The organism is Cupriavidus sp. 01T418 (genome assembly GCF_056398885.1).
Genome location: NZ_JBFTQG010000023.1, coordinates 57,542 through 100,186, shown reverse-complemented (window position 1 = coordinate 100,186; position 42,645 = coordinate 57,542). Strand labels below are relative to the sequence as shown.

The 42,645-nt window shown below is 65.2% G+C and carries 43 protein-coding genes and 1 rRNA gene (1 of these 44 running past the window's edge); 21 read left to right on the top strand and 23 right to left on the bottom strand.

Features of this window, described 5'->3' with window-relative positions:
* From rrf to AC1DQ3_RS21715, 4 genes are all read left to right on the top strand, one after another.
* Positions 1 to 91, top strand: a 5S ribosomal RNA gene (rrf, locus tag AC1DQ3_RS21730); the annotation flags it as partial.
* Between the two features lie 166 nt (positions 92 to 257).
* Positions 258 to 566, top strand: coding sequence for a GIY-YIG nuclease family protein (locus AC1DQ3_RS21725; protein WP_477122218.1), 309 nt, complete (start codon positions 258 to 260; stop codon positions 564 to 566).
* A gap of 108 nt (positions 567 to 674) precedes the next feature.
* Entirely contained in the window at positions 675 to 2,138 is a 1,464-nt protein-coding gene (locus AC1DQ3_RS21720) for a DegQ family serine endoprotease (protein WP_477122217.1), read from the top strand.
* 275 nt (positions 2,139 to 2,413) lie between these two features.
* On the top strand, positions 2,414 to 2,734 hold the full coding sequence (locus tag AC1DQ3_RS21715; RefSeq protein ID WP_477122216.1) for a hypothetical protein: 321 nt from the start codon (positions 2,414 to 2,416) through the stop codon (positions 2,732 to 2,734).
* Between the two features lie 219 nt (positions 2,735 to 2,953).
* Here the strand turns inward: AC1DQ3_RS21715 and AC1DQ3_RS21710 are convergent, their stop codons facing one another.
* The 5 genes from AC1DQ3_RS21710 to AC1DQ3_RS21690 all read right to left on the bottom strand — a co-directional run bounded on the left by AC1DQ3_RS21710 (position 2,954) and on the right by AC1DQ3_RS21690 (position 9,142).
* Entirely contained in the window at positions 2,954 to 4,528 is a 1,575-nt protein-coding gene (locus AC1DQ3_RS21710) for an MFS transporter (RefSeq protein ID WP_477122215.1), read from the bottom strand.
* On the bottom strand, positions 4,525 to 5,013 hold the full coding sequence (locus AC1DQ3_RS21705; protein WP_477122214.1) for a MarR family winged helix-turn-helix transcriptional regulator: 489 nt from the start codon (positions 5,011 to 5,013) through the stop codon (positions 4,525 to 4,527). Before AC1DQ3_RS21705 ends, AC1DQ3_RS21710 begins: the two co-directional genes overlap by 4 nt.
* A gap of 80 nt (positions 5,014 to 5,093) precedes the next feature.
* Complete coding sequence (locus tag AC1DQ3_RS21700) at positions 5,094 to 7,124, bottom strand: transglutaminase TgpA family protein (protein WP_477122213.1); 2,031 nt, start codon at positions 7,122 to 7,124, stop codon at positions 5,094 to 5,096.
* A complete protein-coding gene (locus AC1DQ3_RS21695; RefSeq protein ID WP_477122212.1) occupies positions 7,121 to 8,215 on the bottom strand; it encodes a DUF58 domain-containing protein in 1,095 nt (364 codons plus the stop codon). The genes AC1DQ3_RS21700 and AC1DQ3_RS21695 overlap by 4 nt, the downstream gene beginning before the upstream one ends.
* Before the next feature lie 6 nt (positions 8,216 to 8,221).
* Entirely contained in the window at positions 8,222 to 9,142 is a 921-nt protein-coding gene (locus tag AC1DQ3_RS21690; protein WP_477122211.1) for an AAA family ATPase, read from the bottom strand.
* 219 nt (positions 9,143 to 9,361) lie between these two features.
* Here AC1DQ3_RS21690 and AC1DQ3_RS21685 point away from each other — a divergent pair, with 219 nt between their 5' ends.
* Positions 9,362 to 10,177, top strand: coding sequence for a phytanoyl-CoA dioxygenase family protein (locus AC1DQ3_RS21685; protein WP_477122223.1), 816 nt, complete (start codon positions 9,362 to 9,364; stop codon positions 10,175 to 10,177).
* 77 nt (positions 10,178 to 10,254) lie between these two features.
* Here AC1DQ3_RS21685 and AC1DQ3_RS21680 read toward each other — a convergent pair whose 3' ends face one another.
* On the bottom strand, positions 10,255 to 11,100 hold the full coding sequence (locus tag AC1DQ3_RS21680) for an IclR family transcriptional regulator (protein ID WP_477122210.1): 846 nt from the start codon (positions 11,098 to 11,100) through the stop codon (positions 10,255 to 10,257).
* A gap of 162 nt (positions 11,101 to 11,262) precedes the next feature.
* On the opposite strand from AC1DQ3_RS21680, the gene AC1DQ3_RS21675 reads away from it, so the two are divergent.
* Entirely contained in the window at positions 11,263 to 12,192 is a 930-nt protein-coding gene (locus AC1DQ3_RS21675; RefSeq protein ID WP_477122209.1) for a LysR family transcriptional regulator, read from the top strand.
* A 137-nt stretch (positions 12,193 to 12,329) separates the two neighbouring features.
* Here AC1DQ3_RS21675 and AC1DQ3_RS21670 read toward each other — a convergent pair whose 3' ends face one another.
* Both AC1DQ3_RS21670 and AC1DQ3_RS21665 read right to left on the bottom strand, forming a co-directional pair.
* Positions 12,330 to 12,608 (bottom strand): hypothetical protein, encoded by a 279-nt coding sequence (locus AC1DQ3_RS21670; protein WP_477122208.1) that lies wholly within the window; start codon positions 12,606 to 12,608, stop codon positions 12,330 to 12,332.
* A 168-nt stretch (positions 12,609 to 12,776) separates the two neighbouring features.
* Positions 12,777 to 13,346: a YggT family protein gene (locus tag AC1DQ3_RS21665; protein WP_477122207.1), complete on the bottom strand. Its 570-nt coding sequence runs from the start codon at positions 13,344 to 13,346 to the stop codon at positions 12,777 to 12,779.
* A gap of 216 nt (positions 13,347 to 13,562) precedes the next feature.
* Here AC1DQ3_RS21665 and AC1DQ3_RS21660 point away from each other — a divergent pair, with 216 nt between their 5' ends.
* Positions 13,563 to 14,015 carry a MarR family winged helix-turn-helix transcriptional regulator gene (locus AC1DQ3_RS21660; protein ID WP_477122206.1) on the top strand — a complete coding sequence of 151 codons (453 nt, stop codon included), beginning with the start codon at positions 13,563 to 13,565 and terminating at the stop codon, positions 14,013 to 14,015.
* A gap of 151 nt (positions 14,016 to 14,166) precedes the next feature.
* Positions 14,167 to 14,889 carry an outer membrane lipoprotein gene (locus tag AC1DQ3_RS21655; protein ID WP_477122205.1) on the top strand — a complete coding sequence of 241 codons (723 nt, stop codon included), beginning with the start codon at positions 14,167 to 14,169 and terminating at the stop codon, positions 14,887 to 14,889.
* A 47-nt stretch (positions 14,890 to 14,936) separates the two neighbouring features.
* On the opposite strand, the gene AC1DQ3_RS21650 is transcribed toward AC1DQ3_RS21655, so the two are convergent.
* Both AC1DQ3_RS21650 and AC1DQ3_RS21645 read right to left on the bottom strand, forming a co-directional pair.
* Positions 14,937 to 15,644 (bottom strand): dienelactone hydrolase family protein, encoded by a 708-nt coding sequence (locus AC1DQ3_RS21650; RefSeq protein WP_477122204.1) that lies wholly within the window; start codon positions 15,642 to 15,644, stop codon positions 14,937 to 14,939.
* A gap of 201 nt (positions 15,645 to 15,845) precedes the next feature.
* Positions 15,846 to 16,577, bottom strand: coding sequence for a DNA/RNA non-specific endonuclease (locus tag AC1DQ3_RS21645; RefSeq protein WP_477122203.1), 732 nt, complete (start codon positions 16,575 to 16,577; stop codon positions 15,846 to 15,848).
* A gap of 289 nt (positions 16,578 to 16,866) precedes the next feature.
* Between AC1DQ3_RS21645 and AC1DQ3_RS21640 the strand changes: the two genes are divergently transcribed.
* Positions 16,867 to 17,778 (top strand): LysR family transcriptional regulator, encoded by a 912-nt coding sequence (locus AC1DQ3_RS21640; protein WP_477122202.1) that lies wholly within the window; start codon positions 16,867 to 16,869, stop codon positions 17,776 to 17,778.
* Between the two features lie 130 nt (positions 17,779 to 17,908).
* On the opposite strand, the gene AC1DQ3_RS21635 is transcribed toward AC1DQ3_RS21640, so the two are convergent.
* The 5 genes from AC1DQ3_RS21635 to AC1DQ3_RS21615 all read right to left on the bottom strand — a co-directional run bounded on the left by AC1DQ3_RS21635 (position 17,909) and on the right by AC1DQ3_RS21615 (position 22,824).
* Entirely contained in the window at positions 17,909 to 18,388 is a 480-nt protein-coding gene (locus tag AC1DQ3_RS21635; protein WP_477122201.1) for a VOC family protein, read from the bottom strand.
* Between the two features lie 136 nt (positions 18,389 to 18,524).
* Positions 18,525 to 19,499: a tripartite tricarboxylate transporter substrate binding protein gene (locus tag AC1DQ3_RS21630; protein WP_477122200.1), complete on the bottom strand. Its 975-nt coding sequence runs from the start codon at positions 19,497 to 19,499 to the stop codon at positions 18,525 to 18,527.
* A 36-nt stretch (positions 19,500 to 19,535) separates the two neighbouring features.
* Positions 19,536 to 20,723, bottom strand: coding sequence for a fumarylacetoacetate hydrolase family protein (locus AC1DQ3_RS21625; protein ID WP_477122199.1), 1,188 nt, complete (start codon positions 20,721 to 20,723; stop codon positions 19,536 to 19,538).
* Positions 20,724 to 20,733: 10 nt separating this feature from the next.
* Positions 20,734 to 21,534: an enoyl-CoA hydratase/isomerase family protein gene (locus tag AC1DQ3_RS21620; RefSeq protein ID WP_477122198.1), complete on the bottom strand. Its 801-nt coding sequence runs from the start codon at positions 21,532 to 21,534 to the stop codon at positions 20,734 to 20,736.
* A gap of 30 nt (positions 21,535 to 21,564) precedes the next feature.
* Positions 21,565 to 22,824, bottom strand: a complete 1,260-nt coding sequence (locus tag AC1DQ3_RS21615; RefSeq protein WP_477122197.1) for an alpha/beta fold hydrolase — start codon at positions 22,822 to 22,824, stop codon at positions 21,565 to 21,567.
* Between the two features lie 117 nt (positions 22,825 to 22,941).
* On the opposite strand from AC1DQ3_RS21615, the gene AC1DQ3_RS21610 reads away from it, so the two are divergent.
* Positions 22,942 to 23,532: a CGNR zinc finger domain-containing protein gene (locus AC1DQ3_RS21610; protein WP_477122196.1), complete on the top strand. Its 591-nt coding sequence runs from the start codon at positions 22,942 to 22,944 to the stop codon at positions 23,530 to 23,532.
* Positions 23,533 to 23,687: 155 nt separating this feature from the next.
* On the opposite strand, the gene AC1DQ3_RS21605 is transcribed toward AC1DQ3_RS21610, so the two are convergent.
* From AC1DQ3_RS21605 to AC1DQ3_RS21595, 3 genes are all read right to left on the bottom strand, one after another.
* Positions 23,688 to 24,380 (bottom strand): NnrU family protein, encoded by a 693-nt coding sequence (locus AC1DQ3_RS21605; protein WP_477122195.1) that lies wholly within the window; start codon positions 24,378 to 24,380, stop codon positions 23,688 to 23,690.
* A gap of 366 nt (positions 24,381 to 24,746) precedes the next feature.
* A complete protein-coding gene (locus AC1DQ3_RS21600; protein WP_477122194.1) occupies positions 24,747 to 25,967 on the bottom strand; it encodes an MFS transporter in 1,221 nt (406 codons plus the stop codon).
* 96 nt (positions 25,968 to 26,063) lie between these two features.
* On the bottom strand, positions 26,064 to 26,567 hold the full coding sequence (locus AC1DQ3_RS21595; RefSeq protein ID WP_477122222.1) for a cysteine hydrolase family protein: 504 nt from the start codon (positions 26,565 to 26,567) through the stop codon (positions 26,064 to 26,066).
* A 174-nt stretch (positions 26,568 to 26,741) separates the two neighbouring features.
* Here AC1DQ3_RS21595 and AC1DQ3_RS21590 point away from each other — a divergent pair, with 174 nt between their 5' ends.
* Positions 26,742 to 27,053 (top strand): winged helix-turn-helix transcriptional regulator, encoded by a 312-nt coding sequence (locus AC1DQ3_RS21590; RefSeq protein ID WP_477122193.1) that lies wholly within the window; start codon positions 26,742 to 26,744, stop codon positions 27,051 to 27,053.
* Between the two features lie 391 nt (positions 27,054 to 27,444).
* On the opposite strand, the gene AC1DQ3_RS21585 is transcribed toward AC1DQ3_RS21590, so the two are convergent.
* Entirely contained in the window at positions 27,445 to 27,699 is a 255-nt protein-coding gene (locus tag AC1DQ3_RS21585) for a hypothetical protein (protein WP_477122192.1), read from the bottom strand.
* Positions 27,700 to 27,947: 248 nt separating this feature from the next.
* A complete protein-coding gene (locus AC1DQ3_RS21580) occupies positions 27,948 to 29,075 on the bottom strand; it encodes a tartrate dehydrogenase (RefSeq protein ID WP_477122191.1) in 1,128 nt (375 codons plus the stop codon).
* Between the two features lie 94 nt (positions 29,076 to 29,169).
* On the opposite strand from AC1DQ3_RS21580, the gene AC1DQ3_RS21575 reads away from it, so the two are divergent.
* Complete coding sequence (locus AC1DQ3_RS21575; protein ID WP_477122190.1) at positions 29,170 to 30,111, top strand: LysR substrate-binding domain-containing protein; 942 nt, start codon at positions 29,170 to 29,172, stop codon at positions 30,109 to 30,111.
* Between the two features lie 97 nt (positions 30,112 to 30,208).
* The gene (locus AC1DQ3_RS21570; protein ID WP_477122189.1) at positions 30,209 to 30,418 is read left to right on the top strand and encodes a dodecin; all 210 of its coding nucleotides are present in this window, start codon (positions 30,209 to 30,211) and stop codon (positions 30,416 to 30,418) included.
* A gap of 165 nt (positions 30,419 to 30,583) precedes the next feature.
* On the opposite strand, the gene AC1DQ3_RS21565 is transcribed toward AC1DQ3_RS21570, so the two are convergent.
* Positions 30,584 to 30,718 (bottom strand): hypothetical protein, encoded by a 135-nt coding sequence (locus AC1DQ3_RS21565; protein ID WP_477122188.1) that lies wholly within the window; start codon positions 30,716 to 30,718, stop codon positions 30,584 to 30,586.
* 234 nt (positions 30,719 to 30,952) lie between these two features.
* Here AC1DQ3_RS21565 and AC1DQ3_RS21560 point away from each other — a divergent pair, with 234 nt between their 5' ends.
* The 7 genes from AC1DQ3_RS21560 (at position 30,953) to AC1DQ3_RS21530 (ending at position 40,353) form a co-directional block, all read left to right on the top strand.
* Positions 30,953 to 32,098, top strand: a complete 1,146-nt coding sequence (locus tag AC1DQ3_RS21560) for an exonuclease SbcCD subunit D (RefSeq protein WP_477122221.1) — start codon at positions 30,953 to 30,955, stop codon at positions 32,096 to 32,098.
* Positions 32,095 to 35,172: an AAA family ATPase gene (locus tag AC1DQ3_RS21555; protein ID WP_477122187.1), complete on the top strand. Its 3,078-nt coding sequence runs from the start codon at positions 32,095 to 32,097 to the stop codon at positions 35,170 to 35,172. The genes AC1DQ3_RS21560 and AC1DQ3_RS21555 overlap by 4 nt, the downstream gene beginning before the upstream one ends.
* 430 nt (positions 35,173 to 35,602) lie before the next feature.
* Positions 35,603 to 36,286 (top strand): 3-oxoacid CoA-transferase subunit A, encoded by a 684-nt coding sequence (locus AC1DQ3_RS21550; RefSeq protein WP_477122186.1) that lies wholly within the window; start codon positions 35,603 to 35,605, stop codon positions 36,284 to 36,286.
* Positions 36,287 to 36,306: 20 nt separating this feature from the next.
* Positions 36,307 to 36,954, top strand: a complete 648-nt coding sequence (locus AC1DQ3_RS21545; RefSeq protein ID WP_477122185.1) for a 3-oxoacid CoA-transferase subunit B — start codon at positions 36,307 to 36,309, stop codon at positions 36,952 to 36,954.
* Between the two features lie 102 nt (positions 36,955 to 37,056).
* Complete coding sequence (gene pcaF, locus AC1DQ3_RS21540) at positions 37,057 to 38,259, top strand: 3-oxoadipyl-CoA thiolase (RefSeq protein ID WP_477122184.1); 1,203 nt, start codon at positions 37,057 to 37,059, stop codon at positions 38,257 to 38,259.
* A gap of 214 nt (positions 38,260 to 38,473) precedes the next feature.
* Entirely contained in the window at positions 38,474 to 39,205 is a 732-nt protein-coding gene (locus AC1DQ3_RS21535) for an SDR family NAD(P)-dependent oxidoreductase (RefSeq protein ID WP_477122183.1), read from the top strand.
* A 128-nt stretch (positions 39,206 to 39,333) separates the two neighbouring features.
* Positions 39,334 to 40,353, top strand: coding sequence for a Bug family tripartite tricarboxylate transporter substrate binding protein (locus AC1DQ3_RS21530; RefSeq protein WP_477122182.1), 1,020 nt, complete (start codon positions 39,334 to 39,336; stop codon positions 40,351 to 40,353).
* A gap of 170 nt (positions 40,354 to 40,523) precedes the next feature.
* On the opposite strand, the gene AC1DQ3_RS21525 is transcribed toward AC1DQ3_RS21530, so the two are convergent.
* On the bottom strand, positions 40,524 to 40,745 hold the full coding sequence (locus tag AC1DQ3_RS21525; RefSeq protein ID WP_477122181.1) for a hypothetical protein: 222 nt from the start codon (positions 40,743 to 40,745) through the stop codon (positions 40,524 to 40,526).
* A gap of 398 nt (positions 40,746 to 41,143) precedes the next feature.
* Here AC1DQ3_RS21525 and AC1DQ3_RS21520 point away from each other — a divergent pair, with 398 nt between their 5' ends.
* Positions 41,144 to 41,674, top strand: a complete 531-nt coding sequence (locus AC1DQ3_RS21520) for a PadR family transcriptional regulator (RefSeq protein WP_477122180.1) — start codon at positions 41,144 to 41,146, stop codon at positions 41,672 to 41,674.
* 58 nt (positions 41,675 to 41,732) lie between these two features.
* Here AC1DQ3_RS21520 and AC1DQ3_RS21515 read toward each other — a convergent pair whose 3' ends face one another.
* Positions 41,733 to 42,645, bottom strand: the 3' portion of a protein-coding gene (locus AC1DQ3_RS21515) for an NAD(P)H-dependent flavin oxidoreductase (protein WP_477122179.1). 89 nt of this gene lie beyond the right edge of the window; only the last 913 of its 1,002 coding nucleotides appear in the window; its start codon lies beyond the right edge, outside the window; the stop codon is at positions 41,733 to 41,735.

Below are 42,645 nucleotides of genomic sequence, written 5' to 3'. Positions count from 1 at the left end.
AACCACCCCTTCCCATCCCGAACAGGACCGTGAAACGACTCCACGCCGATGATAGTGCGGATACCCGTGTGAAAGTAGGTAATCGCCAGGCTCTCCCTTGAAACCCCCCAGTACGAAAGTACTGGGGGGTTTTGCTTTTGCGGCGGCGACATGGCAACGATTAGGCCAAGGCCATTTGGCGCTTTGCGCCGGACGGCAGCAGCACGCATAATCGTGACTCCGTCCCCCTGTTGCGCCCCTTTCTCAAATCATTCCGAATGCCTGCCGACGGCGAAGCCTCCTGGTTTCTTTACCTGCTCGAATGCGAGGGCAACACGATCTACACCGGTATCACCACGGATGTCGAACGGCGCTTTGCCCAGCATCTGGCGGGAACGGGCGCTAAATATACGCGATCGCGCAAGCCGATCAGGATCCTGGGCTGGCAGCGATTTGAGAATCGCTCCGAAGCGTCGAAGGCCGAGGCGGCGGCAAAACGCATGACTTCCGCGCAGAAGCGTATGTTTTGCATGCAGTTGATGATAGCGATGACGCAAGCCACCGGCGCCGATCCTGATCCTGCTTGAGCGCTACCGGCCGTTTCCTTAAGGCTGGTTTAAGGATTGCCCTTTAGCATGGTCCTGTCGCGTCCAATTAGCCCGGACGTCTGAGGTAACCAATCAAGGAAAAATGCCATGATCCGCCAGACGCTTGTACGCTCAGCCATCGGTATAGCTGCCCTGGCGGCCCTTGCCGGGGGGTACACCTATCTGCAGAAGGAAGTCATCACGCCGGGATATGCTGCACAGGCGCCCGTAACGGCCCAGGCACAACCCCTGGCTGTGGCCGCGCCCACCGATTTCTCCAGCATCGTCGACCAATACGGCCCGGCCGTGGTCAATATCAGCGTGACGGCACGCGCCCAGCGCACCTCGGCACAAGTGCCGCAGGGCATGGACCCGGATGATCCCCTGTTCCAGTTCTTCAAGCGCTTCGGCCCCCAATTCCAGGGCCCGCAGAATGGGCAGCAGCAACTAGTGCGCGGCCTCGGCTCGGGCTTTATCGTCAGCCCCGACGGCCTGATCCTGACCAATGCGCACGTGGTGGATGGCGCCCAGGAAGTGACGGTCAAACTGACTGACCGCCGCGAATTCAAGGCCAGGGTCCTGGGCGCGGACACGCAAACCGATGTGGCGGTAATCAAGATCGACGCCAAGGATCTGCCGACCGTGCGCCTGGGCGACCCCGCGCGCGTGCGCGTGGGTGAACCGGTGCTGGCCATCGGTTCGCCCTATGGCTTCGAGAATACCGTGACCGCCGGCATCGTCAGCGCGAAGTCGCGCTCCTTGCCCGACGACACCTACGTGCCGTTCATCCAGACCGACGTCGCCGTCAATCCCGGCAACTCGGGCGGCCCGCTGTTCAACCAGCGGGGCGAAGTGATCGGCATCAACTCGCAGATCTATAGCCAGACCGGCGGTTACCAGGGCCTGTCGTTCTCGATCCCGATCGACGTGGCGACCAAGGTGCAGGGGCAACTCGTGGCGCACGGCAAGGTCACGCGCGGCCGCCTCGGCATCGGCGTGCAGGAGGTCAACCAGGCCCTGGCGCAATCGTTCGGGCTGCCAAAGCCTAGCGGTGCGCTGGTCAACTCGGTGGAGCCGGACAGCCCGGCGGCCAAGGCAGGCCTCAAGCCGGGCGACGTGATCGTGCAGCTAGGCAACGACGTCATCGACCACTCTGGCGACTTGCCGGAGCACGTTGCCGACATGGCTCCGGGCACGCAGACTTCGCTGAAGGTGATCCGCAAGGGCGAGCCCCTGACGCTGACGGTGAAGGTCGGCACGGCCAAGGATTCGGTAGTCGCCGGCAAGAGTCCCGCCAATGACGCCGGCGGCAAGCTCGGCCTCGCGGTTCGTCCGCTGAGCCCGGCGGAGAAGCGCGACAGTGGCATCGACGGCGGACTGGTGGTCGAGGATGTCGCGGGCCCGGCGGCAAAGGTGGGTATCCAGCCGGGCGACGTCATCCTGTCGATCAACGGCACGCCGATCAGTTCGGCGGACCAGTTGAGGGCGCTGGTGGCGAAGTCGGGCAAGCAGGTTGCACTGCTGGTGCAGCGCGACGATAGCCGGATCTTTATCCCTCTCGACCTGGGTTGAGAATGGAGTTAACAGCAGAGTTAACAGACGAGTTAACAGCAGAGTTAACCACAGGGTTAATCGCGGTGTTAACATCGGCATGAAGTATGGGCGGGTCGGCGCGAAGGTATACGTGTCGACCCGCCAAGCCTTGGTGGGCGCCGAATTCCGGTGCAGATAGGGCTGTCAGAACGCTCGGTAACAGGTATTATCTCGACTGCGACGCAAGACACGCCGCGATGGCCCCGGCCCTTGATGCGAAATCGTCTTGCTGACTCGATGACACAAGGAAGTCTATGCAGTTGGATTTCACCCGGACGTCCGCGACCACGGGTACCGAAAGAGTGCGGCGCCTGCCGCAAGTCACGCCCGCCCCGCGCCGGCGCAAGAAGGCTGAAGCTGTCCCTCACTGGGAGCGTGGCTACCGTTCGCACTTCTACCGCAACGAGCGCGGCGAGAAGCTGGGCGAAGTCCGCCTGTCCGATCGCGGCGATATGCCGGTGGTCTATCACTGGGCAGCCGGCAATTATTCCGGCGCGGAAGGCTCACTCGCCCATGCCCGCATGCGCGTGGAAGAAACCATCGGCTTTGGCATGCGCCAGTTGCCGCTGTTCTGACCGGCACGCCGGCCGAACGTTTTTGCAGAAGGCAGTACCCGGCAATACACGGTAATACAGGACAGTACCCGCGCGCGCCCGGCGCCGCGTTTTACCGGAGCGAGCCGCTCCGGTACGGCCAGCCAGCCCCTCGCGTTGCTATGGCGCGGCCAGCACGGCAGACAGACCTGCCACTCCCCCGGCGCCAGACTCCCAGCTTTCGGCAAGCGCAGTTCAGGTTCAATCGAGACGGCGTTGCGCCAGCATGAAGACAGCTCCCGTTACGGCAAGCACCGCAATCAGCCGGTAGAGATCCTCGCACGCGATCAGCCTGGCCTGTGTATCCACCAGGCCAGCCAGTTGCGCGAGCGCGGCCTGGTGGGCGTGGCCCGCATCCAGTCCGCGCGCACCCCATGCCGCCTGCGTTGCCTCCAGCCACTGCTGCGCCTGCGCCGTATGCTGGCCGAGCGCGCTGGACAGGCTGGTATGCACGGCAAACTGCCGGTTCTGCAGTAGTACCGCGCCTAGCGCGGACGCAAAGGAGGCCGCGATCTGGCGCAACAGGTTCTTGCTGCGATAGCCGTGGGCGAAATCGCCCCCGGCCAGTGAGCGAAACGTCAGGCCCGCAACCGGGATGATGACCATCGCGCCAAACAGACCCTTGCCGACCAGCCCCCAGGCCAGCACCGCCGGTCCGAGGTCGGGCGGCATCGCGGAAAACCACCACGCCGCGCCACCCATCAGCAGGAGACCGCTCGCCATCAGCGGCTTCTTGTGCGGCAGCCGCGGCGCCAGGCGCAGGTAGATGACGATGCCCGCCAGGCTCACCGTGGCCGCGAAGGTGTTGAGCCAGCCGGTGGTCTCCAGCGGCATGCGGAGCGCCTGCTCGGCGTAGATCGGGAACAGGTATCCGTTCAGGTTGCTGATCAGGTAATAGACAAAGTACATGGCCAGCCCGGTCAGGTAGACCGGATTGCGCAGCGCGCGCAGATGGAGCACGGGCGTGCTGTGGTGCCATTGCTGCCAGAGGAACCACATCAGCAGGCCGATACCAACCGCGCAGATCAGGGCCAGCCGCAGCGGGTGCGAGAAGATATCGAAGCGGGCTTGCGCCATGGCGGCCTGCAAGCTCACCATGGCGGCGCCAAAGAGCAGCAGCGGGCCCAGCGCGGGGCCCGTGTCATTCTCGTTCGGCTCGGCATCGGGCAGCAGCAGCCAGGCGCCCAGCGCGGCCAGCGCGGCGAAGGGCAACGCACCATAGAACACGTCTTGCCACACGCCGTGCTCGATCAGCTCCGCCGCCATGGCGGGCGCAAGCGCAGATGCCGAAAAAATGCCGAGTACGAAAATACGCATTGCGCGCGGCCGGTCCGCCGGCGCAAACAATACATTGACCAGGATACGGCAACTGGTAAACAGCGCACCGCCGCCCACGCCTTGCACAAAGCGTGCACCCGCGAGCTGCGGCAGCGAATGGCTGGTGGCCGCCGCCAGCGTGCCCGCCATGAAGATCAGCAGTGCGCCGGTCAGGTAATAGCGATAGCCAAAGCGCTGTGCCAGCCATTGCTGCTTGAGGATCATCAGCATGCTGCCCACGGCATAGGCGGCCTGGACCAGGGCGAAGCTGCGCGGGTCGGCATTGATGCCGCCGACGATGTGGCTCGACGCGAACACGAACATGATGTTCTCGAGGAATTCCACCGCCGTGGCCAGCGCCAGCAGCAGCATGACCAGCGTCTGGCGCTGCCGGTGGCTGAGCAGGCGCAGCCACCGAAATCCCAAACGCAGCGGATGCAATGCAGGCGCTGTCTTCATGGCTCCAGCACGAGCAGGTTCTGGTGCATGCGGTCCAGGGCGCGCGTGGCCGTGGCCAGGCCGTTTTCGCCCAGCGGGCCCCAGGCCTCTGCGTAGGCAGCGTGCACAGCCGGCGCGGCGCGCTCGAGCAGGCGCAGCCCCGCAGCGCTCAGTACCAGTTCGGTGCTGCGGCGGTCCTGCTCCGAGGCGTGCCGGCGCACAAGGCCACGCGCCACCAGGCCGTCCATCAGCCGGGTCATCTGGGTGCGCGTGGTGTCGAGCGTGATGCCAAGTTCGGACGGCAGGCTGGGCTGGGACTTGTCGGTGGCAAGCATGCTGATGGCCAGGTATTGCTGCAGGTCCAACTCGAACGGCGCCAGCGCCCGCTCGATATGGCGGCGCAGCAGGCGCGCGGTGCGCATCAGGAGCCGGGAGGCCAGGATAAGGTCGCGCGGTGCTTCCGGATGGCTGGCGCAGAAGCGGTCGATGCGGTCTTCGAATGACATGGCGGGGAATCAGGTGACGCTGGCGCAAGAAATCGCATCAGCCATTTAATTACAGGCGTAATTATATCACTTGAAACAAACTAGGGCTGGGATATTCCCCGGCTTGCAAGGCGCCGGGACAGCCGCCGCAATGCTTGCCGCAGGCCCGCGAGTTCATCGGCATGCAGCGCCGGGCTCAGGCGGCCATAGCGTAGCCGGGTGTAGCGCTCGCTGACGTCCTGCACCGCCTGCGCGGCAGTTGGGAGTCGGCGCGCGGCCCGGGCGGCAAAATCCCGCGGCCCTTCCGACGGTCCGCGCACGCACCCGTGGCGCGCCAGGTCGCGGCAGAAACGGGCATACATGGCTTGCACGGGATCAGCCTGGCGGCGCCTGAGCACGAGGGGCACAAGCGCCAGCAAGCTCAGCGCGGCAAGTCCGCCCAGCAGCGCCTGCGGCAAACCGTCATCGATGCCGAGCTGTCGCATCAGCCGGGACTGCTGGCCGCGATCGTATTGCAGCACCCAACGCTGCCAGGTGTAGACCATGCCGTCCATGCCCCAGCGAAGGTTTCGCAGCCATCCCGGCCCCCGCAGCGCGCGCAGCGCCGCGATTTCTCTGGCCTCCAGCGCGGCGTCGACGCCTTGTTCGATTCGGCTGGGCGCCACCGCGCTGGTGGGGTCGACGCGTACCCAGCCGCGCCCCTCCAGCCAGATCTCTGCCCAGGCATGGGCATCGGCCTGCCGCACGATGTAGTTGCCGCCGATCGGGTTGTACTCGCCGCCCTGGTAGCCGGTGACCACCCGGGCCGGCACGCCAGCGGCGCGCATCAGGAAGACAAAACTGCTGGCGTAGTGCTCGCAGAATCCGCGCCGGGTGTCGAACAGGAAGCTGTCGACCTGCTCGCGGCCAAGCGGCGCGGGCGATAGCGTATAGCTGAATGGCGCCGCGGCGAACAGCCGCAGGGCAGCCCGCGCCCGCTGCTCGGGATACGGGTATTGTTCCGCCCATTCGGCGGCCAGCGCCCGGCTGCGCGGATTGCCGGGCGGCAGCGCCAAAGCCAGTTGCCGTGTCGGGAGATCGAGCGCCTCCGCTGCAGCCGGGGCCGAACGCGCGCGATAGCGCAGGCGCTGGTCGATGGGCCCGCTGGTGAAAAACTCGCCGTCCACGTTGACCACGGTGGCGGTACCGGGGGCGATTGCTTGGCCACGGTCGAGCAGGAACAGCCACTGGTGCTGATTGGGTTCGAGCGTGATGCTGTAGACGACGATGCCGCTCGCGGATGCCTTGCCTGCGGAGTACGCCGGTGCCTGATCGGCGTCCGGCAATCCCGGTGCCGGCTGCGCGCGCCGCTGGCGCAAGGGCGCCGGCCGCCAGGTCTGGCCGTCGAATTGCCACAGCACCAGGGCGCGCCAGTACAGCGCGCTGGCGGGCAGCGGCCCCCCTTCCACGTCGGCGCGCAGCGCGACTTCGGTCGACTGCGTCAACTGGCTCACGCTGCCGGGGCTCATGGTGTCGCTGATGCCGGTGGTGGCCACGGTCTCGGCCTGCGGCAGCTGCCACAGCGGGCGATCCAGGCGCGGGAACAAGACGAACAGCAGCAGTGCCCAGGGCAGGCCGATCAGTGTCAGGCGGCCGAGCAGCGGCCATACCGCGAGATAGCCGCGCGCTTCGGGGTGGCCAAGGAACAGCCAGTTGCGCAGCAGCCAGGCAGCAATGGCAAGGCTATACAAAGCCAGCCAGAAAGGCTGGTCGAACAGGTACAGGCTCAGCAGCAGGTAAAAGCAAAGCTGGGTCACCAGCGTGGCGTCCGCCACCACCCGGCATTCCAGCAGCTTGAGCACGACGAAGGCGCCCAGCAGTGCGACCGAGAGGTCGCGGCCCAGATTGCCGCCGGCTTGCCAGACCAGCGAGGCCGCCACCAGCAGCACCAGCCCGGCGACCAGCCCGAGCATCAGGCGCGAGGGCAACGGTGCGCGCTGGCGCCACAGCATCCAGCGCCAGCCCATCAGCAAGACCAGCAAGACGCTGATGGTCACCGGCAGCGCGCGTGCCTGCGGCGCGAGCACCAGTGCCAGCTGGCCCAGCAGCAAGCCATGCTCATCATGTGCGAGGGGGCGCGCAGGCAGCTTCACCTCGCGTCTTCCTGCGCCACTTTCGGCGTCATTCCCTGCGCCATCCCCGGGGCGCTTTGTCCGGCCCTGCCAGGCCACAGGGCCAGGGCTTCGAGGCAGGCACGGCGGTGTGCGCCGCCACGGCCTGGCGGGATTTCCACGCCGGGCAGGCGCAGCCCGATCTCCGTGTTGTCGCCAGCGGCCAGCACCCAGGCGCACAGGCGGGAAAGCCGCGCCTCGGTGGGCAGGGCCGGCGGCAGCGCGTGCCAGTCCAGCCAGCAAGCTGGCTGGCTGCCGGCCTGCCCGGTGCGGCTCAGCCAGCGGCCGGTGCGCGCACTGTGTTTCCAGGYGATGCGGTGCAGCGGGTCGCCACTGCGGTAGCGCCGCAACTGGTCGATGCCATCGTCCGACGGCAAGGGTGCCGCGCCTTCGTCGTCGGGCTGCGCGGCGAACGGCGGCGGCGGCGCGTCTGCTTCGGGTTGCGGGTAGACCAGCGCGACCAGCGGCAGGTCGGCATGACTCCATACCCGGAACAGGCCTAAAGGAAAACGGCTCGACAGCGTGACGCGAGGCAGAGCCAGCCAGCCGCGCTGGCTGGTGGCCAGGTGCAGCGTGAGCAGACCGCTGGCATCCCGGGCCAGGCTCAGGCTGGCTGGCTGCGCCCCGGCCTGGGCCGGCAGGCTCGCCTCGACGCCGATGCGCGCCGGCGAGCCGGTGCCGGCAATGCCGGCGATGCGCACGCTGAAGGCAGCGGGCTCGCCGGCAAAGGCCGGCGCCGCGCTGGCGCCGGCGACGGTCATGTCGAGCAGGTTGCGGTAGGCGTGCCACATGCAGGCCATGCCGATGCCGCCGAGCAGGAAGGTGAGGGCGAAGCCCAGGCTGATATTGTAGTTCAGCGAGGTCAGCAGCATGGCTAGCAGCAACACCGCGAAGCCCAGGCCGCTACGGCTGGGCAGGATATACAAGTGGCGGCGATCGAGCGTCACCACGCCCTGCCGGGGCGCGCGCTGACGCTGCAGCCAGGGTGGCGAGGCCCATGCCCAGCGCCCATGTGTGGCCGGGGCGGCCGGGGTGGCCGTGCGCGGCGACGAAAACGGCCGGCTGCGCGACATCCGGGCTCAGGGAATGGCGACGTCGGCGAGCAGGCGGGTCAGCGCCTGCTGGCCATCGCCGGTGCCGCCGGACGGCAGCAGCCGGTGGCCGGCAACCGGCACGAAGACCGCCTGTATGTCCTCGGGCAGCACCATATCGCGCTGGTGCAGCAGCGCCCAGGCGCGGGCACAGCCCAGCAATGCCAGGCCCGCCCGCGGCGACAGCCCGGCCGCATAGGCCGCGCTGGCGCGCGTGGCCTGCACCAGGGCCAGGGCGTAGTCCACCAGGGCGGGGCTGGCATAGACCTGGGCCGCGGCCTGCTGCAGCGCGTCCACCTGCGCGGCATCCATCACCGGCGTGCCAGCCGCGGGCGCTGCCCCGCCAAGGTAGAGCACGCGCTCGAAGGCCGGATCGGGATAGCCAAGCGACAGGCGCATGGTAAAGCGGTCGAGCTGCGATTCGGGCAGGGCGTGCGTACCGATCTGGTCCAGCGGGTTTTGCGTGGCGATGACAAAGAACGGGGACGGCAAGGCATGGGTGACGCCGTCGTGCGTGACCTGGCCCTCCGCCATTGCTTCCAGCAAGGCGCTCTGCGTCTTGGGGGTGGCGCGGTTGATCTCGTCGGCCAGCACCACCTGCGCGAACACCGGGCCGCGATGGAAGCGGAATTCGGCGCTGTCGCGCACGAAGACGGAAACGCCGATCAGGTCTGCCGGCAGCAGGTCGCTGGTGAACTGCACACGCTGGAACTGCAGGCCGAGCGTGCGCGCCAGCGCATGCGCCAGCGTAGTCTTGCCCACGCCGGGCAGGTCCTCCAGCAGCAGATGGCCCCGCGCCAGCATGCAGGCCAGCGCCAGCCGGATTTCCCTGGGCTTGCCCAGTACGATCCGGCCAAGCTGGGCTTCCGCCTCGGAGAGCGATGCGACGATGCGTGGGCGAGCTGTCACTTGAGGCCTTGCGGGTCGTGGGAAGGACCCGGCCATTGTAGCGGCGCACGCGTATCGGGGAACAGTCTGTTTGCGCACGCTCAACATGCCGGGCGCGCCGGATGGCCCGGCTTCTGGCATTATCGGGTTGTCGGCCCTGCCAACCCTACATCCCCTGCAATGAACTCCCCGCTTGCTGCATCGCCGGACGCCGCTTCCAACGCGGTTTCCACGCCTTCCATGCTTTCCACGGCTCCCGCCGCTTCGGCCATCGCCCCTGCCGCCACGGAACTCGACGAACTCAACCGTGCCTTTCACGCCGATGGCTATATCGTGCTGCGCGGCTTTGCCCCGCCGCAGCTCTGCGACCGGATCGAGCAGGTAACGCGCGAGCAACTGGCGGCGGCGGTGCCGCCTGTGGAATATGAAGCCGAGCTGGGTTATCCCGGTGCGCCCGCCAGCCGCGATGCAGCGGGCGGAGGCACGGTGCGGCGCCTGCGGCAGGCCTACGGGCGCGACGCGGTGTTTCGCCAATGGGCAGCCGACCCCGCGTTGACAAAGGTCGTGGCGACCCTGCTCGGCGAGCCGCCGGTCCTGACGCTGGCACATCACAATTGCGTGATGACCAAGCATCCGCATTTTGGCAGCCAGACCGGCTGGCATCGCGATACCCGTTACTGGTCGTTTGCCCGCCCTGAGCTGGTGACGGTGTGGCTGGCGCTGGGCCGCGAGGACGAGAGCAACGGCGTGCTGCGCGTGATCCCCGGTTCGCACACGGTGGCGCTCGAACCGGGCCAGCTCGATGCGGCGGAATTCCTGATCGAATCGCATCCGGCCAGCCAGGCCCTGCTGCACGGCGTGCAGCCCCTGGCCCTGGAGCGCGGGGACGTCTTGTTCTTCGATAGCCGGCTGTTCCACAGCGCGGGCCAGAACGTCTCCGAAGCGGTCAAGATGTCGGCTGCCTTTGCGTACTTCGGTGCGGGYAATCACCCGCTGCCGGGCACGCGTTCGGCCGAATTCGGCAGCGTCGCGCTGCCCGTGCCCGCGGCAGGCTAGCCAGCATCCACCGATCCCGGCTGATCGCAGGCTGGCGCCATGGCCGGCCTGCGGGGGATGCCGTCATGCCGCGCGCATCAGGTGCGCAGGCCGACCAGGTTGGAGATTTTCTCGGAGGCGGCCAGCAGCGGCGGCAGGAAGTTGCCGGCCATTTCGTTGGCGCTGGTGCGGTTGGCCTGGCCGCTAATATTGATAGCGGCGATGACCTGACCGGTGCGGTTGCGGATCGGCGCCGCCAGCGACACCAGCCCTTCCTCCAGTTCCTGGTCGTTCAGCGCCCAGCCGCGCTCGCGGATGCCGGCGATGATGGCCTTGAGCGCGTCGATATCGGTGACGGTGCGGCTGGTCCGCGCGCGCAGGTCGCTGGCCCGCAGCACGCGGTCGAGTTCCTTGTCCGGCAGGCCCGCCAGCAGCACGCGGCCCATCGACGAGCAATAGGCCGGCAGCCGGCTGCCGATGGACAGGTTGATGGTCATGATCTTGCGCGCAGGCACCCGCAGCACATAAACGATCTCGCTCCCATCCAGCACGGAGATCGAGCAGCTTTCATGCACTTCCTGCGACAGCGCTTCCATGATCGGCTCGGCCAGGTTCCAGAAGGGCATCGAGGTCAGGTAGGCAAAACCAAGGTCGAGGATTTTCGGCGTCAGGCGGAACAGCCGGCCGTCGGCGCGCACATAGCCCAGGCCGACCAGCGTCAGCAGGATGCGGCGCGCGCCGGCGCGGGTCAGGCCACTGGCCTGCGCGATCTCGCTAAGGGTCTGGGCCGGGTGCTGCGCGTCGAAGGCGCGGATGACCGAGAGCCCGCGTGCGAAAGACTGCACATAGGTATCGCTCGGCTTCTCCGCGCCCGCGGCGGCGGGCTCCACGGAAGCGTCCGTGGCTGGGTGATCGGGATTGTCGGAAGCGGCAGGGCTGGCCATCGGTCAGTTCGGCTGGTTGCCGAATACGCACGGAAAGGCCGAAAGGGTAGAGGAAATGCGGGCAGTACGCCAGTGGCACTGATGGGAGCGGGCGCTGGCCCCCAGGCTGCCGCATAATGTCGCGCGTTTGGGAAACATAGCTTGTAAAGGAAACATTGCCCGGTGAACGAGACAATCCAGTGGAATGATTGGGAGGCCTTTTGCTGCGTGGTGGAGCAGGGCACCTTCACGGCCGCGGCGGAGCAGCTCGACTGCCCCAAGTCCCGGGTCTCGGCGGCCGTGGCGCGGCTGGAGTCAGCGATCGGCTCCAAGTTGCTCCAGCGCACCACGCGGCGCATGCGCTTGACCGATGCCGGCAGCGCGGTGTACCGCGACGTGGCCCCGCTGTTCGCGCGGCTGCGCGAGATCCGCCAGGAAACACTGGCGCGGGAGGAGCGCGTGCAAGGCGTGCTGCGCATCGCCGCGCCCTACGAATTCGGCGCGCACCAGCTCGGCGGCGTCATCTGCCGCACGCTGGCGGCCCATCCGGCGCTCGACGTGAAGGTGGAGATCACGCAAGGTATGGTCGATCCCATCCGCGATGGGTTCGATGTGGCTTTTGTCGCCGTGGATGCCGACCTGCCCGACTCCGGGACGGTGGCGCGGCGTATCTATCTCGTCGAGCGCGGACTATTCGCGGCGCCTGCGCTGGCCGCGGGCCTGCACCCGCAGTTGCTGCCGGAAGACCTGGCCAACCTGCCTACCCTGACCACACCCGGCGACGACATGTGGGAGTTCATGCGCGAGGGCGAGCGTGTGGCGGTGCCCATCCGGCCGCGCATGCAGACCGCCAACGCCGAATTGCGGCTGCAGGGCGCGCTGGCCGGCCTGGGCATTGCGCGCCTGTCGCTGATCTATTGTGAAGCGGAAGTGGCCCAGGGGCGGCTGGTGAAGGTGCTGCCGGACTACCCGCCGCCGCCGCTGCGCGTCTTTGCCCTGCTGCCGGACCGCCGGCTGCAGCCGCGCAAGGTGCGCGTGTTCATGGAGGCGGTGGAAGCCATGATGGCCTCCGGACTGCCGGACGGAAACGAGTCAGCCGCGCCCGGCCCGTGAGGGCTGGCGCGGCTGCGGGGTCAATGCGCAAGGGGCGCCTTGCAGGCCGGCCCGTTGCCGCCTGACTATGCTGCGGCTACCTTTTTTGACGGTTTCAGCTGCTGTCTCTTCCATTCCTCGTGAATTCCGGGTTGCACTCAGGCGCCGTCGCTGAAGCTGCTGCGGGGTTCGTTCACGCCGCGGGCACCGTCGGTGTACGGGTCGCGCGGGCCGGTGCGGGCGCCGTCCGTGAACGGATCACGCGGGCCGGTGCGGGCACCGTCGGTGAACGTGTCGAACGTACGGCCGATGCTGCCGTCGAGGCGGGCGAGATCGGAAACCGGCGTGCTGGCGTGCGCGGAGGCGGCAGCCATCGACAGGCCGATGGCGCAGAGGAGACTGACGGCGAGGGTGCGGGATTGTGCGAGGGACTTCATGATGCGGCTTTTCCTTCTGGCAAGACGTGGTGTGTTCCACGTTGACCGTAATGTAGGCGGCCTTCTGCCTAGGAAAAAGCGCCAATCACCAAAACACTGTTCGCCGGCTTGGACAATACCGCCCAGACCCTGTCCCGGGCGGCTGTCCGTGCCCGGTGCCGGCTTGGGTCAGAGGGCGAAACGTGCGCCAAACAGCCCTGCGCCTAGCCGGGCAATGACCATCAGCAGGATCTGTGCGATCACGAAGAGCGCCAGCGGCGAGATATCGAAGCCGCCCAGGCGCGGCAGCACGCGGCGGATCGGGCGCAGCAGCGGCTCCGTCAGGTGATTGATGGCGGGCGTGACCGGTGAATGCGGATTGACCCAGGAGAGGATCGCCATCAGCAGCGTGACCCACATCACCATGCTGATGCCCCATTTCAGCATGTTGAGAACGGCAATCAGCAGCAGCAGCGGCAGATAGGTCAGAAGGTCGCCGCTGGAAAGCAGCAGCACCAGCAGCAGGAACACCAGGGCGGTCAGCCAGGCGCCGATCAGCGTGGCCCAGTCTATGCCGCCAAGGCCGGGGATCACCCTGCGCAAAGGCCGCACCAGCCAGTCGGTGACCTGGAATACGCCTTGCGAGACGGGATTGCGCGTGGGCAGCCGTGTCCATTGCATCCACAGGCGCAGCAGCAGCGCCATGCCGAACAAGGTGAAGACGGTATCGAGCAGGAAAAGGGCGATTTCCGTGAACATCGGTTTCGGTTCCGGTGGCAGTAGTGATGTCGGCAGGCAGGAGTGTCTACGGACGCACAGATTCTGCCATACCCGCATCGGCGGCGGTCGAAACCGCGGCCGCCATTGCGCGCAGGCCCGCGCCGGTGCCGGGGGAAACGCCGGCGGTACCCCCCGAGCCAACCCCTATAATGAGCGTCGAGCCAAGTTCCCCCAGCGTCCAGACGCTGCCACCCCATGACCCGCCAGCCTGCAGCATCCCGTTCCCCGCTCGCCAAGCAGGAGTTCGAAGCGCTTTCCGATTTCCGCTACCAGCTGCGGCGTTTCCTGCGGTTTTCCGAAGACGCCGCGCACAACGAAGGCCTGACCGTGCAGCAGTACCTGCTGATGCTCCATATCCGCGGCTGCACCGGCAAGGACTGGGCTTCGATCGGCGAACTGGCGGAGCGCCTGCAAGCCAAGCAGCATGGCGTGGTGGCGCTGGTGAACCGCTGCGAGGCGGCCGGCCTGGTCAAGCGCAAGTCCAACCCGGACGACCGCCGGATCGTGGAAGTCCATTTGCTGGCAAAGGGCGAGCGTTTCCTGAACCGGCTGGCCATGCTGCACCGGAGCGAGCTGGAATCGCTGCGCGGCACCTTCCGCGTGGCGCGTCTCACGGCCTTCAATGACGATGGCGCGGAGCGCGCCTGAGCCAGGCTGAAGAAGCCCGCCCGGGTTTTTGACCCGGCACGGGCACGCCGTTACAGGTGGTTACCAATCACAAGGCTCAGTGACACCCGAGGCGCTCCCGCGGCACTAGACTCGCGCGCACCACAACTCGCGATATCCGCAGGAGCTCCAGATGCCTTTCCCTTCCTTCCCTCTTCGTACCGGCGCGCTTGCCTTGCTTGCTGCTGGCGCCCTGGCCGGTTGCGTGACCGCGCCTTATGGCGGCGGGTATGGCGGCTACGGGACTTATGGCAACTCTGGCGCGTATGGCAGCAGCATGCAGGCAAGCGACGCCTATCCTGTTGCCTATCCGCAGCAGGGCTCCTCGCAACCGGCATACCCCCAGCCGGATTATCCGCAGGCGGGCTACCCGCAGCAGGCCCCGGTGCAGGAGAGCTATCCGCAGCAGGGCTATCCCCAGCAGGGCTACCCGCAGCAGGGCTACCCGCAGCAGGGCTATCCGCAAGCGGGTTACCAGCAGGCTGCTCCCACCCAGGGCGTGTACGGCGGCGATGCCTATGGCGTTCGATATGGCCAGGTCGAATCCATCGAGATGTTGCCCGGACAGCCGCAAGGCGGCGTCGCCGGCGCCCTGATCGGTGGTGCCGTCGGTGGCTTGCTTGGCCACCAGGTGGGCGGCGGCCGCGGCAATACGATAGCGACCATCGGTGGCGCCGTGGCCGGCGCGCTGGCCGGCAACGAGGTCGAGAAGCGTGCCAATACGGCGCCGCCCGCGTATCGAATCCGTGTGCGCACCACCGATAACGGCTATCTCACGCTGACCCAGTCGACGCCCTACAACCTGCGCAACGGCGACCGGGTCAAGGTGCAGAACGGCGTGGCGATGCCCTACTGACAGTGTGTGGTGGTGGCGGCGCAGCCGGGCGGCTGCGCCGATCCGGCTTACAGCGCGCCGGCGAGGAAGGTCAGCGCGCGGCCATGCGCGAGCGCCGCGGAGGGCTGGTGATAGGAGCCGCGGGCCCAGCAGTTGAAGCCGTGATCGGCCTGGGCATAGACGTGGATTTCCGTTTTCGGGTTGCCGGCCACCGCCGCGCGCACCTGCTCGACCGCCTCGGCGGGGATATGCGCGTCGAGAGCACCATAGTGGAACTGGACCGGCACCTTGATGTTGGCGGCTTCCTGCAGATTGTTCTGGATGCCGCCGCCGTAGTAGGGCACCGCTGCGTCGACCAGGCCGCGCGCGGCGCTCAGATAGGACACCAGGCCGCCGAAGCAGTAGCCTACCGCGGCGATCTTCGCGCCCGCGCCGAGCTGGGCGCGTAGTGCCTTGGCGGTTGCGGCGATATCCTTCATCGTCAGTTCCACATCGGTCTTCTGGCGCAGTTCCACCGCGCGCGCCCAGTCCTCGCCGGCGTAGCCCAGTTCCACGCGCGGCGCCTGGCGCCAGAACACGTCGGGGGCCAGCACCACATAACCGTCGAGCGCGTACTGGTCCGCTACCGCGCGAATATGCGCATTGACGCCAAAGATTTCCTGCACAAGCACGATGCCCGGCGCGTTGGCGGTGTTGCCGGCGGGGGGCAAGGCGAGGTACGCATCGAAGGCGCCGCCCTCGGTTTCGACTCGGATCCATTGGTTCTTGTTCGGCATGCTGGCTTGCTCCATCGGTGGCAACAGCTAGAGGCAAAAATGATTGGACAGGGACAATAAAGACGGTACCAATCTGCATTTGAGGCAATGAAGATTGTACCAATCCTCGCGTGCAAGGCGGCTCACCGCCCTATCATCCCTGCTGCGCCGCAGCACGCTCCAAGGCCACGTGCGCCACGCCACTGCGGCGTTGGCGCAAGGCTAGCTTGCGGGTTGAACGCCGGGCAGGAACTCGATGCCGGTTCGTTTTACCAGTTCCCCATAGGAGATCGGCTTGCCTGGCCGCGCGGTGTCCGTATTCTCGATCCAGTGCGCCCAGGCCCGGTTCGTCGACGGGTCATAGACCAGCTTGTAGAGATAGGTGGGGACCCAGACTCTTCCGCTGCCGATGGTGCGTATGTCTCCGTCGAACACCGGGCCCGTGATGACATAGACGTCGCCTGTAGCGCGCATCGCATACTTGCGCGTCGCCTTCTCGATGGAGGCCCACGCCTTGCGGTTGTTCTGGCTGGATTGCGGCACCACGTTAGCCAGCGTGAAGGACTGTGCCATGGCCTGCGCGGTCGGCTGGTCGGCCGCGGGCGACATGTGACCCCGGTCCAGGCCTTCGTTGCCCCGGTAGTCGTCCAGCTCCGCCCGCTCAGCCCGCGGCAGGCGCGCATCGGAGAAGAAGCGGTTGGTGCGTTCTTCGTCCTTCGCATCGAGCAGTTGCGCGCGCGACAGGCGTTCGGCCACGAAAAGCGGCGTCTTGCTGCGCCCGGAGTGCATGACCGCGAAGGCGTCGTAGCACAGCGCGCGCAGCTTGAGTTCCGGCGAAGCCGGCAGCTTGGGTACCGCGTGCCGGGCGAAGAACTGAGGGCACTCGGAAAAGCCGGAGGCGCTGGCCAGGCCCGAGGTCAGGCACAGCGCCAGCGAGAGGAAAAGCTTCTTCATCGGGGAACGGAATCCTTAAGACAGGGTGAACACCGCAGGCGTGGCGCGGGTGTTCAGGACAGTTGAGCCCGCGCAGGGCGACCGCATGGACGCGAGGCAGGCCGTGCGGCGCCCGGACAATAGTCGGGCCCGGGCCGCGGGCGTCGGGCATTCTGCCAGACTGGGGCGCAATGGGCGAGGGGGGTGGGCCAATGCGTCAATGAGAGGGTTCTCATTCCGCCCGCGGCTGCTTCTATAATCGCGCTCTGCATCATCACCAGGCGCCTGCATTTCCACGGCGCAACCCACCATGCTCAACCGGCTGGAAATGCTGAGGATTTTTTGCGCGGCGGCGGAGTCGGCTTCGTTCAAGGCCGCCGCGACGCGGCTGGGCACGTCGCCGCAAACGGTGACGCGCGCGGTCAAGGACCTCGAGGAGGCCGTGGGCGAGCCGCTGTTCCACCGCAACACGCGGCAGATCCGCATCACCGCCACCGGCGAGCGGCTGGCGGAGCGCGCGCGCTCGGCGCTGCTCGAGGTCGACGGCCTGTTCGCGCATCCGGCCAGCCGCTCCGATTCCGAACCCAAGGGCACTGTGCGGATCACCGCACCAAGCACGCTCGGCCGGCTGCATCTGCTGGCGGCGCTGCGGCAGGTGGCGCTCGCGCATCCGGGCATCACGCTCGATATCCGGCTCTCGGACCAGGTCGCCGATGTGGTCGACGATGAAATCGATATCGGCCTGCGCCTCGGCATGTTCCGCGACCAGCGGCTGGTGGCGCGCATGACGACGCGGGTGGGCTTCCATGTGGTGGGCACGCCGGAGCTGGTGGCGCGCGTGGGCAAGCCGGCCGACCTGGCCGGGCTGGCCGCGCTGCCCACCACCGGCCTGATCGATCGCAGCAGCGGCCGGGCCTGGCCATGGTATTTTGCCCAGGGCGAGCAGTTCAACCCGCGCTCTTCGGCCTTTCTTACCGACGATCCGGAGACCGAGATGGAGGCGATCCTCTCCGGACTCGCCTACGGCCAGTTGCCCGACTACCTCGCGCAACCCCATCTGAGCTCGGGCCGCCTGGTCAGCGTGCTGGACCGCCACGCGCCGGCACCTTGGGGTTTGTATATCTATCGCTCGCGCCGCAGTCCGGTGCCGATGCGCATCCGTCTGGTGTTCGACACGCTGGTGGCGTACTTCATCGGCAAGGGCGTCGCCAGGCCGCCCTGAGCCGGATCGACAGCAGGGTGACCGTGCGCAATCTACTCAGTCACAGGCTTCAAAGCCCCAGCGGATACCAGGCTGCACGGACCGGTCTGGTCGCCTTGACGACGATCAAACATTAACCGCACTGGTCTGGTCAGCCCTGCCGTGCCGCCTCTATCGCGGTGATGTCGATCTTTTTCATGGTCATCATCGCCTCGAATGCGCGCTTGGCCGCCACGCGATCGGGGTCGGATATCGCCGCGGTAAGGGCGCGCGGGGTGATCTGCCATGACAATCCCCACCGGTCCTTGCACCAGCCGCATGCGCTCTCCTGGCCGCCATTGCCGACGATCGCGTTCCACAGGCGGTCGGTTTCGGCCTGGTCGTCCGTCGCGATTTGAAACGAGAAGGCCTCGTTGTGCTTGAAATGCGGGCCGCCGTTCAGCCCGAGGCAGGGGATGCCAGCGACGGTGAACTCAACCGTCAGGACATCGCCCTGCTTGCCGTCGGGGTAGTCGCCCGGCGCGTAGAGGACGGCGCCGACAGCGCTGTCGGGGAATGTTTCGGCATAGAAGTTTGCGGCGTCAAGGGCGTCGCGTTCGTACCACAAACAGATCGTGTTCTTGCTGGTCATTTCGTGTCTCCTGAAGAGTCGAGCACCGGCATCCGCCACCGTCAACATAACACCAGTCTGCAGGGACACCAACACGGCTTCGCGATGGTCCGCCGTGTGGTGCGACATCACCTGGAAGCCGGCCGACAATTCCAGGCTAATCCTTCATCTGAAGCTGAACTCTTTTGAACCGTGCCAGTTCTGCCTGCACGAATTTATCCGTATCTTCCATGGACATTGGGCTCATGGGCGTTGCTCCAGTCGACGTGGCCCAAAGTTGGTAGTCTGGGTCATGGATGGCTGCGGCAAAGACATCATGCAGTTTCTTCTGAACGTCCTGGGGAGTCTTTCGAGACACAAAGATGGCCGGCCAAACTTTGTATCGGAAGTCCTTCACGAGCTTGCTTTCTCCTGCCGCAGGAGAGTTTGGCAAATGCACGCTGCGCTGATCGGAGGCAATGAAGACTACATGAAGCTTCCCCGCTTTTACCAAGTCTATGATCTGACCATTAAGAGGCAGAAATGCCAGGTCAATATTCCCCGCCAAAATATCCTGCAATATCAACGCACCACCTTTATACGGCACGTCGATTCCATTCATTTTTGTTTGTGCACGGAGATCCAGAGCGGCGATATGAGAAAGAGATCCAGGCCCCCAGTTTCCGAAGGAATAAGGATTATTTTCACGTTTCTTGCTCAGTGCAATGAGCTCATCAACCCCCTTGGGAGCTTCCTTCATTGTGGATACCAAAGCCATATCCGAAATCCGCAGCGGATAGATGAGTCTGAATTGATCCACCCCCACGCTTCCGTTCTTCTTTAGCGTCGACAGTCCCATAAGATCGTCCCCGGTAAGGCAAGCGGCAGTGTTGCCATCAGTGGGGGCGCTCAGTGTCGACTGCGCCGCAAGCAGACCTGAGGCACCGCCGAGATTTTCCGGAACGATAGTTCTCCCGGTGATGCGCTTTAACGGAATAGCGATTCGTCTGACAGCAGTGTCCGCTGCTCCGCCGGCTGCGTAACCGGTCTTGATGACCAGCGGCGACGCATTAGTCTCCGCTGCCTGAGTATTGAGTGTAGAGAGGACCAGAGCGAAGCATGTCGCCGTCAGTCGCAGTGCGCGATGGTTCACCGATGTCTCCTGGGAATTCATATATTTATTTGGATATCACGCAACGATGGAGCGTACCTCTCCAAGGCCGACCATCGATCCATTTGACAAAAGTGCGCGTCCAGTGAAAATGGTCTCGTCTCCATCCTCCAGGTAGGCCCTTGATTCCCCGTTACTAAGCGTTATCGGGGCATTGCCATTTTTTGTAATCTCCAGCAAGCAACCTAATTGGTCCTCCTGTGCCCCACTGACGGTGCCGGACGCAAATAGATCGCCCACTCTTGTTCGCGCGCCGTTGACGGTCATATGCGCGAGCATCTGAGCCGGTGACCAGTACATATCGCGAAAATTTGGCTTGGTGATGGAATCACCGTTGAGGGCTGCCTCCAATGCCAGATCCAATCCCCATGGAGCCACCTCTCCCCTGAGGTAGGACGATGGAAGTGGATTTTGGGGGACCAGAGGCCGCCGAGCACCCTCCAATGCAGCAAGCGGCACAACCCAATGCGAGATGGAGGTACAGAATGACTTGCCGGTGAATGGCCCAAGAGGAAAGGTTTCCCACGCTTGCAGATCCCGTGCAGACCAGTCGCACACGAGGTTCACGCCGAAGACGTAATCATCGAACTCGTCGATTGTCACCGGTTGGCCAATGGGCGATGTGCGACCCACGACAAAACCCACTTCCAATTCAAAATCGAGCTTTCCGCTTGGGCCGTATATGGCCTTTCCGCCTTCTGATGCGGACTGGCCCCACGGACGCTTCACTGGCACGCCAGATGGGTACACCGTTCCCGCTCGGCCGTGATATCCGACAGGGAGACTCTTCCAGTTAGCGTGCAAAGGCGGGATCCCGGGGCGAAAGAGTCGCGCAACGTTCACCGCGTGATGCTCACTTGCGAAGAAGTCAACGTAGTCTGCTACTTCGAATGGCATCCCTAGATGAACGTCATTGAGTGAGTGGGCATTCCTGACAACCGAATCGCGGAATCGCGGACGCTCTAGTGACTCAATGATCCGCCCGCGCAGCTCGCTCCACGTACCACGGCCTTGTTCCATGAGCGAGTTAAGTGAAGATGCGCCTAGGTAGGCGTCTCCAAGAATTCCAGAGAGATCAAGAACATGGTCACCGAGACGGGCTCCGATTCGTGCCTTGGAGCCGTCCGATGGATGGAAAATACCGTACGGCAGACACTGAATCCCAAAGAGATCGTCGCCACAGAGTTTGTCCAGGTCGAAGGGCATCTCGCTTGCCTCACTTGCCAGTAAACGTCAGAGCGGGCCGCACGCCGCCTGTAGCCAATGCCTTTGCTGCAGAATCGATCCCTGCTCGTACATCTTCACTATCAAGAACGACAGGGATAAGCTCAATCATTTGGAGATCCGCGTGACCGACCCCACCCGATGCCCAAGCTGCGAGAACCGCCTTGGTGGCCGCGTGCGCTCGGGTAGGACCTTCTGCGAGCTGCTTGGCCATGGCGAATGTTTCGTCGCCGATTCGTTCATGAGGCACGACCTTGGAAACAATATTGAGGTTGTGAGCCTCGCTTGCGGAGAGATTTTCCGAAAGCATGACAATCCTGTTTGCGACGTTCCGCCCCGCCCGCTCCGCAATACGCTGTACACCGCCTGCCAGAGGAAAGACTGCAATTGTCGCTTCGGTAAAGCGGAAGTTTGCCTGTTCGCTAGCGATAACGAAATCCGTGTGCAGGGCAAGCTCGAAGCCGAATCCATTCGCGCGCCCATGCACGGAAGCGATCGTGGGAACGGTCAGGTTTTCGAGAGCGGATAGGATTCCGTTAGAGAATTGCCAGCGTTCCTTGCGCTTCTGATAGGAGTCATAGGTTGGCCATTCTCGAAAATCGCCGCCCATGCAGAAATTTTCCCCTTCCGCATCGACCACAAGAGCACGAACGTCGGATAGCGCCGCTTCGCGCACGGCGCCGCCCAGGTCTGCAACGAGTTGACGGTTGGCGCGATTGTCGGGAGGGCGATGCAGGGTGACATAACCAATGGAACCTTTGCGCGAAAAGGAGACGAATTTTTCGATGCTCATGATCTATTTTCCAACTTGAAAAGAAGTGATTTAGCGAATTGGCCAGACTTGTGCGAGCTCTTCGGCGTCTGTCAGCGTGTTTGCCATTGCGACGACGCGCCAGCCGTTGGCAGTGCGATGCACTTCGAAATGAGTAGCAACTCTTTGGAGTTCCTGATCTTGCGCACCTAGGCGAGACCAGATTGCATCGACACAGGCTGCGGACTGGTTGTATACGGTGACCCTTCGGTCCAGTATTTTTGTTGTCCGGTATCCGCTTGCTTTCAGGGGGGCTTGCGTCGCACGGATCTGTGCCAGTACATCGTTTTCAGTCATGAGCCACTGCGTTCGCACCATGGCTGCGGCATGAAGCGGCGCCCCCCAGAACTGAAGCATGTTCTCAGGTTCTACCGTTCCGTTACCGACGGATATCCAAGCGTCAACGTATTGCTTGAAGAACCATTCCTCGAATTCCTCGGCAGTCTTGTCGAGGTTCGACGCGCTGACAACCTGCGGGGCGGATGGGTTCTGCTTGATTTCAGCAATGAAGGCGGCTACCGCGTCGGCGGTGGCTCGAGGTTGTTCAACGTGCGGCCAGTGCCCCGCCGCAGCAACGTGCTGCGTGCTTACATTTGCAAATCGAGAGCACACTGCTTCTTGTAGAAAGGATGGCGAGAAGAATCTGTCGTCAGAGGTAATGACAAGTGTCGGGGCGTAAACGCGTGAGGGAATTGCCCCCAGTCGATGTCCTTGCACCCAAGCCTCCAATTCGACCAGGGATTCGTCGACAGGCGTGTTCACTGCCGATGCCACAAGAACTCGCATCGCGTCAGGGGCAGCTTCGAATGTCCGTGCCGCGCGTCCTTTCCCAACCACTTGCGGATCCTTCTGCCTTGCAAGTGCCTGGAAGGCTTGCATCTGATCGGCGGTCAGTGGGTAGCCACGGAGTGGCGCGGGGAGGATTAACGCTAGAGCGTCCACCCGGGACATTCCGGCTACTAGTTCGGCAACCTGACCGCCCATGCTATGCCCAACCACCACAACCGGTTGTAGTGGCTCGCGGAGCTGCTCGATCAGTCCGGCGACTCGGCTCGCATAGGCGTCGAGAGCGTTGGTCGTTATACCTTTCGCATAGTCCATGGCAACAACCGTCCAACCGTCCAGGCTGGCGGCCGAGGCGAACCCTTGCCATGTATGGCGATCGTCCAGGAACCCATGAAGGAGGGCTATCAAGCCCCTGGGCCCTTCCCTCCAGACTTTGTATTGCACACCTGATTCTGAAATGGCTCCCGCTGTCTTGTCGTCGCTCATGCTTCTCTCTCGAAACCGGTTGAAGTGGTGTCATTGTATAACCAGTTGAACAGGTGTCAAGACTCATGCGTATTGGTACAATCCCGGTCGAGATGATGAGAAAGCCAAGGAAAGAAAGTGGAAAACACCAGCTACAAAGCACTTGCGTATGTGGGGGGGCGACGGTGTCTCGACTTTGTTGCCACATGTCGTAAGCGGTACTCCAAACGGGTCGAACTCCTTGAGGAACCAGGATCACTATTGGCATGGCTGCAGGAGGCCGGCTTCGAGACAAGGCAAAATGCCGATGTCAGATGCTCGGCCGAAGACCTGCACGAAGCGGTACGCCTGCGGGAGGCGATTTACCGTCTCGTTCGCGCGTCGATGGAGGGGCAAGGTTTTGCGCAAGAGGACGCAGACGTCCTGAATACCTTTGCCAGGCTTCCTAACCTGGCTCCCCAACTGACGGTAGAGGGTATTGGTGATCTGAACATTCCCTGCAAGCTTGGCTGGGCTGCCGACGAGTTTGTACCGGCAGCCCTCTCGACGATTGCTCGCGACGCTGTGACTTTGCTGTCTTCGCCTCTTCTTGCGCGAGTCAAGTCCTGCGCAAATCCGAAATGCTCGATGCTATTTTTGGATGACTCGCAAGGCCTGAGGCGAAAGTGGTGTTCCATGAGCCGTTGTGGCAACCTTTCGAAGCTTGCGACATATCGCTCGAGCCATTAGGGCATAAGCAACTCACTGTTGGCGACCGGGGAGAGCGGCCGTCCGGCTCGCGTGATGCCCGAGCGACGAAGCGCGGCAGGTGCAACTCGTTCACTGCCTGGGGCTATCGGCTGGCGACCCGCTACCGCTCCGTGGCATGACCGCCCGGGCTGCGGCTACAGCCAGTGCCAGATACCCGCGGCCCAACCGGCGAGCGGGATATGAGCCCAAGTCGCTGCGAGCCAGACGACGAGGCCGCCCAACAGCGCGTGCAAGCCGAACCCGCCGAGCCGCGCACGGCCAGCGGCGATCGCCGCGAACGGCAGATAACTCGTCTTCGACTCCCATGCGGGCCAGCGATCGGGCTGGAGCCGCTCCTTTTTCCGGTCCTGCAGCGCGGCGCCGACGAGCGCGAGGATGACCATAGCCGCTGCGACTATGATGTTCTTGGCCACCGGGAACACCGCGACGTGGCACAGCCCCCAAAGTGCGAACGACCACATCATCGGGTGGCGCGTCACCGCGTACACGCCGCGCGCTGCGTCCGGGAACGAGTGGGGCCGACCGGCGGTGGGAAGCGCCGGGTTGCGGATCAGCGAGCCCATCAGGAGGACCGACGCGATCAGCATGACCGCGGTCACAATCGCCCAGAGGCCGTTTCCTACCGGCCATAGTGGTGCCGTCAGGGGCGCCTTTCGGTATGCCAGGATCAGCCAGCCGAGCGTCAAGGCCGCAACCAGCGAATAGACGCCCTGGAACCCCGCTTCGCCAATTGCGCGGACCAAACCCCTGCGCAGCGGATGGGACAAGAGAAAGTGGCTGCCCACGAAGGCGACTGCCGCCGCCGCTACTGCGTTGGTGCTTCCCATCGGCCCAGCTCCTCAAGTCATATCGTTGGCTGACCGCATTGCCCTCCAATTCGCGAAGAGGCGTGGCCGGACTGGTTCGACGCTGCCGGCATAGAGCGTACTTCGGTATGAAGGGGTCTGCATTTGGACATTTCATCATGGCAATTCAAGCCGCCATGGCGTGTCTGGCATTTGCCTTTGTTCCATATCCAGTACTGAAGATTACTACTTGAGTGTCGCAAAAGCCAATTTGACCATCCCACCATTAGCTGCTTCCCACTCCTATTTACGGTTATTGATTTCGCAAATCGACACGCGGGCCGAAGCCTGAATAGGGACGCGGCTGACTGATCTTGGCAAGACGCGCAGCGTTGTATCACCGTGTGGTCATGCCGGTCTGTCTGCGAGAGTCGTATTCGCTTTCGTGTACGCGAAAGCGCCGACCGCGATGGCCGCAAGCGACAGCACTGCCCCCAGGGCCGCAAGGCCGATCCAGCCTTCGCGGTGCGCGCCATAGCCACCGAGCGCAGCGCCTGCCGCGCCACCGAGGAAGTACGACACCATGAAAACCGTGTTCAGGCGGCTGCGGGCTTCAGGACGCAGCGCGTAGATCCGAGCCTGGTTGGCGACGAAGCCGGCACGGTGGCCCAGGTCGAGCAGCACCATGCTGGTGACCAGCCAGAGCAGGTTGCTTGCGCCAACCGCGACCAGTGCGAACGCCACGACAACGAAGACGGCGCCGACAGAAGCCACCGTACGCGCGCCGATTCGATCGACGAGTGCTCCGAGGTGCGGCGACACCGCGAGACCCAGCAACCCGACGAGCCCAAATGCGCCGACGGTGGCGGGACCGAACTCGTAGGGCGGCCGCGCCAGCAACGCCCCGAGCGTGGCCCAGAACGCGCTGAAGGCTGCGAACGTCAGAAAGCCCATCGCGACGGAGATGCGCAGCAGAGGTTCCTCACGGATCAGGACGACCAGCGAACGCATCAGGTCGTGGTAGCGCATCGCGGTCAGCCCGGTCAGCCCGGTTGAGACAGGCAGTTTGCTAACGACGACGAGGGGCGTCAGATCGACCGTCGATGCAATCACGAACATCGTGCGCCAGCCGAAGTGAGCGCCGACCAGACCGCTCAGCGTGCGCGCGAGAAGCACACCCGAGGAGAGACCGCCGAGCAACGTGCCGACGATTCGCCCTCGGATCGCAGGCGTCGCCCTGCCCGACGCGGCGGGAATGACGATCTGCGCGGTAATGGCAGTCACGCCAACGAGAAAGCTGGATGCCGCGAGCAGGGAGAACGTCGGCGCCGCTGCGCAGGCCAGCAGTGCAGCGGCATTGCCGGTGATCGCAAGCGACGCCAGCTTGCGTGGCTGAACACCGTCAGCAAGCGGCACGAAGAGCAGCAGGCCCATTGCATACCCGAGCTGCGTTAGCGTGGCGATGAGGTTTCCATGCGTCGGCGTCACGCCGAACGTCGACGCGATCTGCGGCAGCAGCGGCTGGTGATAGTAGATGGCCGAGACGGCGAGGGCACAACCGAGGGCCATCAGGAAGACGTCACGCCGGGTGAGGTCCGGCGTCATTGCGGTCGGGAATTTATTTGGCATCCGGATTCATTCGCTTATTCGATGCGAGGCAGTGGATGAACGTCAGCCAAGGTCGTGCCGCAAAGGACACGGCTGACGTTCAGCCGGCACGGCTGCTCAGGCCTTTGACAGTGCCTCGACGAGTTCACGTGTATCGACGATGCTGTGCACGTACGTCGGCCCGTTCAGTTCGTGGGCAGCGTGCATCATTTCGCGCTTGAACGCCGCCGTGGCGTCCTTGACGAGCGTCACGTGGTACCCGAGTTCCGTTGCATATCGCGCGGTGGCCTCGATACAGGTGTTGGCCAGCAGACCCACCACTACGACGTGCGTGATGCCATGCTGCTTTAGCTGGAAATCGAGATCCGTATTGGCAAAACCGCTCGAGCCCCAATGTTCGTGCGCGATGATGTCACCGGGTTGGGGCGCGAACTCCGGGTGCCAGTCGCCTCCCCACTCACCGTGGGCAAAGTGATGGCCCTGCATGATCTTGCGCTGGCTCCGACTCGGATGGCACCAGCATTCATAATCGCCCTGCCGCCACCGGCGGTGCGGCACGATGACGACCTGAATACCGGTATCCCGTACAGCCTTGGTGATGGTGCGAAGGTTGTCGAGCAGTCCGACTTCGTCAGCAATATCCTTGATATACGGCCATACCTTGCCTCTGTGAGCGAGCGATCGGGCATTCGGTGTCGTCGACTTCAGACCATGCGGACATAGATTAACCCTCGCTTGTTGACTGGCACGATCGTGGGTGAACGTTGGACGATATTGGTCTTACGAGAACTGTTCATGGGCATGAACCGTTTCGATGACATCCAGGCTCAAACGGGGGCAACGCCGCAGATGCTCGCGGCGCGACTCAAGAAGCTGGAGGAGGCGGGGCTGATCGAGCGCCGGCCTTATAGCACGCGGCCGCTCCGCTACGAATACGTACTGACGGAGATGGGGCTGGATTTCCATCCTGTGATGCTCACGCTGCGAGCATGGGGGGAGAAATGGTGCAAACCTCCAGAGAAAAGAGTCGCCGTCCGATACACACACATTCCGTGCGGGAAGGATCCGGTCTCGGGACGGTTTGCCAGTCATGTGGCGTCGAACTGAAGCGTACCGATCTTGCGGCGAAGCTGGCACCTGCATACGCGGCGGAACGGGACAAAAGGGCGGCTCAGGCGAAAAGCTTGTGATCTGTCGCTCGCTTTCGATGATGGAATGCTCCGTAATGTCGGCTCTATCCGCCATTGCGGTCATGGAAGTCGCACCTTTGATGGTCTCGATCGGGTCCGCAAGCGGTCGTCCATCGCCACCGTTGAGCATCGCGCGCCTGCATCGGCTGCGCAGCAATCCCGTTAGGTAGCCACGCGCAGAGCGCGAAGACGGTGGGCGAGTTCTGCCAGCAGGCCAGCTGGCCGATGTAGATATCAACGCGATTGTGTTGCGTCCTGCCGTGCAGGAATTCCGAGCAGGCCGGACGGCCAGGCCGCGTGCCCGCGCATCACGCGGCGCGCGGCGTCGTCTTTCGGGCGCGCATGGCCGAGGGGCGGACCTGTTGCAGCGTGCGCAGGCTCCGGATGGCATCCTCGATCGCCTCGATGCCCTGCGTGAGGCGGTCGCGGGCCAGGCCCAGTGCGGTTTGGGTCTCGGCGTCGAAGATGGCAAGTTGATCCAGCGAGTCGACCTCGGCCTGCAACTGGCCGACCAGTCGTCTTAACTGCGCGGTGCTGTGTGAAGCAGTGGAGCGGATTGCCATTGCGGTCTCCGGAAAGGCACGCACACTCGTAAGGTAGAACGTATGTACCGGAAAGGACAAACACTTTCTCGGTGCATGCATGCGTTTTACGCGTTTGGCAACATATCGCGACGAATCGTCAACGGCAGCAGGGGGTGTGGGCGCGGCCCGGCAGCCCACGCATGTGATCGTGGCTGTCCAGGCGACCGGAAAAGCGAAACAGGGCCTGTGCGCCGCGCCCTGCGGCGCACAGGCGTGGCCGGAGAGCCTCAGCCGCCCGCATTGCGGACCAGCGCCGCGATCGTCTCGCCCACATCCCCGGTATGTGCGTCGCCGCCCAGGTCCGGCGTGCGCGGACCCTGTGCCAGCACGGTCTCGATCGCCCGCACGATGGCGTCGTGCGCCTCGCGGTAGCGCGCGCTGCCGGCCGCATCCATGCCCTCGGCCCCGCCGAGGAAATCCAGCATCAACGCACCGGACCAGATCATGGCGATCGGGTTGGCGATGGCCTTGCCGTAGATGTCGGGCGCCGAGCCGTGGACCGGCTCGAACAGCGACGGGAACTTGCGGTCGGGGTTGAGGTTGGCCGACGGCGCGAGGCCGATGGTGCCGGCGCAGGCGGGGCCCAGGTCGGAGAGGATATCGCCGAACAGGTTGGAGGCCACCACTACGTCGAAGCGGTTGGGCTGCAGTACGAAGCGCGCGGTGAGGATGTCGATGTGCTGGCGGTCCACCGTCACGTCGGGATAGTACTGCGCCATCGCGTCGGTGCGCTCGTCCCAGTAGGGCATGCTCACCGCGATGCCATTGGACTTGGTTGCCACGGTGAGATGGCGGCGCGCGCGCGAGTTGGCCAGTTCGAAGGCGTAGCGCAGCACGCGGTCGGTGCCCACCCGGCTGAACACGGATTCCTGCAACACCACCTCGCGCTCCGTGCCCTCGAACATGCGGCCACCCAGCGAGGTGTATTCGCCCTCGGTGTTTTCGCGTACGACGAAGAAATCGATGTCGCCCGGCTTGCGGTTGGCCAGCGGGCAGGGCACGCCCTCGAACAGCCGCACCGGGCGCAGGTTCACGTACTGGTCGAAGTCGCGGCGGAACTTCAGCAGCGAGCCCCATAGCGAGACGTGGTCGGGCACCTTGGCGGGCCAGCCCACGGCGCCGAAGTAGATCGCATCGAACCCTTCCAGCTGTTCGCGCCAGTCCGCCGGCATCATGGCGCCGGTCTGCAGATAGTAGTCGCAATGCGCCCAGTCGAAGCGCACGAATTCGAGCCCCAGCGAAAAGCGCTCGACAGCGGCTTCGAGCACGCGCAGGCCCTCGGGCATGACCTCATTGCCGATGCCATCGCCAGGGATGACGGCAATGCGGAAGGGGGTGGGAGAGGCTGATGTCATGGCGGATGCTCACGGTCGGGATTGGGATGGCCCATGGTAAGGAATTCCGCGCGGAATATAATCAATCAATCCGTGAACCGATAAAACACACTTCGTGAAGAATGAGCTGCTCAACGAGGATCTGCGCGTCTTTATCGAAGTCGCGCGCAAGTCCAGCTTCTCTGCCGCCGCGGAGGCGCTTGGCGTGTCGCCGGCCTATATCAGCAAACGCATACAAGTGCTTGAAGCGGCGCTTGCGGTAAAGCTCTTCCACCGCACCACCCGCCGCGTGGTGGTGAGCGAGGACGGCGAACGGGTCTATGCGCTGGCGCAGCGCATCCTGGACGATATCGATCATCTCTACGAGGAAGTCTCCAGCACCCGCCGCAATCCGCGCGGCCTGCTGCGGGTTTGCTCCAGCTTTGGCTTCGGGCGCCGTATCGTGGCCCAGGCGATCTCGGAACTATCCATGCTGTACCCCGCGTTGCAGGTGCGCTTCGAGGTATTCGACCGCTTGGTGGACGTGGCCACCGAAGGCTTCGATCTCGATATCCGCGTGGGCGACGAGATTGCACCGCACCATATCGCGCGCCGGCTTGGCGACAACCGCCGTGTGCTGTGCGCGTCTCCCGCCTACCTGGCGCGCCGCGGCCGGCCGCGCGTGGTGGCCGACCTGGCCAGCCATGACTGCCTGGTGATCAAGGAGCGCGACCATCCCTTTGGCGTGTGGAAGCTGCGTAACGGTAGCGGCACCGGTAGCGGCAACACCGAGCAGACCGTCAAGGTCACCGGGCCGCTGTCATCCAACAACGGAGAGATCGTGGTGCGCTGGGCGATCGATGGCCGGGGAATCGTGTTGCGCTCGCTGTGGGATGTGGGCCCGATGCTGGCCACCGGCGAACTGGAGCAGATCCTGCCCGAATGCAGCCAGGAGGCCAATATCTGGGCGGTGTACCCGTCTCGCCTGACCACCTCGGCCAAGATCCGGGTTTGCGTGGAGTTCTTCGAAGCGTTCTTTCGCGAGCGATCAGCCTCGCAGGTGGCCATGCGAGGCTGATCGCTGGGCGCGCTTGGGCTTTGCCGTGCCCGCTGCCTATGATGAATGGATCAATCTCGGGTGATTGCCTGGGTCCATTGCGCCAAGGAGAGCGGACATGTCCTCAAACCACACCTACAAGCTGGTCGAGATCGTTGGTTCGTCGCCGGACGGATGCGATGCGGCGATCCGCAGTGCCATTGCCAAGGCGAGCGAGACCATCAAGAACATCGACTGGTTCGAGGTAGTGGAAACACGCGGCCATCTTGCCGATGGCAAGGTGGCGCACTTCCAGGTCACGCTGAAGATCGGCTTTCGTGTGAGCTGAGCCGCGCGGCGGCATCCGTGTGGCGGAACGGCCGGTTGCGCACGGCGTCGGGCGCGTCGCGCTCCATATCCCAGCCGTCCTCGTAGAAGCCGCCCACGATATTGAGCGGCTTCGCGTGTCCCTTGCCGGCCGTGCGAACATCGCCCGCCGGCGCGGGCCTGCCCTTCAGAAGGTCTTCCTGCCGCCCTGGCAGGCGCTCACGATGCGGTTCATTTCCGCCACCAGCGCGGCGGGCTCGCTGTGCAGCGTGCGCGCGATGCCCTGCATATGGCCGGGCAGTTCCACCTTGATGCGTTTCATGGTTTCTCGCTCAGGCTGGGTTGGAACGTACCGCCGGGGGGCGGCAAGCTGGCCGCTTTCATGTGCCGGAGCCGGTGTTTTTGCACCAGCACGGAGGCAATTGTGGGCGGCGCGGGCTGAACCGAAGCTGAATGGCGAACCGGCAACGTTATGATGGCGCCTGCCGCGCTGTCCGCCGTGGACGACGCCCGGCTCGCTCCGGCTCACTCCGGCCATCCACCAAAGGGATTCACATTGCGTTTTCTTCACACTGCCGACTGGCATCTCGGGCGCGTGTTCCACGCGCGCAGCCTGCTCGAAGACCAGGCCTGGGTGCTCGATCAATTTGTTGCGCTGGTGCGCGAATTGCGGCCCGATGCGGTGCTGATTGCCGGCGACGTCTATGACCGCGCGGTGCCGCCGCCCGAGGCGGTGGCATTGCTCGACGACGTGCTGGCGCGCATTGTGGTGGACGCGGGCGTGCCGGTGGTGATGATCGCCGGCAATCACGACAGCGCGCAGCGGCTTGGTTTTGGCGCGCGCCTGCTGACGGCGCAGGGCTTGCATGTGGCTGGCCGTGCCGAGCCCGATGCCACCTGCGTGACGCTGTCCGATGCCGCGGGCGAAGTGCGGATCTACGCCTTGCCCTATGCCGAGCCCGCGGCGGTGCGCGATGCCTTCGGCGTGGACCTGCCCGGCCACGAGGCGGCGCTTGTGGCACGCCTGCAGGCGATCCGCGCGAGCCATCCGGCGCATGCGCGTTCGGTGGTGGTGGCGCATGCCTTCGTGATTGGCGGCGAAGCCAGCGAATCGGAACGGCCGCTTTCGGTGGGCGGCAGCGGTGCCGTTGCCGCTGGCGTGTTCGATGGCTTCGACCTGGTCGCGCTTGGCCACCTGCACCGGCCGCAGACCTTTGACCAGCACATCCATTACTCCGGCTCGCTGCTGAAATACTCGCTGTCCGAAGTCACGCACGCCAAGTCGGTCTCGCTGATCGAGCTGGCGGGCGATGGCACGGTCACCATCGAGCCGATCGCGCTATCGCCCCGGCGCGACCTGCGCATCGTCGAAGGGCAACTGGCCGATCTGCTGGCGCAAGGCGCCGAAGATCCGCACCGCGCCGACTATATCCACGCCGTGCTGACCGATACCGGCGCCCTGCTCGATCCGATGGCCCGGCTGCGCCAGGCCTATCCCAATGCGCTGGCCATCGAGCGTGCCGTGCTGGCGCGATCCGGCGAGGCCAGCGCGGCTGGCCAGCGCCTGCGCCAGCTCGATACCGGCGAACTGTTCGCCAACTTCTTCAAGGAGGTCGCGGACGAAGAGCTGGACGACGACAAGCGCCGCGTGCTGGAACAACTGCTTGAAGGCATCGCCGCCGCCGACAGGGAGTCCGCATGAGACCGCTACGCCTGAAACTGCAGGCCTTCGGCCCGTTTGCCGCCAGCGAGGAAATCGACTTCAGCCAGCTTGGGGACCGGGCGTTCTTCCTGATCCACGGCCCCACCGGCGCGGGCAAGACCACCTTGCTCGACGCCATCTGCTACGCGCTCTATGGCGACACTTCCGGCGGCGAGCGCAACGCGCAGGACATGCGCAGCGCCAACGCCGACCCGGGCTTGCGCACGGAAGTGACCTTCGAATTCAGCCTGGCCGGCCAGCGCTACCTGGTGACGCGTTCGCCCGCGCAGGAGCGGCCGAAGCTGCGCGGCGAGGGCACCGTCAAGGAAACGCCCAAGGCCCAGCTCGACGCCATGGGCGAGGGCGGCTGGACCAGCAAGGCCGGCCAGCCCAACAAGGTCGATGAATACGTGCGCAACCTGCTGGGCTTCGACAGCAGCCAGTTCCGCCAGGTCATCGTGCTGCCGCAGGGCCGTTTCCGCGAACTGCTGACGGCCGATTCCAAGAGCCGCCAGGCCATCCTGGAGCGCCTGTTCCGCACCGAGCTGTACCGGCGAGTGGAAGAGCTGCTCAAGGGCCAGGCAGCAGGTATCCGCCAGCAGGCCGAGCGGCTGCGGATCGAACAAACGGCCTTGCTGCAGCAGTATCAACTCGAATCCGTGGATGGCCTGCGCGAGCAGACGGCGGGTTTGCAGGTCAGTCTGGATGGCCTCAAGCAGCGCGAAGGCGCGGCGCGCACCGTGCTGGAACTCGCCACGCTGGCGAACAGGCAGGGCGAGCAGACCGAAGCACGCCTGCGCGAACAGCGCGAGACCGAGGCAGCCCATGCCGCGCTGATCGCGCAGCGGCCCGAGGTGGAAGCGGAGCGCCAGCGTCTGCTGGCCGCCCGCCGCGCCGCGCAGGCCCAGCCGTTCGAGCAGCATCTCGGCCAGGCTACGCAGGAACACCTGCAGGCGCGGCAAGCGCTGGCTGCGGCAACCACGCGCGCCAGCGACTGTGCCGCTGTTGCGGTGACTGCCACCACGGCGCTTGCGGCCGAAACAGCCCGCGCCGGCGAGCGCCAGGTGGCGCAAAAGCAGGTGGCGGAGCTGGAAGCCATGCTGCCCCAGGCACAACGGCTCGGCGCGTTGCAGCAGGATCTGCGGCACGCTGCCAACCGGCAGGCGCAGACGGCCGCGGCGCATGCCGCCGCGCTGCAATCGCAGCAGCAAGTCACCACCGCATTGCGGCAGGCGGAGGCCGGCCTGGCCCAGGCGCAGGAAGGCGCGCGCGGGATGGAGGCGATCCGGCTGAAACAGGCCGGCCTGGCGCGGCAGGCCGGCACGCTCGACAAATACGCGGCCACGCTGGCGCAATGTGAGCAGGCGCGCCGCCAGGCCGAGACCGCGCGGCTTGCCGCGCAGCAAGCCGCCGCGCGCCAGGCGGCAAGCGCCCTCCAGTTGCGCGAGACGGAGCAAGCCTGGCGGGCCGGACAAGCCGCGCGGCTGGCCGCCGGCCTGCACGACGGCGAGGCTTGCCCGGTATGCGGCAGTGCCGCGCATCCTGAACTGGCCCGGCATATCGAGGCACCGGTCTCCGACGAGACGCTCGACCACGTCCGCGAGGCCGCCCGGCTTGCCGACCAGGCCGCGCACAGCATGGCCGGCCAGGCGCAAGCCGGGCAGCAAGCGCTGGCCCACCGCGCGGAACAACTGGACGAACTGCGCGAAGCCGTGAGCGCCGAGGAAATGCCCGCTGGCGCGGCGCAGGATCCGGCCGCCGCCAAGCTGCAGCTTGCCGAGGCGATCCAGGCGCTGCGCGCGCACCAACTGGCCGCCGAAGCAGCGGCTGGCCGGTGCGCGCCGCTGGCAGCGGAACTGGAGCGGCTGCGCGATGCGCTCACGGCTGCCGATGCGTCCATTCGCGCCGCCGATGCGGCGGCGCAGGCCGCCGGCCAGCATCACGCCAAGCTGCAAGGCGAGTGGCAGGCGGCCAGCACGCAGGTGCCGCCCGAATGGCGCGAGCCGGAACGGCTCAATCGCGCGCTGGCGCAGGCTCGGCAGGACCTTGCCACGCGCGAAGCCGCGCAGGCCGCCGCGCAGGCAGCGGACAAGCAGGCGAGCGCCGGGCTGGCGGCGGCCCAGGCCGCGCAGGCCGCCGCGCAAGCCAGCCTGGCGAGCCATGCGATGCGAGAGCAGCAGGCAGGCGCCGGGTTCGCGGGCGCCCTCGGGCAGGCGGGCTTCGTCACGCGCGAGGCCTATGCGGAGGCACGCTTGCCGGCCTCGCAGGTGGAGCAGCTCGACGCCCGCGTCAACCGCTTCGACCTCGACCTGGCCGCCGCCACGGACCGCCGCATGCGCGCCGCCGCCGCCGCGCGCGATCTGGCCGTGCCCGACCTGCCGGCACTCAGGCAGGCCCAGGCGGATGCTTCCAGCGCGCTGGAAGCGCTGGTCCGGGAGCAGGCCGACCTGAACCGCAGCCGCGAGAACCTGCTGCAATGCCAGCAGCGCCTGGACGCGCTGGCCGCCGCGGGCGCGGATATCGAGCGCAGCTACGCGGTGCTCGGACGCCTGGCCGAAGTGGCCAACGGCAACAATCCGCGCCGCATCACCTTCCAGCGCTTCGTGCTGGCGACCTTGCTCGACGAGGTGCTGGAAGCGGCCTCGCTGCGCCTGATGCGCATGAGCCGCAACCGCTATGAACTGCAGCGCGTGCGCCAGCAGGGCGACCAGCGTACCGCCGGCGGGCTCGACCTGGAGGTCTTCGACCACGACACCGGCATGGCGCGCCCGGCCAATACCCTGTCCGGAGGCGAGGGCTTCCTGGCCTCGCTGTCGCTCGCGCTGGGGCTGGCCGACGTGGTGCAATCGCGCGCGGGCGGGATCCAGCTCGATACGCTGTTTGTCGATGAAGGCTTCGGCACGCTCGACCCTGAGAGCCTGGATTTTGCCATCAGGACACTGATCGACCTGCAGCAGGCCGGGCGGCTGGTAGGCATCATCTCCCACGTGGCCGAATTGCGCGAGCGCATCGACGTGCGGCTGGAAATCCGGCCCGGGGCGGGCGGCAGCCGGGCCGAACTGCAGTTGCCGTAAAGCAAGGGCTTGACCGCCTCGCGGGAGCGTGAAGAGCGTAAGCTACGGACTCTTTGCGCTGCTTTTCAGGCATCCGCGGCGTGGCGGCGCCAGGCGGCTTACAACTGGCCTACGATCGTGTCCGGCAACCGCACAGGCGATTTGCCGTTGCCTTGACCACCTTCGGAGAGGGGGTGTAACCTGTTCATTATGCGAATTGAAGTTCGTAGCTAGAACAAAATAGCAAAATCAGAATAACGAATAACAAGAAAAACCAAAATCTGTTGGATTCGTGTCCGGCAATGCACCTTTGCAAGGAATTGCGAAGGCAGGCGAGCCGGACGGCTCTTCCGGCAGAACTGTCCGGAGACAGCGTTTGCGCGCCGCCTGATTTTCCTCCTTGGCGGCCGGTTCCGGATAGTTCGCCCGGACTCTCGGAACTGGAACGCAAGTGATCAACAAGCTATTCGACTCGGTGGAATCGGCCATGGCCGACATTCACGACGGCGCCACCATCCTGATTGGCGGTTTTGGCATGGCCGGCATGCCGGCGGAGCTCATCGACGCGCTCATCGCCCAGGGCGCCCGCGACCTGACCATCGTCAACAACAACGCCGGCAACGGCGACACCGGCCTGGCGGCGCTGCTCAAGGCCGAGCGCGTGCGCAAGATCATTTGCTCTTTCCCGCGTCAGGCCGATTCGTACGTCTTCGATTCGCTCTATCACGCTGGCAAGATCGAGCTGGAACTGGTGCCCCAGGGCAACCTGGCCGAGCGCATCCGCGCCGCCGGCGCCGGCATCGGCGGCTTCTTCACCCGCACCGCGTATGGCACGCCGCTGGCCGAAGGCAAGGAAACCCGCATGATCGACGGCCAGGGCTACGTCTACGAGACGCCCATCCACGCCGACTTCGCCCTGATCAAGGCGCTGCGCGCCGACCGCTGGGGCAACCTGACCTACCGCAAGACCGCGCGCAACTTTGGCCCGATCATGGCCATGGCTGCCAAATGTCCCATCGTGCAGGTCAGCGAGATCGTCGAACTCGGCGAGCTGGACCCGGAACACATCGTGACACCGGGGTTGTTCGTCAAGCGCGTCGTCAAGATCGACGGCGCCGGCCAGGCTGCCGCCTGAGCGCCAAGGAGATCCAGAATATGCAACGCCTGACCCGCGATCAGATGGCCGCCCGCGTGGCCAAAGACATTCCCGACGGTGCCGTGGTCAATCTCGGCATCGGCCTGCCCACCCTGGTCGGCAATCACCTGCCCGCCGACCGCGAAATCCTGCTGCACAGCGAGAACGGCCTGCTCGGCATGGGCAAGGCACCGCCCGCCGGCGAGGAAGACGGCGACCTGATCAACGCCGGCAAGCAGCCGGTCACGATCAAGCCGGGCGGATCGTATTTCCACCATGCCGATTCCTTCGCCATGATGCGCGGCGGCCACCTCGACTTCTGCGTGCTCGGCGCCTTCCAGGTGTCGGTGAAGGGTGACCTGGCCAACTGGCATACCGGCGCGCCCGGATCGATCCCGGCCGTGGGCGGCGCCATGGACCTGGCCATCGGTGCCAAGGAAGTGTTCGTGATGATGGAACACCAGACCAAGCAGGGCGAGAGCAAGATCGTGGCGGAATGCACGTATCCGCTGACCGGCATGACTTGCGTCACGCGCATCTACACTGACCTGGCTACCATCGACGTCACGCCCGACGGGCTGGTGGCGCGCGACCTGGTCGAAGGCTTGTCCTTCGACGAACTGCAACGCCTGACCGGCGTGCCGCTCAAGCAGGGCATTGCGGCCTGACCGATGGCCTGACCGATGGCCTTGGCCGCCGGTGCCATCCCAAGCGAGCACGCTTCCAAGCTTCACGCTTTCACGTACAAGCAAGAGTAAGAGAGACGAACCATGACCGAAGCCTTTATCTGCGACGCCATCCGCACCCCCATCGGCCGCTACGGCGGCAGCCTGTCCGCGGTGCGCGCGGACGACCTGGGCGCGGTGCCGCTCAAGGCCCTGATGGCACGCAACCCGAACCTGGACTGGTCTGTCATCGACGACGTGATCTACGGCAACGCCAACCAGGCCGGTGAAGACAACCGCAACGTGGCGCGCATGTCGCTGCTGCTGGCGGGCTTGCCGCAAAGCGTGCCGGGCGCCACCATCAACCGCCTGTGCGGTTCGGGCATGGACGCCACCGGTACCGCCGCGCGCGCGATCAAGGCCGGCGAAGCCGGCCTGATGCTCGCCGGCGGCGTGGAAAGCATGAGCCGCGCTCCCTTCGTGATGGGCAAGGCCACCAGCGCCTTCTCGCGCGATGCGCAGATTTTCGACACCACCATTGGCTGGCGCTTTATCAACCCGGCCATGCGCGCGGCCTACGGCGTGGACTCGATGCCCGAGACCGCCGAGAACGTAGCCACCGACTACAAGATCAGCCGCGAAGACCAGGACCTGATGGCGCTGCGCAGCCAGGAAAAGGCCTCGCGCGCGCAAGCCGACGGCACGCTGGCGCAGGAAATCACCGCCGTGACGATCGCCCAGAAGAAGGGCGATCCGCTGGTCGTGGAGCGCGACGAACACCCGCGTGCCACCAGCATGGAAGCGCTGGGCAAGCTGCGCGGCGTGGTGCGCGCCGACGGCAGCGTGACGGCCGGCAATGCCTCGGGCGTGAACGACGGCGCATGCGCCATCCTGCTCGCCAGCGAAGCCGCGGCCCGCCAGCACGGCCTGACGCCCAAGGCGCGCATCGTCGGCATGGCCACCGCCGGCGTGGCGCCGCGCGTGATGGGCATCGGCCCGGCACCGGCCACGCAGAAACTGCTCAAGCAACTGGGCATGACCATCGACCAGATGGACGTGATCGAGCTGAACGAAGCGTTCGCCGCGCAAGGCCTGGCCGTGCTGCGCGAACTCGGCGTGGCCGACGACGATGCACGCGTCAACCCGAACGGCGGCGCGATCGCCCTGGGCCACCCGCTCGGCATGAGCGGCGCCCGTCTGGTCACCACCGCCATGTACCAGCTGCACCGCACCGGCGGCCGCTACGCGCTGTGCACGATGTGCATCGGCGTGGGCCAGGGCATCGCCATGGTGATCGAGCGCGTCTGATCATCGTCGTTGCGTCATCGGCGCCCGCGGGTTTCGGCCAGCGGGCGTTGTCTGCCAAGGCCAGCCGAATCGCTGCTGTCGGTATCCGGTGGATGTGCAGGCTTTGATGTTTCCCGATGCACTGATGCAGTGTGACTGGGCCGACCGGCTGGCCGGCCCTTGTCGCATCCTTTTCCAGCATGACTCGGCGTAGTTGCGCCGGGCGGAGTACAAGATGTCCCTTCCCGTTGCCACGCTCGTTACCGGCGCCAGTTCCGGTATCGGCCGCGCCATCAGCGAAATGCTGCTGGCCGATGGCGTGACGCAGGTGGTCAATGTCGACTATGTCGCGCCCACCTGGTCCCATCCCAATATGACGTTTTTCCAGGCCGACCTGACCGATGCTGCCGCGACCCGCGCCGTGGCCGAACAGGTGACCTCGCACTTTGCCGTCACCCGGCTGGTGAACAATGCCGGCGCCACGCGCCCGGGCACAGCCGACACGGCGCGTGTGGAAGACCTTGACTACGTGGTGGGCCTGCACCTGCAAGCCACGCTGCTGCTGACCCAGGCCTGCCTGCCCGCGATGCGCGCGGCGGGCTTCGGCCGCATCGTGAACATGGCTTCGCGCGCGGCGCTGGGCAAGCCGGAGCGCGTGGTGTATTCCGCCACCAAGGCCGGCCTGATCGGCATGACCCGCACGCTGGCGATGGAGCTCGGCGGCGACGGCATCACGGTCAACGCCGTGGCGCCCGGTCCGATCGCCACCGAGCTGTTCCGCAAGAGCAACCCTGAAGGCAGCGAGCAGACCAGGCGTATCCTCGCCAGCATCGCGGTCAAGCGCATGGGTACGCCGGAAGACGTGGCGCGCGCCTCGCTGTTTTTCCTGTCGCCGGAAAATGGTTTCGTGACCGGCCAGGTGCTCTATGTGTGCGGCGGCACCACGCTCGGCGTCGCGCCCGTTTAGCAGTCCCGTGGTGTGAGCAGGGCAAAATCGTGTCCGCGTCATCACGCCGCAGCATTAGTCCGTTAATAACCAGAAAAGACAACCCGCGCCACAAGCGCGGGCTTACAGCGAATTATCCTGGAGCAAACATGAAATCCGATTCCCAAGCCCGCACCCCGCATAACAGCGCGCGCCGTCGCCTGCTGGCGGCCGGTGTGGCACTGGCCGCCACGTTCGGCGGCATGACCGGCGCTGCTTACGCCCAAGGCACCTACCCGACCAAGCCGATCACCATGATCGTGCCGTTCTCTGCCGGTGGCACCACCGACATCCTGGCGCGCATCGTCGGCCTGCAACTGGGCAAGGCGCTCGGCCAGCCGGTGGTGATCGACAACCGCCCGGGTGCCGGTGGCAATATTGGTGCAGCGATCGCGGCCAAGGCCCCGGGCGATGGCTACACGCTGTTCATGGGCACCATCGGTACCCACGCCATCAACCAGTCGCTGTACTCGAAGCTGCCGTTCGATCCGGTCAAGGATTTCGCGCCGATCTCGCGCGTGGCCATGGTGCCGAACATCGTGGTGGTGAACCCCAAGGTGCCGGTCAACAACATCAAGGAACTGATCGCCTACGTCAAGTCCAATCCGGACAAGCTGTCGTACGGATCATCGGGCAGCGGCTCGTCGATGCACCTGTCGGGCGAGTTGTTCAACTCGATGACCGGCCTGCATATCCAGCACATCCCGTACAAGGGCAGCGCCCCGGCGGTGAACGACCTGCTGGGCAACCAGATCGGCCTGATGTTCGACAACATGCCGTCGTCGTATCCGCACGTGAAGGCCGGCAAGCTGCGCGCCATCGCGGTGACCTCGGCCAAGCGCTCGCCCGCGCTGCCGAACGTGCCGACCGTGGCGGAATCCGGCGTGCCGGGTTATGAAGCGACTTCCTGGTTCGCGCTGTACGCCACCGGCGGCACGCCCCAGCCGATCGTCGACCGCCTGAACGCGGAAGTGGTGAAGATCCTGGCCATGCCGGAAGTGAGGAAGCAGATGGCCGACCAGGGCGCGGAACCGCATCCGGAAAAGCCGGCTGAACTGGCCGCGTTCATGAAGTCGGAAACCGCCAAGTGGGCCAAGGTGGTGAAGGCTTCGGGCGCCACGGTTGACTGACCGGCCATGATTGCCTGCCCCGGCCCGGACACAACGTCCAGGTTGCCGGCAGCCGGAGCCGGCCCCGAGGGGCCGGCTTTTTCACAAGCGCGCATGGCAAAAAGCCCGCGATAGCTCGCGGGCTTGATCCTGGCCCGCCCGGACCGGGCAGGAAGAGACCCGGCAGGGAATCAGGCCACGTTGTATTTCACGACCTGTTCTTCGACACCGACAAAGCGCACCAGCTGGCGCAAGCCGCTGGCGTATTCCTTGATATGGTGGCCTTCCGGCGTGTCCGGCAGGCGGTAGTACACCGGCATGGCTGCGGCCTGCGCCGGTTGCCCCGATGCCTGCGGACCATCGGCTTCCCACTGTACATCCCGGTCTTCGGCGAAATCTGTTTGTCCTTGCATGGACCACTCCAGGTGAATGACGAGCATGCGCCGGGCCGAGGCCGAGAACCGCCAACAAGAAACAGGCAACAGGCAACAAGCATGCAAAATGACTAGATCTGCAAATGTATTGCAGACAGCCGGAAAATGCTATTTAGCATTTTTAATATCTGGATCAGCGTTGTCTCTGAACTGCCATCTTTCCCGCAATTAACCGCCGTAACTTCCGTGCATGCGAAGCCGCGGCCCTGAAACAGGGCCGCAGGGCGAGCAGTATGGCAGTCGGTTATCCTGGCTGCCCTGGCTCGCCGCGCGTGCGCGGGCACGGCTTTGCGTTACCATAGGCGCTCGCCATCAAAGCCACGCCGGCAGGGAGAATTCGCTGCCGGGGCGACTGGCTTCCACGTAACCCTTCCCGCATGTCCGTTCAGCACGCACTCCTGACTTCCCTATTGGAAAAGCCGTCGTCCGGCTACGAGCTGGCACGCCGTTTCGATCGCTCGATCGGCTATTTCTGGCATGCCACGCACCAGCAGATCTATCGGGAACTTGGTCGCATGGCCGAGCATGGCTGGATTGCGGAGGAGGAGGGCGAGGGCGATGCGCGCAATCGCAAGAAGGTCTATTTCGTGCTGCCACCGGGGCGCGACGAACTGGCGCGCTGGGTGCTTGCGCCTACCGCCGGACTGGACCTGCGCGACGAAATCCTGGTGAAGCTGCGCGCGGATGCCGTTATCGGCCCGCTGGGGTTGGCGCCGGAGATGCAGCGCCTGATCGGGCTCCACCGGGAGCGTCTCGATACCTACCGCCTGATCGAGCGGCGCGACTTTTCCGCCGAGCAGCCCGTGCGTGCGCAGCAGTTGCGGCATGCCCTGCTGAAGCGGGGCATCCGCTACGAGGAAGATTGGGTGTCCTGGGCGGAAGAGCTATTGCCGCTGCTGGATAAATAGGGCAATCAGGCAGGGCAATCCGCCTCGTGGATGCGGCGGATTGCCAGTGCTTACCGGATCAGGCCAGATCGGCCGCCGCCGTGCCGGTGGCGTGCGCCGATTGCGGGGCAAGGCCCAGCCGGCGGCGTGCCAGTGCATATTCTTCGGCAAAGCGGCGCACCAGATCGGCCGCCGGCACCACGCGCTTGATCGCGCCCACGCCTTGGCCTGCGCCCCAGATGTCCTTCCATGCCTTGGCGCTGCCCGAGCCGAAATTCATCTTGGACGGATCCGATTCCGGCAGCGCTTCCGGGTCGAGCCCGGAGTTGACGATGCTCTGGCGCAGGTAGTTGCCATGCACGCCGGTGAAGAGGTTGGAGTAGACGATGTCCGAGGCGTTGCTGTCGACGATCATCTGCTTGTAGCCGGACTGCGCGTTGGCTTCCTCGGTGGCGATAAAGGCCGATCCCACATAGGCCAGGTCGGCGCCAGCGGCCAGCGCCGCGAGGATGCCGTCGCCGCTTGCAATGGCGCCCGACAGCAGCAGCGGGCCGTCGAACCACTCCCGGATTTCATGCAACAGCGCGAACGGCGACAGTACGCCGGCATGGCCGCCCGCGCCCGTGGCGACCGCGATCAGGCCGTCGGCGCCTTTCTCGATGGCCTTGCGCGCGAAGGTATTGTTGATGATGTCGTGCAGCACGATGCCACCGTAGGAGTGCACCGCGTCGTTGACCTCGGTGCGCGCGCCGAGCGAGGTGATGACGATGGGCACCTTGTAGCGCACGCACAGTTCCAGGTCGTGGTCGAGCCGGTCATTGGACTTGTGCACGATCTGGTTGACCGCGAACGGCGCTGACGGACGATCCGGATGCTTGGCATCGTGCTCGGCCAGTTCGGTGGTGATGCGGTCAAGCCAATCGTTGAGCACCGGGCCCGGGCGCGCGTTGAGCGCAGGGAACGAGCCCACCACGCCGGCCTTGCACTGGGCG

Bases quoted from the DNA above. Each gene is read 5' to 3' on its own strand.
- AC1DQ3_RS21725 (WP_477122218.1), top strand. From the start codon at position 258: ATGCCTGCCGACGGCGAAGCCTCCTGGTTTCTTTACCTGCTCGAATGC.
- AC1DQ3_RS21720 (WP_477122217.1), top strand. From the start codon at position 675: ATGATCCGCCAGACGCTTGTACGCTCAGCCATCGGTATAGCTGCCCTG.
- AC1DQ3_RS21715 (WP_477122216.1), top strand. From the start codon at position 2,414: ATGCAGTTGGATTTCACCCGGACGTCCGCGACCACGGGTACCGAAAGA.
- AC1DQ3_RS21710 (WP_477122215.1), bottom strand. From the start codon at position 4,528: ATGAAGACAGCGCCTGCATTGCATCCGCTGCGTTTGGGATTTCGGTGG.
- AC1DQ3_RS21705 (WP_477122214.1), bottom strand. From the start codon at position 5,013: ATGTCATTCGAAGACCGCATCGACCGCTTCTGCGCCAGCCATCCGGAA.
- AC1DQ3_RS21680 (WP_477122210.1), bottom strand. From the start codon at position 11,100: ATGGCCAGCCCTGCCGCTTCCGACAATCCCGATCACCCAGCCACGGAC.
- AC1DQ3_RS21670 (WP_477122208.1), bottom strand. From the start codon at position 12,608: ATGAAGTCCCTCGCACAATCCCGCACCCTCGCCGTCAGTCTCCTCTGC.
- AC1DQ3_RS21665 (WP_477122207.1), bottom strand. From the start codon at position 13,346: ATGTTCACGGAAATCGCCCTTTTCCTGCTCGATACCGTCTTCACCTTG.
- AC1DQ3_RS21660 (WP_477122206.1), top strand. From the start codon at position 13,563: ATGACCCGCCAGCCTGCAGCATCCCGTTCCCCGCTCGCCAAGCAGGAG.
- AC1DQ3_RS21655 (WP_477122205.1), top strand. From the start codon at position 14,167: ATGCCTTTCCCTTCCTTCCCTCTTCGTACCGGCGCGCTTGCCTTGCTT.
- AC1DQ3_RS21650 (WP_477122204.1), bottom strand. From the start codon at position 15,644: ATGCCGAACAAGAACCAATGGATCCGAGTCGAAACCGAGGGCGGCGCC.
- AC1DQ3_RS21645 (WP_477122203.1), bottom strand. From the start codon at position 16,577: ATGAAGAAGCTTTTCCTCTCGCTGGCGCTGTGCCTGACCTCGGGCCTG.
- AC1DQ3_RS21640 (WP_477122202.1), top strand. From the start codon at position 16,867: ATGCTCAACCGGCTGGAAATGCTGAGGATTTTTTGCGCGGCGGCGGAG.
- AC1DQ3_RS21635 (WP_477122201.1), bottom strand. From the start codon at position 18,388: ATGACCAGCAAGAACACGATCTGTTTGTGGTACGAACGCGACGCCCTT.
- AC1DQ3_RS21625 (WP_477122199.1), bottom strand. From the start codon at position 20,723: ATGCCCTTCGACCTGGACAAACTCTGTGGCGACGATCTCTTTGGGATT.
- AC1DQ3_RS21620 (WP_477122198.1), bottom strand. From the start codon at position 21,534: ATGAGCATCGAAAAATTCGTCTCCTTTTCGCGCAAAGGTTCCATTGGT.
- AC1DQ3_RS21615 (WP_477122197.1), bottom strand. From the start codon at position 22,824: ATGAGCGACGACAAGACAGCGGGAGCCATTTCAGAATCAGGTGTGCAA.
- AC1DQ3_RS21605 (WP_477122195.1), bottom strand. From the start codon at position 24,380: ATGGGAAGCACCAACGCAGTAGCGGCGGCGGCAGTCGCCTTCGTGGGC.
- AC1DQ3_RS21600 (WP_477122194.1), bottom strand. From the start codon at position 25,967: ATGCCAAATAAATTCCCGACCGCAATGACGCCGGACCTCACCCGGCGT.
- AC1DQ3_RS21590 (WP_477122193.1), top strand. From the start codon at position 26,742: ATGGGCATGAACCGTTTCGATGACATCCAGGCTCAAACGGGGGCAACG.
- AC1DQ3_RS21585 (WP_477122192.1), bottom strand. From the start codon at position 27,699: ATGGCAATCCGCTCCACTGCTTCACACAGCACCGCGCAGTTAAGACGA.
- AC1DQ3_RS21580 (WP_477122191.1), bottom strand. From the start codon at position 29,075: ATGACATCAGCCTCTCCCACCCCCTTCCGCATTGCCGTCATCCCTGGC.
- AC1DQ3_RS21570 (WP_477122189.1), top strand. From the start codon at position 30,209: ATGTCCTCAAACCACACCTACAAGCTGGTCGAGATCGTTGGTTCGTCG.
- AC1DQ3_RS21565 (WP_477122188.1), bottom strand. From the start codon at position 30,718: ATGAAACGCATCAAGGTGGAACTGCCCGGCCATATGCAGGGCATCGCG.
- AC1DQ3_RS21555 (WP_477122187.1), top strand. From the start codon at position 32,095: ATGAGACCGCTACGCCTGAAACTGCAGGCCTTCGGCCCGTTTGCCGCC.
- AC1DQ3_RS21545 (WP_477122185.1), top strand. From the start codon at position 36,307: ATGCAACGCCTGACCCGCGATCAGATGGCCGCCCGCGTGGCCAAAGAC.
- pcaF (WP_477122184.1), top strand. From the start codon at position 37,057: ATGACCGAAGCCTTTATCTGCGACGCCATCCGCACCCCCATCGGCCGC.
- AC1DQ3_RS21535 (WP_477122183.1), top strand. From the start codon at position 38,474: ATGTCCCTTCCCGTTGCCACGCTCGTTACCGGCGCCAGTTCCGGTATC.
- AC1DQ3_RS21530 (WP_477122182.1), top strand. From the start codon at position 39,334: ATGAAATCCGATTCCCAAGCCCGCACCCCGCATAACAGCGCGCGCCGT.
- AC1DQ3_RS21525 (WP_477122181.1), bottom strand. From the start codon at position 40,745: ATGCAAGGACAAACAGATTTCGCCGAAGACCGGGATGTACAGTGGGAA.
- AC1DQ3_RS21520 (WP_477122180.1), top strand. From the start codon at position 41,144: ATGTCCGTTCAGCACGCACTCCTGACTTCCCTATTGGAAAAGCCGTCG.